General features: G+C 34.7%; 52 protein-coding genes (1 of these 52 running past the window's edge). 16 read left to right on the forward strand and 36 right to left on the reverse strand.

Features of this window, described 5'->3' with window-relative positions; genetic code table 11:
• Positions 1–5: 5 nt before the first annotated feature.
• On the forward strand, positions 6–95 hold the full coding sequence (locus tag ACFE0M_RS06770; protein ID WP_434544788.1) for an IS3 family transposase: 90 nt from the start codon (positions 6–8) through the stop codon (positions 93–95).
• A gap of 121 nt (positions 96–216) precedes the next feature.
• Here ACFE0M_RS06770 and ACFE0M_RS06775 read toward each other — a convergent pair whose 3' ends face one another.
• The 4 genes from ACFE0M_RS06775 to ACFE0M_RS06790 form a co-directional block, all read right to left on the reverse strand.
• Positions 217–1,347, reverse strand: coding sequence for a site-2 protease family protein (locus ACFE0M_RS06775; RefSeq protein ID WP_434544991.1), 1,131 nt, complete (start codon positions 1,345–1,347; stop codon positions 217–219).
• Complete coding sequence (locus ACFE0M_RS06780) at positions 1,344–1,976, reverse strand: HAD family hydrolase (protein WP_434544992.1); 633 nt, start codon at positions 1,974–1,976, stop codon at positions 1,344–1,346. The genes ACFE0M_RS06775 and ACFE0M_RS06780 overlap by 4 nt, the downstream gene beginning before the upstream one ends.
• Before the next feature lie 78 nt (positions 1,977–2,054).
• Entirely contained in the window at positions 2,055–3,335 is a 1,281-nt protein-coding gene (locus ACFE0M_RS06785) for an N-acetylmuramoyl-L-alanine amidase (RefSeq protein ID WP_434544993.1), read from the reverse strand.
• 125 nt (positions 3,336–3,460) lie between these two features.
• Entirely contained in the window at positions 3,461–11,077 is a 7,617-nt protein-coding gene (locus tag ACFE0M_RS06790; protein ID WP_434544994.1) for a T9SS type A sorting domain-containing protein, read from the reverse strand.
• Positions 11,078–11,237: 160 nt separating this feature from the next.
• On the opposite strand from ACFE0M_RS06790, the gene ACFE0M_RS06795 reads away from it, so the two are divergent.
• From ACFE0M_RS06795 to ACFE0M_RS06810, 4 genes are all read left to right on the forward strand, one after another.
• Positions 11,238–14,288 carry a CHAT domain-containing protein gene (locus tag ACFE0M_RS06795; RefSeq protein WP_434544995.1) on the forward strand — a complete coding sequence of 1,017 codons (3,051 nt, stop codon included), beginning with the start codon at positions 11,238–11,240 and terminating at the stop codon, positions 14,286–14,288.
• A 69-nt stretch (positions 14,289–14,357) separates the two neighbouring features.
• Complete coding sequence (gene recJ, locus ACFE0M_RS06800) at positions 14,358–16,067, forward strand: single-stranded-DNA-specific exonuclease RecJ (RefSeq protein WP_434544996.1); 1,710 nt, start codon at positions 14,358–14,360, stop codon at positions 16,065–16,067.
• A 65-nt stretch (positions 16,068–16,132) separates the two neighbouring features.
• A complete protein-coding gene (gene lptB, locus ACFE0M_RS06805; protein WP_434544997.1) occupies positions 16,133–16,864 on the forward strand; it encodes an LPS export ABC transporter ATP-binding protein in 732 nt (243 codons plus the stop codon).
• Between the two features lie 36 nt (positions 16,865–16,900).
• Complete coding sequence (locus ACFE0M_RS06810) at positions 16,901–18,391, forward strand: GH3 auxin-responsive promoter family protein (RefSeq protein ID WP_434544998.1); 1,491 nt, start codon at positions 16,901–16,903, stop codon at positions 18,389–18,391.
• Positions 18,392–18,442: 51 nt separating this feature from the next.
• Here the strand turns inward: ACFE0M_RS06810 and ACFE0M_RS06815 are convergent, their stop codons facing one another.
• The 5 genes from ACFE0M_RS06815 to ACFE0M_RS06835 form a co-directional block, all read right to left on the reverse strand.
• Positions 18,443–19,054, reverse strand: a complete 612-nt coding sequence (locus ACFE0M_RS06815; protein WP_434544999.1) for a porin family protein — start codon at positions 19,052–19,054, stop codon at positions 18,443–18,445.
• 182 nt (positions 19,055–19,236) lie between these two features.
• Positions 19,237–19,833 carry a thioredoxin family protein gene (locus ACFE0M_RS06820; RefSeq protein WP_434545000.1) on the reverse strand — a complete coding sequence of 199 codons (597 nt, stop codon included), beginning with the start codon at positions 19,831–19,833 and terminating at the stop codon, positions 19,237–19,239.
• A 7-nt stretch (positions 19,834–19,840) separates the two neighbouring features.
• Complete coding sequence (locus tag ACFE0M_RS06825) at positions 19,841–20,326, reverse strand: TlpA family protein disulfide reductase (protein WP_434545001.1); 486 nt, start codon at positions 20,324–20,326, stop codon at positions 19,841–19,843.
• Positions 20,327–20,429: 103 nt separating this feature from the next.
• The gene (locus tag ACFE0M_RS06830) at positions 20,430–21,590 is read right to left on the reverse strand and encodes a hypothetical protein (protein ID WP_434545002.1); all 1,161 of its coding nucleotides are present in this window, start codon (positions 21,588–21,590) and stop codon (positions 20,430–20,432) included.
• Positions 21,587–22,540, reverse strand: a complete 954-nt coding sequence (locus tag ACFE0M_RS06835) for a hypothetical protein (protein WP_434545003.1) — start codon at positions 22,538–22,540, stop codon at positions 21,587–21,589. The genes ACFE0M_RS06830 and ACFE0M_RS06835 overlap by 4 nt, the downstream gene beginning before the upstream one ends.
• A 37-nt stretch (positions 22,541–22,577) precedes the next feature.
• On the opposite strand from ACFE0M_RS06835, the gene ACFE0M_RS06840 reads away from it, so the two are divergent.
• On the forward strand, positions 22,578–23,609 hold the full coding sequence (locus ACFE0M_RS06840) for an RluA family pseudouridine synthase (RefSeq protein WP_434545004.1): 1,032 nt from the start codon (positions 22,578–22,580) through the stop codon (positions 23,607–23,609).
• Positions 23,610–23,646: 37 nt separating this feature from the next.
• On the forward strand, positions 23,647–24,183 hold the full coding sequence (locus ACFE0M_RS06845) for a hypothetical protein (protein ID WP_434545005.1): 537 nt from the start codon (positions 23,647–23,649) through the stop codon (positions 24,181–24,183).
• Here the strand turns inward: ACFE0M_RS06845 and ACFE0M_RS06850 are convergent.
• From ACFE0M_RS06850 to ACFE0M_RS06875, 6 genes are all read right to left on the reverse strand, one after another.
• The gene (locus ACFE0M_RS06850) at positions 24,178–25,335 is read right to left on the reverse strand and encodes a 1-acyl-sn-glycerol-3-phosphate acyltransferase (RefSeq protein WP_434545006.1); all 1,158 of its coding nucleotides are present in this window, start codon (positions 25,333–25,335) and stop codon (positions 24,178–24,180) included. The two genes, ACFE0M_RS06845 and ACFE0M_RS06850, sit on opposite strands and share 6 nt — an antisense overlap.
• Positions 25,336–25,625: 290 nt before the next feature.
• Positions 25,626–28,556, reverse strand: a complete 2,931-nt coding sequence (locus ACFE0M_RS06855; protein WP_434545007.1) for a T9SS type A sorting domain-containing protein — start codon at positions 28,554–28,556, stop codon at positions 25,626–25,628.
• 28 nt (positions 28,557–28,584) lie between these two features.
• Entirely contained in the window at positions 28,585–29,199 is a 615-nt protein-coding gene (locus ACFE0M_RS06860; protein ID WP_434545008.1) for a hypothetical protein, read from the reverse strand.
• Between the two features lie 168 nt (positions 29,200–29,367).
• A complete protein-coding gene (locus ACFE0M_RS06865; protein WP_434545009.1) occupies positions 29,368–29,697 on the reverse strand; it encodes a hypothetical protein in 330 nt (109 codons plus the stop codon).
• Between the two features lie 80 nt (positions 29,698–29,777).
• Positions 29,778–30,203, reverse strand: coding sequence for a hypothetical protein (locus tag ACFE0M_RS06870; protein WP_434545010.1), 426 nt, complete (start codon positions 30,201–30,203; stop codon positions 29,778–29,780).
• 28 nt (positions 30,204–30,231) lie between these two features.
• The gene (locus ACFE0M_RS06875) at positions 30,232–30,684 is read right to left on the reverse strand and encodes a lipocalin family protein (protein ID WP_434545011.1); all 453 of its coding nucleotides are present in this window, start codon (positions 30,682–30,684) and stop codon (positions 30,232–30,234) included.
• A gap of 257 nt (positions 30,685–30,941) precedes the next feature.
• Here ACFE0M_RS06875 and ACFE0M_RS06880 point away from each other — a divergent pair, with 257 nt between their 5' ends.
• The 4 genes from ACFE0M_RS06880 to map are packed head-to-tail and all read left to right on the forward strand — an operon-like array spanning position 30,942 to position 32,705.
• Positions 30,942–31,169 (forward strand): hypothetical protein, encoded by a 228-nt coding sequence (locus tag ACFE0M_RS06880; protein WP_434545012.1) that lies wholly within the window; start codon positions 30,942–30,944, stop codon positions 31,167–31,169.
• 42 nt (positions 31,170–31,211) lie between these two features.
• Entirely contained in the window at positions 31,212–31,514 is a 303-nt protein-coding gene (locus ACFE0M_RS06885) for a hypothetical protein (protein ID WP_434545013.1), read from the forward strand.
• A 1-nt stretch (position 31,515) separates the two neighbouring features.
• A complete protein-coding gene (locus tag ACFE0M_RS06890; protein WP_434545014.1) occupies positions 31,516–31,917 on the forward strand; it encodes a BT0820 family HAD-type phosphatase in 402 nt (133 codons plus the stop codon).
• A complete protein-coding gene (gene map / locus ACFE0M_RS06895) occupies positions 31,914–32,705 on the forward strand; it encodes a type I methionyl aminopeptidase (RefSeq protein WP_434545015.1) in 792 nt (263 codons plus the stop codon). The genes ACFE0M_RS06890 and map overlap by 4 nt, the downstream gene beginning before the upstream one ends.
• Before the next feature lie 320 nt (positions 32,706–33,025).
• Here map and ACFE0M_RS06900 read toward each other — a convergent pair whose 3' ends face one another.
• From ACFE0M_RS06900 to ACFE0M_RS06910, 3 genes are all read right to left on the reverse strand, one after another.
• Complete coding sequence (locus tag ACFE0M_RS06900) at positions 33,026–33,421, reverse strand: VOC family protein (RefSeq protein ID WP_434545016.1); 396 nt, start codon at positions 33,419–33,421, stop codon at positions 33,026–33,028.
• 638 nt (positions 33,422–34,059) lie between these two features.
• The gene (locus tag ACFE0M_RS06905; protein ID WP_434545017.1) at positions 34,060–35,109 is read right to left on the reverse strand and encodes a lysylphosphatidylglycerol synthase transmembrane domain-containing protein; all 1,050 of its coding nucleotides are present in this window, start codon (positions 35,107–35,109) and stop codon (positions 34,060–34,062) included.
• Positions 35,106–35,852: a segregation and condensation protein A gene (locus ACFE0M_RS06910; protein WP_434545018.1), complete on the reverse strand. Its 747-nt coding sequence runs from the start codon at positions 35,850–35,852 to the stop codon at positions 35,106–35,108. Before ACFE0M_RS06910 ends, ACFE0M_RS06905 begins: the two co-directional genes overlap by 4 nt.
• Before the next feature lie 179 nt (positions 35,853–36,031).
• Between ACFE0M_RS06910 and dxs the strand changes: the two genes are divergently transcribed.
• Both dxs and ACFE0M_RS06920 read left to right on the forward strand, forming a co-directional pair.
• Positions 36,032–37,957: a 1-deoxy-D-xylulose-5-phosphate synthase gene (gene dxs, locus ACFE0M_RS06915; RefSeq protein ID WP_434545019.1), complete on the forward strand. Its 1,926-nt coding sequence runs from the start codon at positions 36,032–36,034 to the stop codon at positions 37,955–37,957.
• A complete protein-coding gene (locus tag ACFE0M_RS06920; RefSeq protein WP_434545020.1) occupies positions 37,954–38,727 on the forward strand; it encodes an alpha/beta fold hydrolase in 774 nt (257 codons plus the stop codon). Before dxs ends, ACFE0M_RS06920 begins: the two co-directional genes overlap by 4 nt.
• A gap of 55 nt (positions 38,728–38,782) precedes the next feature.
• Here the strand turns inward: ACFE0M_RS06920 and ACFE0M_RS06925 are convergent, their stop codons facing one another.
• The 5 genes from ACFE0M_RS06925 to ACFE0M_RS06945 form a co-directional block, all read right to left on the reverse strand.
• Entirely contained in the window at positions 38,783–39,982 is a 1,200-nt protein-coding gene (locus ACFE0M_RS06925; RefSeq protein ID WP_434545021.1) for a hypothetical protein, read from the reverse strand.
• A gap of 57 nt (positions 39,983–40,039) precedes the next feature.
• Complete coding sequence (gene galE, locus ACFE0M_RS06930; RefSeq protein WP_434545022.1) at positions 40,040–41,065, reverse strand: UDP-glucose 4-epimerase GalE; 1,026 nt, start codon at positions 41,063–41,065, stop codon at positions 40,040–40,042.
• The gene (locus tag ACFE0M_RS06935) at positions 41,065–42,057 is read right to left on the reverse strand and encodes a UDP-glucuronic acid decarboxylase family protein (protein ID WP_434545023.1); all 993 of its coding nucleotides are present in this window, start codon (positions 42,055–42,057) and stop codon (positions 41,065–41,067) included. Before ACFE0M_RS06935 ends, galE begins: the two co-directional genes overlap by 1 nt.
• Before the next feature lie 5 nt (positions 42,058–42,062).
• Positions 42,063–43,361, reverse strand: coding sequence for a UDP-glucose dehydrogenase family protein (locus ACFE0M_RS06940; protein ID WP_434545024.1), 1,299 nt, complete (start codon positions 43,359–43,361; stop codon positions 42,063–42,065).
• Between the two features lie 139 nt (positions 43,362–43,500).
• Positions 43,501–45,888 (reverse strand): TonB-dependent receptor, encoded by a 2,388-nt coding sequence (locus tag ACFE0M_RS06945; RefSeq protein WP_434545025.1) that lies wholly within the window; start codon positions 45,886–45,888, stop codon positions 43,501–43,503.
• A gap of 94 nt (positions 45,889–45,982) precedes the next feature.
• Between ACFE0M_RS06945 and ACFE0M_RS06950 the strand changes: the two genes are divergently transcribed.
• Positions 45,983–46,636: a MarR family winged helix-turn-helix transcriptional regulator gene (locus ACFE0M_RS06950; RefSeq protein ID WP_434545026.1), complete on the forward strand. Its 654-nt coding sequence runs from the start codon at positions 45,983–45,985 to the stop codon at positions 46,634–46,636.
• On the opposite strand, the gene ACFE0M_RS06955 is transcribed toward ACFE0M_RS06950, so the two are convergent.
• The 6 genes from ACFE0M_RS06955 to ACFE0M_RS06980 form a co-directional block, all read right to left on the reverse strand.
• A complete protein-coding gene (locus tag ACFE0M_RS06955; RefSeq protein WP_434545027.1) occupies positions 46,633–47,112 on the reverse strand; it encodes a beta-carotene hydroxylase in 480 nt (159 codons plus the stop codon). The two genes, ACFE0M_RS06950 and ACFE0M_RS06955, sit on opposite strands and share 4 nt — an antisense overlap.
• Before the next feature lie 25 nt (positions 47,113–47,137).
• Positions 47,138–47,983 (reverse strand): 4-hydroxy-3-methylbut-2-enyl diphosphate reductase, encoded by an 846-nt coding sequence (locus ACFE0M_RS06960; protein WP_434545028.1) that lies wholly within the window; start codon positions 47,981–47,983, stop codon positions 47,138–47,140.
• Between the two features lie 8 nt (positions 47,984–47,991).
• Positions 47,992–48,834, reverse strand: a complete 843-nt coding sequence (locus tag ACFE0M_RS06965; protein ID WP_434545029.1) for a phytoene/squalene synthase family protein — start codon at positions 48,832–48,834, stop codon at positions 47,992–47,994.
• 10 nt (positions 48,835–48,844) lie between these two features.
• Positions 48,845–50,320: a phytoene desaturase family protein gene (locus ACFE0M_RS06970; RefSeq protein ID WP_434545030.1), complete on the reverse strand. Its 1,476-nt coding sequence runs from the start codon at positions 50,318–50,320 to the stop codon at positions 48,845–48,847.
• 12 nt (positions 50,321–50,332) lie between these two features.
• A complete protein-coding gene (locus ACFE0M_RS06975; protein WP_434545031.1) occupies positions 50,333–50,836 on the reverse strand; it encodes an RNA polymerase sigma factor in 504 nt (167 codons plus the stop codon).
• Positions 50,837–51,319: 483 nt separating this feature from the next.
• Entirely contained in the window at positions 51,320–52,255 is a 936-nt protein-coding gene (locus ACFE0M_RS06980) for a MerR family transcriptional regulator (RefSeq protein WP_434545032.1), read from the reverse strand.
• Between the two features lie 161 nt (positions 52,256–52,416).
• On the opposite strand from ACFE0M_RS06980, the gene ACFE0M_RS06985 reads away from it, so the two are divergent.
• Complete coding sequence (locus ACFE0M_RS06985) at positions 52,417–52,719, forward strand: DUF4286 family protein (protein ID WP_434545033.1); 303 nt, start codon at positions 52,417–52,419, stop codon at positions 52,717–52,719.
• Positions 52,720–53,072: 353 nt separating this feature from the next.
• Here the strand turns inward: ACFE0M_RS06985 and ACFE0M_RS06990 are convergent, their stop codons facing one another.
• From ACFE0M_RS06990 to ACFE0M_RS07005, 4 genes are read right to left on the reverse strand one after another with little or no spacing between them, the layout of a single operon-like run.
• Positions 53,073–53,306: a hypothetical protein gene (locus ACFE0M_RS06990; RefSeq protein WP_434545034.1), complete on the reverse strand. Its 234-nt coding sequence runs from the start codon at positions 53,304–53,306 to the stop codon at positions 53,073–53,075.
• A gap of 1 nt (position 53,307) precedes the next feature.
• Positions 53,308–53,607 (reverse strand): thioredoxin, encoded by a 300-nt coding sequence (gene trxA / locus ACFE0M_RS06995; RefSeq protein ID WP_434545035.1) that lies wholly within the window; start codon positions 53,605–53,607, stop codon positions 53,308–53,310.
• 2 nt (positions 53,608–53,609) lie between these two features.
• The gene (locus ACFE0M_RS07000; RefSeq protein ID WP_434545036.1) at positions 53,610–53,810 is read right to left on the reverse strand and encodes a heavy-metal-associated domain-containing protein; all 201 of its coding nucleotides are present in this window, start codon (positions 53,808–53,810) and stop codon (positions 53,610–53,612) included.
• A 10-nt stretch (positions 53,811–53,820) separates the two neighbouring features.
• Positions 53,821–54,129: a rhodanese-like domain-containing protein gene (locus ACFE0M_RS07005; RefSeq protein WP_434545037.1), complete on the reverse strand. Its 309-nt coding sequence runs from the start codon at positions 54,127–54,129 to the stop codon at positions 53,821–53,823.
• A gap of 223 nt (positions 54,130–54,352) precedes the next feature.
• Between ACFE0M_RS07005 and ACFE0M_RS07010 the strand changes: the two genes are divergently transcribed.
• On the forward strand, positions 54,353–54,634 hold the full coding sequence (locus tag ACFE0M_RS07010; protein WP_434545038.1) for a hypothetical protein: 282 nt from the start codon (positions 54,353–54,355) through the stop codon (positions 54,632–54,634).
• A gap of 230 nt (positions 54,635–54,864) precedes the next feature.
• On the opposite strand, the gene ACFE0M_RS07015 is transcribed toward ACFE0M_RS07010, so the two are convergent.
• The 3 genes from ACFE0M_RS07015 to ACFE0M_RS07025 form a co-directional block, all read right to left on the reverse strand.
• Positions 54,865–56,349 (reverse strand): M28 family peptidase, encoded by a 1,485-nt coding sequence (locus tag ACFE0M_RS07015; RefSeq protein WP_434545039.1) that lies wholly within the window; start codon positions 56,347–56,349, stop codon positions 54,865–54,867.
• An 18-nt stretch (positions 56,350–56,367) separates the two neighbouring features.
• On the reverse strand, positions 56,368–57,264 hold the full coding sequence (locus ACFE0M_RS07020; RefSeq protein ID WP_434545040.1) for a bile acid:sodium symporter family protein: 897 nt from the start codon (positions 57,262–57,264) through the stop codon (positions 56,368–56,370).
• 65 nt (positions 57,265–57,329) lie between these two features.
• Positions 57,330–57,671: the 3' end of a quinone-dependent dihydroorotate dehydrogenase gene (locus ACFE0M_RS07025; protein ID WP_434545041.1), read on the reverse strand. It continues 699 nt past the right edge of the window; only the last 342 of its 1,041 coding nucleotides appear in the window; the start codon falls outside the window, past its right edge; it ends in the stop codon at positions 57,330–57,332.

Here is a 57,671-nt window from a genome sequence, read left to right on the forward strand (position 1 = left end):
TCGAAATATGGTATAACAGAAGAAGAAAACACAGCTATTTAGGATATTTATCACCTGAACAATTTAATGAAAATAATTATTCAAAATGCGCTTAATTATTTGTCCAGTTTTTTGTTGCAAGTCCAAACAGCCTATTATTGTCCATAGCGTTCTTTGTGTAAAACTCAGTGTAACTTCGTGGTTAACCCTTCAAAGCCTTTAGCTTTAAAGTTTTAATCACTCCAAAACCAAAGGCTCAAAACTAAAACAGATAATAAAAATGATCAGGCAAATCCAGCCTAACACTTTTCTTCCTGTGCTAAGTGGTCTGTCATCGGGAGCAACTGGATGTTTTACGCCAATCAATCTTCCGATAAGAAAAACAAATAATAAGTAGCCTGAGAAACCTGTAGCTGAAGGGATTATGTAAGTAGTTAAATACTGCAACACAAACATTCCTGCCGCAATCATCAAAGTGGTCATTTGAGAATAACCCAATCCTCTAAATGAAATAAATAAAAAGCCCACGTACAAAATGCTATGCCAGGCCATTGAACTTAAAGGGGTGCCTGGCGTAATTAAGCCCAAACCTGCTATAAAAGTAAAAATCATATAAAGTGTAAGGGCTATCATATTATGATTTTTAGCACCGAACAAGCCGTAAATTACGTGTCCCCCATCCAGCTGACCAATGGGAATTAAATTCAAAGCCGTAAAAAACAATGCTAAAAAGCCTGCAAATAAATAAGGATAATGAATAAGTTCCCGGTGATTGGGTAATCTTTCAGGGTCAGCTACATATTCTTCAAACCAGCTAAACAAAAGATTATTCCCTAAGCTAATCCCCATGATCTCATCCCCATTATCATAAACATGATCAGCATAATCTAACCCATATTGTTCATATTCAGGATGAATTTCAAAAATGTATTCTGGTTCTGGTAGATTGGTGAATCCATAAAACAAGACTCCTAAAGCCACCACAAAACCTGCTATGGGGCCTGCAATTCCTATATCAAAAAACTGTTTTCTAGATTTGATCGGCCCTACAATTCTAATTAATGCCCCAAATGTTCCAAAAGAAACACTTCCCATAAACCCTAACCATCCAGGAATATAATTTGGCAAGGTTACTTCAACATTATGATATTTGGCCGTAAAAAAATGACCAAATTCATGAACAGTTAGAATTAATAGAAACGGAATGGAATATTCAAATCCGGTCATGAAATCTGCCCAAGAATAATCCGGTGAAAAAAACAACATTCTTCCTGTAATCCACTCAGAACCCGATAAAGTGGTGGTAATTAAAGTTAAAACAAACAGTAGAATTTTCTTACTGTAATACTTTGTGTTTTTTTCGATCATGTATAGGACAATTTTTTCTTTAGCAATTGATCAAACCCTGAATTTCTTGGAATATGCAAAGTATGAATCCCTAAGGTTGAAGCAGATTCTAAATTTGTAAGTCCATCATCCATAAACAGTGCTTCATGCGCTTCTGTTTGGGAATGCTTCAAAACATTCTCATAAATTTCTGCATCTGGCTTTCTTTGATTCAATTCATGGGAAAAATAAACTTCATGAAATAGCTGATTCAAATGATGATATGGAAAAGAGCTTGCTAAAATTTCATGAAACTTCTTTTCATGAATAGCATTGGTATTACTCAACACTATGCATTTGTAAGTTTGCATTAACTTCTTGATTGAATGAATTCTATCCTCTGGGATATTAGCCAGCATGGCATTCCATGCTTGATCAATTTCAGCATCAGTAGCTTTTAAACTGAATTTATCTCTTAAGCTTTGACGGAATTCAGCATCTGAAATCAAGCCCTTCTCATATTTTTTAAAAACATCAGCAGATAAATAGGCTTCTTCCACTTCTGTTTCAGGAAATCCAGATAGTATGGAAAAAGCTGAGATTGTTTTCTCAACATGGAGATCGATAATGACTCCTCCTAAATCGAATATGATGGTCTTAATTTTTTGCAAAAGACTTTGATTTACTGTGATGCAAATATGGTTGAAAGGCTGTCTAAAACAAAATTTATTAATAATAGGAATACGGTATTATTGAATCACGAACCGTTGAGAATTTTCTTCTCCATTTCTGAAACTAGTTTGTAAGAAGTATAAACCTGGCTTTAAAGTATTGGGTAATTTTACCTCAATTTTATTTTCACTAAAATACAAATTTTGCCATTTTATATATTTACCATTTTGGCTAAAAATTCTGATAAACTGTATGTCGTCCATCCGGTTTTCAGACAAATTCAGGCTAAACGTAAAATCACTTTTAATGGGGTTTGGATAAATTTTTTGACTAGAAATGGTATCAATTTCTATTTCTACAATGGGTTCCTCTTCCTCTCCATTACAAATCGCCAACTGCCAATCTACGTTATAACGAATATCTTGTAATCGCTTATATACATTCTCGCCTGGGCATAAGGTATTACAACCATCTTGGTGGCCCGCAATTACACCAAGATTAGCATTTAATGGATGAGGGTTGCTCTCTAAAGGTTCTAAATTATCTTTAAAGGATTTCCAACTTAAAATTATCTCTAAACTTTCTAACATCTGCGGTTCAGGCTCAGCAGTTTCATAATTACCCAAGAGGCAAACACCCATAGTATTAGAATTAGAACCACAGAAATGAGCTCCAATTACTTGATCTTGCTCACCACTACCTGGATCTCTTCCTGCATATATTACCCCATCAGGTGCTACCAAATAATTATAACCAATATCTGACCAGCCATTCTCTTGAGTGTGAAAAATGTAAATATCCCGAACTGCTTGGGTATAATCAGAAATATTATTAGATCCTGCTGAATGGTGTACTATCATATTTTCTGTAGTCGTAAAACTTCTGTTATAAGAAGGTTCCGGAAGTCCTGCTCTCCATTCTGATTGTTGGACTACATCATTCAATTCACAGTCATTATTTTGGATTGAGCCTGATTTTCTTTGGGAAAAGTCAGAATATTCACCACTTCCATTGATCAATACAACTTCCAAGTTAGCTACTTCTTTGGGAGAATATAAGGCTAGTGAAGTTGAGGCTGAGTCAAAGTGAATTAGACTTGAATAAAAATGATTGGAATTCTCACCAGCATGTAAATCATTACTGAAATAAATAGTATCGAAATCCTCAATAAAAGCGATCTCATTAAAGTCCATTATTTCCTTTGATTTCAATGCAATAGCCGTGAAAGAAAACTCGATATTTTGAATCTGTCTCTGATTAGCATTCAAGCTAATTGGAAAAGAAGTGTGAATACTTGAATTCTGGGCACTTAATTGTAGGACAATAAAAAATAGAAATAGAGTAAATATTAACCGCATATAATCAAATCAAACTAGACAGTAATATAACTGGATTCACTGTTAAAATATTGGATTTAAATGTAAATAAAAATAGGCTTACCAGAATTGGCAAGCCTAATAAAAGTTCAGGATATCTGTAAGTATTACTCTTTTATCAATTTATTCATACTTCTCAATCCATCCTTCCATAAGATTTGTATAAAGTATATTCCTTCGGGGTAATTGCTCAAATCAATCTCCATTTTATTATCTATATAATCAAATTCAGATTTTTCTTCAATTAATCTACCCTCAGGACTTATAATTTTCAAATATGAAATCTCATCTACTCCTTCTATCCTAAATTTACCATTAGAAGGATTAGGGTAGATCATAACATTTTTTTCAAGAGAGGATTTATTAGCCGTATAACTTACTCTATTAACAGTAATTTTACCGTTATCCGAAACAGCTGAGATCTCAAGTGCTTCTTGATCTTCCCCAGTCAAATCAAAAATTATATCAGATTCTTCATCCATAGGAACACCTGGGATATCAAATTTTACTGAATATCTTCCTGCGGGAAGGTTCGGAATTTCAAACTCACCATTTTCATCAGTTTCTAGGTAAGCTACCAATTCTCCATTTTCTAAAATAGATTTAAATAATAAATCTCTACTTGAACCAGTTAATACTCTTACACTAACACCAACACCGCTTACCCGTCTCCTTGGCAACTTTCTTTCCCCTTCTTCAAATTCTTCTTCCAAATACCCACTAAATCTTGATGTTCCATTAAGAGGTGCGGGTTCACCTTCCATGGTTACTTCTAGCCCTTCAATATTGCTTCTGAGTGAGATTATTTCCGCTAATTCCCAATCTATGGTATTTGGAAAATAAGTGTTTAATAAATCCGGATATTCTTGCTCGTCATTGTCCACATACAATACAAAGTCGCCTAAATCCAAATCTTGAATCTCAAAAACACCACCTGACTGCACGTCCACAAAAAATTCGTCATTATTTAATCTTATACTATCAAATTCAGCTCCTTCTTGATATCCAAATAAATATACTTGGCCAGCTTCAGTTGCGAAATCATTAGCATCTGTAATTTGACCGCTAATATTAGCTGTTGCAATTAACTGAACCGGATTGGAAACCAATTTAAATTCTGGATCGACTGCATTGATCAAATCATTCCGAACTTCTAAAACAAATTCGCCCATAGTGTCAAATGTTAAGGAGTCTATCGAAATGGAACTCGAATCAGAAATATTGCTTATTTCATCATTTCTTAACCATTGATAAGTATTATTTGACCCCTCTACTGAATATTCTAAAGAAACTTCAGAACCTTGAGGCACCTTTTGATCAGGTTCATTACCAAAATTGGCTTGATTACTAAAAATAAGACCTTCTATGGTAATATTTACCTCCAAATCTCCATAATCCAGCGAATTCCCGCTGACATCCAACAATGCCAGACTTGGAAGGTTTGTTAAATCAGGCAAATCTTCAAGCTTATTATTAGCAACATTTAATGTCCTTAAACCTAGAATATCATTTATAACATCAGGTATTGATCCTGATAAATTATTCTCAGCTAAGTTGACCTCAACCACTCTATTATCTTCTACTATAATATCCTGATCATCATTTGACCATTCGGTTGGATCATCACTTGAAGTATCCCAATTGATGGAAGACCAGCCCTCTCCGTTAGTTGAATCATATAAAACTCTTAAAGCTTCAACATCACGCTCCAAGGTTGAAACTTTTAGTTCGGTAAGTGATGAGGATAAGGTCAAATCACCCAATAAATCATTGTTAACTTCAACATAATAAATTCCCTCATCAGTTCTTTCTATATTATTTAAAACCAAAACAGCATTCGTTTCACCTGCAATCTGAACTGAATCCTTATACCATTGAAAGGTATTGGAGGAAGAAGGCGCATCAATTTCAATCGAGACATCCGCACCCAGAAAATCAATATACTCCTGTGGAAGATTATAATTAAAATCTTGGTTGTTATAAGTTAAATTAGATACAGAATTGAAAGGCTCTAGCTGTTCAAAACTCAATGCATTTCTGCTAACATCCAAATTTACTAAAGAACCAACTAATGGTTCTAAAGCCGTTATATCTGATAAGCCATTATCTGAAAAATTAATTTCATTCACAAAGTTCAAATTTCCTAATTCAGTAGGTAAAACTCCTTCAAGTTGATTTGCGGGGAGGTTTATGGATTTCAAGGAATCTTTAATCATGTTTAAACCTTCCCAGGTATTGAGTTTTCCGCTAGTCCAATTTTGGCTAGTAGTCCAATTTTCACCATTGGTGTTTTCGTATAATGCTACCATTGCCAAGGAATCCTGTTCTAGATAACTCGACACAGGTAATTTAACGCTATCTTGAATACTATAGGCACTAGTATCACCTGAATTAGAAATAGCACGGACATAATAATAATAACGTTCAGAATATTCAGGGGCTTGATAAGTTATACTATCAGTAGTTACTACAAATAAAGAATCATTCTGAGCAATAGAAGTTGTATCATTATTCAATCCAATATAAACCTGATATTCGTCCACTCCTTCCAAAATCGGCCAACTCAGATCAAATTGGTTTGATGTAGGATTTGAGGATACCGGAACTGGAACTTGAATTGGGAGTAATTGTACTTCTAAGGAATTGCTGAAAAGTGAGGAATCTCCTGCAACATTAATTGACCTTCCAAATACATAATAAGTTTGGAAAGGTTCGGGAGCGGTATAAGTTAATGAAGTATCCGATAATAGGAAGGTACTATCAGATGCAAGTGAAGAAATAGTATCATTTTCTAATGAAATAAATATTTCATAGTCCGTTGCATTTGCAACAGAATCCCATTCCAAATCGAACCCTGTAGTAGTAATATTGGTGGCCGTAATATTAGGTGCCCCTGCAACAGCCAGAGCTTCAAAATAGGAAGCCGAAAGTTCGCCTCCTTCTTGTAGAATGAGGAAATCTTTTAAACCGTCATTATTTAAATCCAGAACATCAAAATCGGCAATAAGCCCTCCAGTAAAATCAAATGACGCATCTTCAGATAAATTGCCTGCCCCATCGTTTAACAACAAATGGATAGAGGCTGAATCTTGATCCGATACCAATAAATCCTGAAACCCATCACCATTTAGATCCTCTGCTACCATTTTGGCAGGTGTAAAACTTAAGGGGACTGTGGCAATGTCAAATGATTCAGAACCATTGTTGAATGTATATATTTCTATTTCATCAGAAATTTGATTGGAAGCTGCAATTTGATCAAATCCATCAGCTAACAACGATATATTTACTATTTCGAATATTTGATCGGATGCTCTTGAATTACTATTATAAAAGGTTGTATCCAGATTGAAAAGATCAATTATTCCAATCATGCTTTCGTTTGAGTTTAAATAACTTATATCTGCATTTTCATTATTTATATAATTACCCCTTAAAATTTGATTTAATTCCCTTCCATTTGGTTCAAAAAAAGGTAAAATAGTTTTTGCATAAGGACTACAATCTGAAACACCTCCACTCTCACCACTAAGAATACTGGAAGAGGAAGTTAAATCATAATCACTAAAAAGAGCATCTGTTACTCCATCAAAATCAGAATCAAAAACCAAATAATCATTGTATTTACTTTCATCGCTTACATTACCATCTCCAAAAGGAGTGAAATTACCATTTCCATCATTTTTAAAATATATAATTCCATTAAGGCCATTATATTCAATATTAAAAAGTACATCAGCCCCTAAAGTTCCTCCAATATTTGAAAATTGAAGCTTAAAGTCAGTAGGATTTAAGATTGCTCCTTCTGAATTAAGCGAAAACTCTTCTAAGGTAGTTGCTCCTGTTAAATTGTTAATTACAGAAACTGGTTCATAATCTGCGCTGACAATCATAGCATCAAAATTATCATCTCCATTAATTTGACCCAATTCCATATTAGTCTGACCCAAAGAAACGGTTCCGTTTATGTTTTCCAGTAAGGTTTGGTTATTGTAATTATCGGGAGCTAAAACTATTGGACTATCATAGTTAATCGTAAATTGATCTGATCCATACAAAATTTTATCTTCATTATAAATAATTTCTATTTTACCAGAGCGGGTGCCATCAGGAATGGTAACTGTAATGGAGCTTGCTGTATTACTAACAATATTTGCCTGTTTTCCTCCAATAAAGACCTGGTCTGAAGGAGAAGCAAAATCGCCAGATAAATTCAAAGTAATATTTTCCCCTGGGAAAGCGGCATACTGAGATAAACTGGTGATTTGCCTTTTAAAATAAAATGGATTCTCAGCTTCTAAATTAGATGCTAAACCGAATCTGGCAGTATCCGCTACAGAAAAATTATACTCCACAGCTGTTTGAAAAGAGGAGTCAGTACTAGCACCGTTTCCATAAGAAGTTCCGTCTTTGAAATCTACCAACTCCAAACTTGTAAAATCAGTAATACCTTCCCTTAGATTATCAGTAATAATTGGTTCGACACTAGCTGCCACATTATTATCGGACAATAAAGACGTAATCTCCCAATACTCTTTAGTTCTGTCTCTGATTAGGGAAGAATTTATGAGTAATGAATCCGTGAGTCCGCAAAAATTATCCACAGGATTAACTCTTACTAAATCAGAAGTCTGAAATTCTTCATTATCAAAAATACGGATTTGACGTGGGCCATAATCATGGCCAACCGGAAAAGTAAATGGAGTATTTCCTATTTTACTGACCGTTCCATTAATATACGATTGGGAACTTGTACCAAGTGCGGTAGCATTTTCGCCAAAAACCACTTCCTCATATCCAAAACTAAATATATCATTATCAGCAACCAGTAATCCATGTATAAGTCTCAAATCCCCTTCAATTAATACCTTAGACACTGTTTCCTCATAAGATTTTAAAATTTCCAATTCCGGTATTTGCCTATCAGAATTAGGGTCTTCTTCAATATTCACTCTTACATTATTGTAAATAATTGAATCTTGGAAGTCACCAAAACCAGTTATTTCTTGATATCCGAATCCTTTAAAACTTAATAATGATTGATCTGCAAATTTTATTTTACCACCGTTACCTTGTCTTCTGAAATTGAAATTAATATCTAATGAAGTGGTTCCAGAAAAGTTAACCGTAAATTTTTCATTTGTATTTTCAAAAGCATCTAAAATAAATACATCAGCTATAATTCTAGAATTATTAAATATCACATTAAAAGGCTGGGCACTATTAAAATTATCATTATATAAAAACAAATTGCCCCCAACAGTAAAATCTACTGATTCAAAATTAATATTAGGAGTATCATAAAGTTGAGTGCTGTCTGTAGCTGAATGTCTAAAGGAAAATTCGTTTCCTACACTTATTTGAATGGAATCACCGTTGTTAATCGCATGAAAATGAATTTGTTCATTATTGAGACCATCAGCTTGTTCAAAGACTAAATCCTTTCCTACGTCCAAACTAGCCGTATTGGTAAGATCAGTTTTTATAAAAATTCCTACTGAATCAGTTGGCACACCGGAGGAATGCTCAACTCTCACATTATTTTTAACATTAAGGCTTCCGTTATTAATCCAAATACCTACATTAACCTCTTCTTCAAAAGCTCCAATGATATTAGCACTATTAATCTCGAAATTCTCAGAATCATTGATTGAAACTTGATGATAAATATTCACAGCAGAATCTGCAGGAGGGACAGTACCAGTTGCCCATATGGCAGGGTCAGACCAATTGCCGTTGGCTATACTATTAATAAAGTACGGCAAGGTTTCTACTTCGAAAACAGTAGTGTCACTATTTGACTGTGTCCCATTTTTACTGAAAATCTGGAAATAATAAGTTGTGGCGGGTTGCAAATCGGGAACACCAAACGCACCAGTATAGGAACTTATATTGGCAGGATTAAAACCGGGCAAAAATGTATTAAAACTATCTTCTGAAATCAATACTTCGTAAAAAAATTCCGCATCACCAGCAAAATTAGTAAAGCTGACATGCAAAGAATCCGGGAACTTCTCTATTGAAGTTTCAGGAACAGGTAATGGTTCTGGTTCTATCAAGCGGACGTTCATCAAACCGGAATTATCCCCATTTCGATCCCACAATCGAATAAAAATTTCCTCACCGACAGGCAATCCTTTAATAGTATCCTGTTGATGGGACTCAAACTTACCACTGCAATAAAACTCATTAAGATTACCACATGCACCAGTATAAATAGAAAATCTAGTTTCTATAGCTTGGTCTGGAGAGGATAAAACATCATATACCTCTCCAAAAGTTTGAACTATTAAGTCTCCAGAGCTTGGAACCGCTGCTTTTACCCATACATCGGCTGTTCCTGCGCTATAAATAGAATCCTGTGCACATGGTGCTGCTAATCCTGAATCCGTACCATTAAAATAAGAAACTGAAGTGATGGATGAAGGCCCAGTGCTTTCATCATAACCAAACACATTTATATTTAGTGCATTATTACATTCTTGGTTTGTTGCAATAGCCTTGCTGGCTTGAGATTTTAAACTCACATAAAATTCGTCTTCAATAAAGGCAGGTGGAAAAACCTTTAAACGATAACTACCACTTTCTATATTGGAAAATGCAAAAACTTTCTTGACTTCCTCGGGTGCTACTCTTTTAAAAAAAGATTCTGCTTCTTCTCCACAACTCCCTTTTTTTACCAATTCAATAAAAACTGAATTATATACATCATAGTCCCCAATTTCAATTACAATATCTTCTGGACTTGCCAGAGTAAATTCATAAAAAAGGCTATCTCCATAAGAATTATAGGTATCACCATATTCGGTTTGTACACTGATTACAGGATCTTGAGCTGGAGAATTGCTCTGTGATCTACTATAAATCGAATCTCCATCAATACTGATAGATAGTGAATTTGTACAATTTGTATTTACTGGGGCTCCCGAATAGAATACTTCCAAATTACCCTCTATAAAATCTATCCCCGTATCAGCACCATTATTTGAAACAACAATGTAATAAGTAGATCCAGCATTGAGTGTTTCATAAATTTCCAATATGTTATTACTTACTCCCGTACTATCAAATGCTATGCGATTGGGTGTATTATCATAACAATTATCAAAAAGTTGGATTGAGCCTCGATCTAAAGAAGGAATTTCAGATAATGTAATACCATATTCTTCAGTAGTTAATGGTGTAAATCTAAAAATAGCCTCATTTCCTGAATCAAATAAAGGGTCAGATACATAATTATTTGAATAAAATGCTGTATTAACATTTATAATTTCCCCGCTTGATATTTCTTTAGTAACACTACAATCATCTCCAGGCCTATCTCCAATAGTGAAAACAAAAGTCTCTTCTAAATCATCAGGCGATTCGGATCCATTATCCGGCATATTACTATTAAGGATAAAACCATCACTGTAACTAATTGTATAAAAAGCATCGTTCCATCCATCTCCGAAACTGTCATAAGCCTCAAATCTATAATTTATTCCATCCTGAAGACAAAAATTATCAGATTCAACCGCTCCAGAAGTTAAATACCCTGCAAATGTTTCGAAAACTAAAGTATCAGCCTCATCATCATATAGTCTCCAATATATATCGCCATTTGCAAATCCAGATGAACCATCTATCTCAATAATAACTTGAGTCTCTCCAAGATCACATTGCGCATGCAAATTATAATAGCTTAAAAACAACACCCCAATTAAAAGTAAATATTTCTTCATATTATTTCTTAATTAAATCAATTTTGAGAATAAAAGGAATAAAATTTAGTTGTAGCTTTCTTTACAAATTAAAAGATAATATTGTATAAATCCTAATTATTATTTTTTTATTACTATTTTTTTAACTTATCTTTATATCAACAAAATCATAAATATCATTATGAAAAAATCACTTTTATTAGTTATCAGCCTATTATTTTTATCTACAATATATGCACAAAATAACAATCCTGATCTTTTCAGTAAAATAGAAAAAGCATTTAATGAAGAGGATTACGAATTCATAATAAAAAATAAAGCGCAGATTTTAAAACATAAGAATCAGCAATCAGATTCCATTTCAGCTGAGTTATTATATTTTTTGGGTGATGCCTACTTAGCTTATGACAGTTTAGATAAAGCTTTGGACATTATGCAAATTGAATTGGAAATAAGAAAGCAACTTAGCAATGTTGATCCTGTATTAATTGCTGACATTCACAACAATTTATCATACTACCAACAACTTAACAATCAGATAAAGCTAGCAAAATCGTATATCAATAAGGCAGGAGAAATTTACAAAGAAAATCTTGGCACAGATAACCTTGCGTATGTAGAAAGTAAAATTAAACTGGCCAAAATTCATAATATTTTGGATGAGCATAAAGAAGCCATTCATATTTATGAACAACTTCTTGAAAATGAGTTTGCTAAACAAAACTATTTACATATTATCAACAAAGAATTAGGATTATCTTATTTTGATTTAGGCTTTTACACAAAATCAGAAGAAATTTTAGAAAATAATTTTGAGTTCATAAAGAAAAATTTTGGTAAAGAGAGTATTGAATATGTAGAAGCATTGGTAACATTGGCCATTCCTTATTATGCCCGTTCCAATTATTCGGAATCCGAATTATTATATAACAATGCCTTAGAGGTTTTGTCCAAAATTTCCGCTTATAAAACATTGGAAGAAAATATTAAAAATAACCTAGCTTTATTATACTGGAAAATCGGTCTTCATAAGGAGGCGGTAGAAATATTCGAGGAAATTATCAATGATCAAAAATCTTTAGAAAATGCCAGCAAATATAGTAATTATGCACAAAATTTGATCGCAGTAAATCAAAAAAAGAAAGCTTTAAAATATTTTGATGAAGCTTTAGGAATTATTCAAAATATACTGGGAAAAGAAAATGAGCTTTATATTAGAGTTTTAAAAGAAAAAGCCTTAGCACTTAATCAAAGTAATGATTTAGATAATTACTATAAACTAATGAAGGAGAGTTTTTCTGCTTCTCAAGAGATTTTGGAAAAAAGCAACCCCGAATATTCCAAATATGAATTGAAGTGGGGCATTGCCAATTTTAGAATGAACAATATTAAAAAAGCCGAAAAACATATTTCTTCAGCTTATAAATTACGTTCTAAATATTTGAATAAAAATCACCCTCTCTATGCAGAAACTAGTAAAGAATTAGCTGAACTAACTTGGTTTAAAAACAATCCAAAAAAAGCTAAAAATTATTTCAATGAGACTTTTGATAATTATTTTGCACAAATTGAAGCTTATTTTCCAGCTTTAAGCGAGCAACAAAAAGCTAATTTCTATATCAACACGCTTCGATCTACTTTTGAAGAATTTAATTCATTTGCAATAGCTTATCATAAAAAAGATCCAGATTTATTGGGAGAAATGTATGATTATCAATTGGCCACAAAAGGTTTAATCATGTACGCAACAGCTAAAGCCAGAAAAAATATATTGAATAGTGACAACCCAGAATTAAAAGAAAAATATCAAAACTGGATTGGCACCAAGGAGCTTATTTCCCAATTATATTCAATGTCCGAGGCAGAACTAGAGCAGCAAGATTTAAAGTTAGATTCCCTGACTAAGGTTTCAAATGACTTAGAAAAAGAACTTAGCAGAGCTTCAAGTGACTTTGCTGATGCATATGTTGCTAAAAATTTCAACTGGAAGGATGTTCAGGCTAAATTGAAAGAAAATGAAGCAGCCATTGAAATGATTCGATTTAGAGAATTCACTCCTGATAGTAGTGGGTTATTTAAGGATAAGGTGAATTATGCTGCATTATTAATTGATAAAAAATCAAAGCATCCAAAATTAATCCTTTTAGAAAACGGATTGGAGCTAGAGAATAAGTACATCAAAAATTATAGGAATGCTATCCGATATAAGGTAAAAGACAACTACAGCTATGATTTTTACTGGAGACCCATTGCTGAGGAAACCCAAAACTATAATAAAATTTATTTCTCACCTGATGGGATTTATAATCAAATCAGCATAAATGCACTTTATAATACCAATACTGACAAACATGTTTTAGAAGAACAGAATATACAATTATTAACCAATACAAAAGATTTAATTGCTTATAGAGAACAAAACAGCAATTCAAATTTAGCATCAGCCCCTGCGCTGTTTGGTTTCCCTAATTACAATAAAGGCATAGATGAATCTAATGAGGAAGGAGAAAATACAGCAAGTGATATTGTAGAAAACGCAAGCCTTAACAGAGGATTAAGAGGCAGTTTACAAAGATATATCAGAGGAAATGCTTTGGTAACTTCTCTGCCAGGCACTAAAGAAGAGGTTGACCAAATAGAGTCTCTATACAAAAACAGTAATTTCTCAAATCCTAAAACTTACTTGGAAAATGATGCTGATGAAATTCAATTGAAAAGTGTCAAAAATCCACAAGTTCTTCATGTCGCTACGCATGGTTTCTTTTTAGAGGACAATGAAACAAAAAACACTGATGAGGAAGATAAATACAGTGAAAACCCTCTTTTAAAATCAGGATTAATAATGGCAGGCGCAAATTCATTTATTGCCACTGGTTTAAATCAAGACGCTAGACAAGATGGAATTTTAACGGCTTATGAAGCTATGAATTTAGATTTAAATGATACTGAATTAGTCGTGCTCTCTGCCTGCGAAACAGGTTTAGGAGACTTAAAAAATGGTGAAGGAGTATATGGTTTAAGAAGAGCATTTCAAGTGGCAGGAGCAGATGCCATTATCATGAGCCTGTGGTCTGTTGATGATGAGGCGACCCAAGAACTCATGACGGCTTTCTATCAAAACTGGATTGGGGGAAAAGACAAATTAACTGCTTTTAACGAGGCTCAAAAAACCATTAAAGAAAAATACAAATCACCGTTTTATTGGGGAGCATTTGTAATGGTAGGCGAATAAAATTCCTACTTGAAAAAGTATTTTTTCTGAAGGCTTCGAATTTTATCGAAGCCTTCATAATTTTACACTATGCCCAAAGAAAAAAAATGGATTATAGCGCCAGAACCTTCTCCCGAAATGGTTGATGAATTAAGCCAATCAATTAATATCAACCCTATTCTTTCCAAAATATTAGTTGCTAGAGGTATCACTAACTACCACGAAGCTAAAACATATTTTAGGCCCTCAATTGAAGATTGCCATAATCCTTTTTTAATGAAGGATATGGATATTGCTATCAAAAGATTAATCGAGGCAATCGAAAACCATGAACCTATATTGGTCTTCGGAGACTATGATGTGGATGGCTCAACTTCTGTTGCCATGATGTACAGTTTCTTGAAAAATTATTGTAAAGAATTATATTACTATATCCCGGATAGATATTTAGAAGGTTACGGCATCTCAAAAAAAGGTATTGATTACGCTAAGCAAAAAAACTGCAAACTTATTATTTCTTTAGATTGTGGAATAAAAGCAATAGATCAGGTAGAATACGCCAACTCAAAAGGTATTAACTTTATAATTTGTGATCATCATAACCCAGGGAAATCATTACCTGAAGCAGTAGCCATATTAGATCCTAAAAGAAAAGATTGTCAATATCCATATAAAGAACTATCAGGCTGCGGAGTTGGTTTTAAACTTATTCAAGCTTTCTGTATTCAAAAAGAAATCCCTGAGCATCTTGCCTTTGAATTGCTTGATTTGGTAGCCATCAGTATTGCTGCAGACATAGTTGAAGTTACAGGAGAAAATAGAGTGTTGGCTTATTACGGGCTGGAAAAGATAAATTTTAATCCAAGACCGGGCATAAAGGCATTACTTCAAGCATCAGGATTAAAAGACAAAATCACCATTTCGAATTTAGTTTTTCAATTAGGCCCGAGAATTAATGCTGCAGGCAGAATAGATCATGCTCATTTAGCAGTACAATTATTGACCTCCATTCATGAAGATGAAGCATTAATTATTGCTGAAAATATTTCAAAAAAGAATAATACTCGTAAAGACTTCGATCAAAATATAACCAGTGAAGCTTTAAGTTCAATAGAAGAAAATAGTCAATTACTAAATGCTAAAAGCACTGTACTTTTCAATAAAAACTGGCATAAAGGAGTTATCGGAATTGTGGCCTCTAGATGCATTGAACATCACTACCGCCCCACCATTATCATAACTGAATCTAACGGAAAAGCAACCGGATCTGCCCGTTCTGTCGATGGTTTTGATCTTTATGCAGCCATTGAATCATGCCAAGAACACTTAGATCAATTTGGAGGTCATAAACATGCGGCAGGATTAACCCTTTCAATTGACAATATACCAAGTTTTGCTTCTGCATTTGAAAAAGTAGTTGCAAGCAGTATTACTGAGGATCAATTAACCCCGAAAGTTAATATTGACAGTTATATTAAAATTGACCATATCACGGATAAATTTTATGCTATTTTAAGCCAAATGGACCCATTCGGACCGGGAAATATGCAACCTGTTTTTGCCGCATCAGACTTGGAAGTTTTAGGGGAACCCATAATCCTTAAAGAAAAACATCTTAAACTAACTGTGAAAGATAAAGGTGGTCGCCAAAAGATAACGGCTATTGGTTTCGGAATGGCAGCATATAAGTCATTAATTTTGGATTCAAATAGCTTTGAATTAGCATTTACCATACAAGAAAATCATTTTAACGGCACAAAATCTTTACAGCTTTATCTAAAAGATATCCGCATTCACTAAATATTTTCGTTAATTTGCTGTTTGGGTATGTTTGTTGCTTATTGCTTCAAAACAAAATAATAAAAATGATATTAAAAGCTGAAAATCTTGTCAAAATATATTCTAAAAGAACGGTAGTTGATCATATTTCTGTAAGTGTTGAACAAGGGGAAATTGTTGGACTATTAGGGCCGAATGGAGCCGGAAAAACCACTTCATTTTATATGATAGTGGGCTTAGTGAAACCCAATTCTGGTGAAATATTCTTAGATGATCAAAATATTACCAGTTTGCCAATGTATAAACGAGCCAAAAAAGGGGTAGGATACTTGGCGCAAGAGGCTTCTGTTTTTAGATCTTTGACTGTTGAAGAAAATTTAATGGCTGTTTTGGAAATGCGTAAAATCAGCAAGGAAGCCAGAAAAGAAAAAATGGAAAGTTTGCTAGATGAATTCAGCTTAAATCACGTACGGAAAAATAAAGGAATGGTGCTATCGGGTGGCGAAAGAAGAAGAACAGAAATTGCGCGAGCACTGGCTATGGATCCAAGTTTCATTTTGCTTGATGAGCCTTTTGCAGGTGTGGATCCCATTGCAGTTGAAGAGATTCAAACTATAGTCGGAAGATTAAAAGAAAAAAATATTGGCATTCTCATTACCGACCATAATGTGAACGAAACACTTTCCATTACCGATAGAGCCTATTTGATGTTTGAAGGTAAACTTTTGAAAGCAGGATCTGCTGAAGATTTGGCTAATGATGAGCAAGTTAGAAGAGTGTATTTGGGTAAACATTTCGAATTAAAAAGAAAACTTTAAACTATGGAATTCCTTCACTCTATAATGACCTGGGTAATGAAGAAAAGAATTCACGAAGTGGAGCTTTTCATGAAATACCCAAATGAGATGCAAAGCGAAGTTCTACAAAAACTTATTTATAGGGCCAGGAATACTAAATTCGGAAAAGAATATCAATTTGAGGATTTAAAGAATTTTAAACAATATCAAGAAAGAGTTCCTTTACATACTTACGAAGAATTATTCCCATATATAGACCAACTCTTAAAAGGAAACCAAAATATATTATGGCCAACTGAAATCAGATGGTTTTCAAAATCTTCAGGAACCACGAATGACAGAAGTAAATTCATACCTGTTTCCGATGAAGCCCTTGAAGATTGTCATTTTAAGGGTGGGAAAGATTTATTATCCATCTACCTTAACAACAATCCGGAATCCAGGCTTTTTACTGGGAAAAATCTAAGTATAGGTGGAAGTCAACAAGTCAATCAATTCGATAACAACTCCAATTCTTTTTATGGTGATGTCTCTGCAGTTATTATGAAAAACCTTCCTTTTTGGGTTCAAATCATCAGAACTCCTAGTTTGGAAATAGCTTTGATGGATGAATGGGAAGGTAAAATTGAAGCCATGGCGAATGCCACCATGAAAGAAGATGTTACCAGCCTAACGGGTGTACCAACTTGGACAGTGGTCTTACTTCAAAGAATACTTGAATTAACGGGAAAGGACAATATCTCTGAAGTTTGGCCTAATTTGGAGTTATTTATCCATGGGGCTGTTTCTTTTGTGCCTTACCAACCTCTGTTTAGGGATTTGATCAAATCTCCTAAGATGAATTATTTGGAAACCTATAATGCTTCTGAAGGATTTTTTGGCATTCAAGACAAATTAAATTCAGATGAGTTGCTTTTGATGCTAGACTATGGCATTTTCTATGAATTTATACCACTTGAAAATGCAGATCAAAAACAACCCAAAACCATCCGGCTTGATGAGGTTGAACTTCATAAGGTTTATGAAATTGTTATCAGTACGAATGCCGGATTATGGCGATACAGAATTGGTGATACCGTCCGATTTACATCTTTAAATCCATATAGAATTAAAATTAGTGGTAGAACCAAACATTTCATCAATGCTTTTGGTGAAGAATTGATGATTGAAAATGCTGAGAGGGCTATTGCCGTGTCTTGTAATAAAACAGGGGTGAGTATTGATAATTTTACTGCGGCACCAAAGCATTTACAACAGGGAAAAAGGGGCGCTCATGAATGGGTTATAGAATTTGCCAAAGAACCTGAAAACATTGAAGAGTTCGCCAAATTATTAGATGATGAAATCAGAAAAATTAATTCTGATTATGACGCTAAACGATACAAAGATATTGCCCTACATTGCTTGGTAATCCACAAAGTACCACAAGGAACTTTTTATGAATGGATGAGAAAGAGAGGAAAATTAGGCGGACAAAATAAAGTGCCAAGATTATCAAACAGTAGAAAATATTTGGATGATTTGTTGGAGATGGTGGTTAAAAAATGAAAAGCACAGCCTGTGTTTGCTGTGCTTTCCAGAATATCTTATTACAATAATTTAGAACTCAAATCCAATAAAAAACTGTAGAACTGAATTCTTTCCATTATCCAATCCATTTCCATCCGGAGCTACATCAACTAAACCATAGTTATACCTAACACCGGCTGTGCCTCCTGAAAAATCAAAGCCTACTCCAGCGGCAACACCATAATCAAAAGTATTAAAATCATCCCTATCATACTCCTCAACACTATTAATACTTCCATCTCCATCAACATCTTTTACTTTGACTGCAATCAAACTTGCAATGTAGGGACCTGCACTAAAATACAAATTTTCACCCACATGAATATTAGCTAATACAGGTATTTCCACATAGGATAAATTATATCTGTACTTTCCACTACCTGTAAAAAAGCCTCCATCATAATTGATTTGGGACCCCTTTAAGCTATAGTTAATTTCGGGTTGGATACTTACCTGTTCAGATATACCTTTACGGAAATAAACCCCTACTGCAAAACCAGGTTTTGTATTTTCATCATTCACCTCTTCTACATATAAATTTGATAGGTTTAAAGAGGCTCTAATTCCGCTTTGGTCGGACTGAGCATTTACAAAAAATGAACTTAAAATTAAAAAAGGTAATACTAAAATTACTTTATTCATCTTAAAAAAAGTTTGGTTATGCTTTAATAAAGCGTATTTAATCGATTTTAGTTACAAATACTTTTATCTCGGATAAATTCAAGAAAAAATTCCCAAACACTTAAATTTTGATAACTTATTGAATTTCAAATAAAAAAAGCTGACTTTTAAGCCAGCTTCTTAGTATGATTTTTTTTTAATTTTTAGGATGCCCACTTAATTGTACAACCTATTGCTTTCGTTTTCTTTTCAGGTATTTCAGTTCCATTTAAAACCGCATCGACAGCCTGTTCTACATATTTTTTATCTGCATCTTTTGCAGATTTAGTGTTATTATCAATTGCACCAATATATTTTACAGTCCTATTTGCATCCAAAACATAAACATGTGGAGTGTTTGTAGCTCCATAAGCTTTAGTGATTTCCTGGGTTTCATCATATACATAAGGAAACGGAAACTCTTTTTCCTTTGCTCTTACAATCATTTTATCGAAAGAATCTTTGGGAGATTTTTCATCATCATTTGGATTGATGGCGATTACAGGTACACCTTTTTCAGCATATTTTTTATGAAGTGCAATAATTCTGTCTTCATAAGCAACAGAATACGGGCATGAGTTACATGTAAAAATTATCATAAAGCCCTTGGCTTCATCGTAGTCATCCATAGAAACCATTTCACCATTCACATTTTTAAGGGAAAAGTCCATGGCTTTGTCCCCAACTTCGTATCCACCTTTTTTAAAACTAAAAGCTACTAAAGCGATTAGTATAAATGAAAATCCAATTAACTTTTTCATAGCAATATTAATTTAGTTTTTGTTTAATTAACTCTTCCAATTCCCCTTCATGAAACTCTTTTTCGTAAAAGTATTTCTGGCCATTTTTTACAAGTAAGGTAGCTGGAATGGCCCCGGACCATTCAGGAGAAACCTTATCAATCCATGAATTATAATCCACATCATCAATCAAATAGAGTCCATCTGGATTTAAGCCTTTCTTTTCAGCAAATTTTTCTGCTTTCGAGGCATTTTCTGAAAAATCAATACTCATATACACAAATTCAACATTTGGAAATTGTTTTTGGGCATTTACAAAATAGGGTAATTCCTTGACGCAAGGCTTGCACCAAGTGGCCCAAAAATTGATTACCAACAATTTTTCAGCATCGGATGGGGCCATAATAGCTTCTAATTCTGGCACCTCAATGATTTTCATTTCACCTTTTTGGGCATAAGATTGAAAATTTCCAAAAAGACCGATAATTGTTAAAATAATAGCAATTTTATTCATAATGACTGTAAAACGATAATTACTTTAAATTGTTAAAATCAAAGATTTAATTTAAGGAGGAATCTATCAAAATCACTCTTTCAGAATGAAAGGAATTGGATGTTTACAATATCTCCAAAATTTCATCCTTCGGAATTTTAGATAAATTAATCCGATCTTTAGCACCTGCAATGGTAATTTTAGAGAGAATAGCCATCCCTTCATCGGTAGTTGGAATTATCTTTACAACTTCTAATGGATCAATTCCGCCAATATATTTTATGGCAATTTGTTCGCCAGAACTGTTATCATAAAAATTTAGCTTGATTCTGCCATCCAAAGTTGTATAAGCATTCACCAGGTAATCACTTGTACCTATAGATACTACCGTGGAGGTTGTACTTTGAATTCTTAATCTATCTTGCATCAACTCACCGCCTAAAGTTTCCAACACAACAGTGTCATTTAAATTAGGTTGATACCCATTAATAAAGTATGCTTGATTATTAAAAATATAATTGAAAGCCATTAAAGCGTTACCAATAGGCAGGGCTGAATTCAAAAAGTTTGACTGGGAACTCCTGATTTTACCGGTTTCAATTCCTTGATCATTAGCAAAAGTTAAATTTAAACCTTCCTTTCTAAGAGAATTAAAATAAATAACTGAACCAGCATTATAAGCTCCTACAAAAAAATCAGTATTGTTTGAATTTTGAAATGATGCAAGTTGCTCATGAGCATTTTGGATATCATCATATCTTCTTGCCCATTCCATGGCAAAACCATCCTGAATTTTACTTAAAACAGTTCCTGTTGTATCATTATAGGTCAACAGTAAATAGGTATCTGGAGTGAGATTATTAAATGCTAATGGCCTTCTATAAGAAGTATAAGTTCTGAGTGCCTCTACCTTTTGTTCCAAATCATTTATTTCAAAGAGTGTTGCAGTATAATCAGGCTGGCTACTCCCAATAAAATAATAATTATCTCCCTGTCTTATTAGATTTGGAACCGCATTTAAATATTGAGGCTCGAGTTGCCGACTCCATTGAAAATCGCCTCTATTATTGACTTTTAATACGAAAATTGATTCATTCGCTAGTGCAGATAATACCAAAAATCCACCATCATCAGTTTCGATTGCATCCAATGGTTTAAAATTGAGCCCCTCAGATGGATTATCGAATATGCTATTAAATTTTTCGGTTGGCGTAAATTCCTCCAGATCTTCACCACAAGAAGAAAATAAAATGAAAACCGATAATATGTGTAATAGATTTTTCATATCTCAACCGGCATAAATTCTTTCTTACTTAAATATTTCAACGGAAATATAACTCCGATCAAAGCCTCAACAGACTGGAAACTGAAGTCATCCATCACATCATATGCTTCATTCTGAAGATTATCATTAGCGTATCGGGCATTTTGATTATTGGCATTACTTAAGCCTTGCCTGAAATTTGCTTCGGCAGTAATATAAAAAGTAGCCACCCTAAACCTTGCACCTCCACCTAGAAAGGCACCTGCGGTGAAAGGGGACATTATAGATTTGATATCCTCATTTTTATTAAATTCTTGGCTTTCAATTCCATTTTGAGTGGTAAATTTTGAATATTCTTTATCGGCATTAATTAAGATCGAAAAATTCAATCCTGCTTGCACAAAAGGGATAATAGCTGGCACTGATGGTTTTCTATGTTTTTTATCCCAAAAACGGCTGTTAACCTGCCTAAACATAAACCTAAAAAAGATCGGGACATCTAAATAATTAATATCATGATTGTGGATAAATTTTACACTACTTACAGTGCCTGGTTGCTCTTGTGTGTATTGAAAACGAATTTGATTTACCGAAGCATTTGCTCCTAAAACCAAACGTTGGTCAAATTGATACATAAAAGTAAGACCATAAATAGTACCAATATTTTCCGCATCTTGATAGTTTTTGTCGTAAACTCCTTGATCTAAACTTGTGGTAGGCTTTATCAATGAATAACGGTTAATTACATTTACCGTATTGTAGTTTGCACCAGCCCTAACACCAAAATACACCTGGGATGTTTTAAATGGGTTTTTATTCAATTTATCCCATACGGATTGTGCCTGGCAAAATACCGTTGATAGCAATAACAATATACTGCAAAAATATCTTAACATCATTTTATATTCATACACCACAATAAATATCTCACTTTTTAATCTTTCATCAAAATAAATGAAGTGTTCGTTCAAGCTATCTTTTTACTAACTTTGCAATTAGATCAAAATTATGCAAGAAGATTTAACTCAAAACGAGCAGGAAGATGATGGATTGTTTGAACATCATCAAATTAAAGTAGATCCTAAACAGGATTTATTGAGAATAGATAAATTCCTAATGGACAGGCTACCAAATGTGACTCGTAATAAGGTGCAAAAAGCCATAAAAGATGGTTTTGTACAAGTTAATGGTGATACCATCAAACCCAATTACAAAGTCCATCCAAACGATAATATCCGCATTGCATTGCCCGAGCCCCCAAGAGATACGGATGTAAAACCAGAAAATATTCCTTTGAATATCGTTTTTGAAGATTCGGATTTATTGATTGTTAACAAAGAAGCTGGAATGGTGGTGCATCCTGCTCATCAAAATTGGGAAGGAACACTAGTGAATGCATTGGCCTATCATTTTCAGCAGTTACCTGAAATGGAAGGAAATGAGGGAAGACCCGGCTTAGTACACAGAATTGATAAAGATACCTCTGGACTTTTGGTAATTGCCAAAAATGAAAAGTCCATGACTCATTTGGCCAAACAATTTTTTGATCATAGCATCGAAAGAACTTATTATGCTTTGGTTTGGGGCGATGTGCAGGATGATGAAGGCACAATCAATGTAAATTTGGGTAGAAGTTTTAAAGACAGAAGGATAACGGATGCTTTTCCGGAAGGGGATTTTGGAAGAACCGCTATTACTCATTATAAGGTTTTAGAAAGATTAAGATACGTAACGCTTATCCAATGTAATTTGGAAACTGGACGCACTCATCAAATTAGAGCCCACATGAAATATATAGGGCACCCTTTATTCAATGACGCCACTTACGGAGGTGATAGAATTTTAAAAGGGACACAATTCTCAAAATACAAATCATTTGTAGATAATTGCTTTAAAATATTACATAGGCAAGCTTTACATGCAAAGTCCTTAGGTTTCATTCATCCTTCTCAAAATAAATTAATTAATTTTGATTCAGAATTACCGGAAGATTTTAAATCTGTTTTGGATAAATGGAGGCATTACATCCAATACCATTAATAATCCGTAAGTTTTGTTAAACCAAATAATTTATTTTATGAAGATTAATTTTTTAATTTTTATTGCTGTCACTTTATTTTTGAGCAGTTGTAATATTCAAGAAAATATAGATGATATCACCACTTTTAATATCTCGAACTCTGCTGAATTTACGGTACCTTCTTCCTCAGGAGTGAATTTACCAATTGATTTGGGAACCCCAGATGTAAGCACTTCTTCTCAACAAAGCTTTGAGAATAATAATACTCGTGCAGATTTAGTGGAAAATGTGAACTTAAGCGAGTTGACGCTTACAATAACTAGTCCAAATGACAGGACTTTTTCCTTTTTGAAAAGTTTGGAAATTTATATTTCAAATGAAAGTGAAGGCTCAACCTTGATTGCTGAAATTCAAGATGTTCCTGAAAATGCAGGAAGTGAATTAGAATTAGAAACCACAGGTGCCAATTTGGATGAATATATAAAGGAAGATAGTTATGACTTGCAATATGAAATAGTGACAAGGGAAACTATGAATTCCGATACAGATATTCGTTCTGATATGGTATTTGAAGTGAGAGCGAAGGTATTATAAATCGCTCTCAACCATTCCCTCCACCTTCATTTTGTTTCTGACAGGATTGGCATACATGGCCAAAAGAGGGTCTTTTAATTCATTGAAATTAGCAGAAAATGAGTGGGCTTGCTTTTGTAAGTAGGCTTCAAAGTTTTCTGCTTCTTCTTTTGTGTAATGGTCGGCAAACCTTTCCTCATACAACCAATCATAAGCTATGAAATTGTTAGGCCACAACTTATAACTTTTATGCACACGCTCATCAATTAGATCGGCCAAAGCCTGCATTTGATCATTTTTATTCTTGATTTCACGAATTTCCTTTAATTTCTCATCCACAATTTTCCCTATAGAAATATGAACTCTCCCTTTCACTCCCGTTATTCCTGCAATCATACTTTGTAAGTCATCTTCGGGCGTTTTTTCTATGGTTTTACCAGCTAATTTTGAAGCTACCTCCCTGGCTTTTAACACATCACAAGGATCATATTCATAAGAAATCGCCATGGGGGCTATTCTCAAAGGAGAATAATTCTCATAAAAATCCTTACCTCCACTTAATCCAATCATTTTCAATAAGCCTTGTTGTGTTTGATCATCTCCATCTTTGGTTCTGCCTTCTCGCTGGGCAATCCAAATGGATGTTTTTCTTTCTAGAATAGTATGGCGAATGTAAGATGACAAGGTCTGGGAATAGGAATACATTTCCCTAGGCGGAATATTTCGGTTGACTATAAAATTCTTATTCAGTTTTGCCAAGTCGGTTACCCATTGATTCACTAGAAGATTATTTCCAATGGCCACTTCTGTTGTATCTACACCTAATTCAAAAAGTAATACATTTAGAATAGTAGAGTCCAACACTATATCCCGGTGATTGGAAATAAAAAGATAAGATTTATCAGGATTGATTTTATCAAAACCGTCATGAGAAATACCTTCCGAGCTGCTATCTAAGACCCTTCTGGCAGTGGGATACATCATCACTTTTTGGAAATCTTTCACGCTTTTCACATCACCCAAGGCCTCCTTCAACTGCCCTGTTGATTTATCGGGGAAAACTCTTTTAGTCACTTGATCAAAAAATGGATGCTGAATCAAGCGCTGAACGGCTTCATTCACTTCTGAATCATTATAAGGTCTAATCGAATCAAATGCTTCCAAATACTCCATAGATAAAAAATAGAAACACGAAATAAGCGAAATTTATGATAAAAACCGTGATTTTATGAAAAAATGGCGGAAAAAGTCGAATTACAGTCTAAAATTAAATTAATAAAGATTACGATTAAAGTGATTTAATGGAGGTATTAAAGGTGAGGATTCAATTTTAAAAAAGCAATTGACATGCTTTATGTTATGCAACGTAAACTATTAAGGCTCCAATGAAGAACATTTTTTTAATACAATGCCCAAATCCCACTATTGGTAGTAGTCAGACTTGGGCATTCAGGTAATACGATTTATTGCTTTAATATCTTAGCAATTTGTTGTTTATCTTTGTGGCTCACCACTATCCTGTACATTCCTTTTGGCAGTTTCTTCATATCAATATCGTGGCAAATGCTATTGCTTTCTGCCTCATAAACTACCTTTCCGTATTGATTATTCAAGCTGATTTTATAAGTGTCATTCGAACGTAAATCAAAAGTTGTAGGCTCCATCTCAACTGTAAGGGTTTCCTCAACCGGATTTGGGGAATAAGTAAAATAGCATACCGGGCTACCACAGTCATCACCACTAACTGTCACATATTTTGAACGATAATTGGAAACACCACATTCATTATTAGCACGAGCCGCAACATAGCCACTGGAACTACCTGTTACCAATAAAACCTGATTGCTAGTGGTAGAGGAAGTATGATGGAAACTCCAACCTGAAGGAATATTCCATGTATAGCTACTTGCTTCTTCTTGGGCGGGAACCGAATAATATTCCCATGCATTGGGCACAACATCAGTTGAGCCTTGAACTGGTGATGGATCGGCTGGTCTTCCTACCCAAACTTTTTTCGTCAAACTAGTGCCATCCGCAAAATTTGCAGTAATGTATTTATTACCACGAAAGCTACTACTTGCTTCCTTTACTGTAATATTGCTTGAACTACTACTCATAATATTTAAGTTAGTAGTAGTGTTCCAAGAGGTAACAGGGCTGCCTAATTTGCAATTTCCAAAGGAATAAGTTTTCAACTGATTGTAGCAAAGCCTCTCACTTCCAGCTAAATCTTGTTGAAACAATCTTACTACTGGCGCTTGGGGATTTCCATTTATCTCTTCCATTATCCAATCTACATTTTCACTCGTTACAGTAATATGCTGTTGATTATTTTCTGGAGCATAATAGCTGTCAAATGGAGTTTCACCTGTACACACCAAATTTCTGTTTAAGGCATTTGACCAATTATAATTAGGATTCTCTAAAGCTAAAGCACTTACTGTAGGGATAAATGTATGATTTGGTAGATGATAATCAGAAGTGATGTTTAGATCTTTTTCATTGAAGCCATCTATAAATTTATCACGCATTATCTTGCCTGTATTGTTGTAAGCACCAGCTGTTACATCCATTGAACCGTTTGGATTTGCATTAGTGGTTTCAGTTTCGATCCATGTAATTCCTGCAGATGGCTCCCACCAAGAAGCTGCTCCAACAGTACCCTTAAATGTCCTGTTTTTAACATTATGTGCTTTCATAAAGTTGGTAACCACCTCAGCTACTTTGACACCTAATGCTTTACCTTTCAAATCAAGGAATTTCTGACCCAGTGAATTGTTGCCTTTACCCAAGGTAGTTCCATTTAAAAGGGAAACTTTTCTTAAATTAACTGGAAAGCCATTGGAACCTGACAACCCATTATTCTCAAGTTTAGTCATAAATTGTTGCCTGAAATTTGCCGTATTGTTCAATGCTCCAAATTGCTCTATAAGCATTTGCTTGGCTGCTGTTGAAGTAAGTACTTTTTCAAAGGTTTCCGTTGCATCTTCATTCCCACCCGCATAAGCAAAAAAATGCAAAGCCTGATGAATGGCAATAGGTATATTCGCCCCTAAATGTGGACTGTCAAAACTTACCCATAGCCTTGTATTATGATCCATATTGTGCTTTTCCATATAGGCCAGGGCATAGCGGCTAATTAAACCGCCCATACTCGGGCCTACCACCACTAATTCTTCAGAAGAACTATTATTGGACAATTCATTATTTACCCTTTGAATTAAGGCTATTAATACCATAGCATTACGCTCTATGAAATCACCACCAGCCTGTATGTATTGCCCTGTTTCATCAGCTTGATATCTTGGATGATTTACAATGATTACATCGTAGCCATCTTCTCTTAGATCAAATATTAAATCACCATTATTATTATTCCCATACCTCATTAATTCTAATATACTAGGTTGTTCAGGATCATGCCCAGGATCACTATCATTGATTTGTCTTTCATCCAATGGATCAAATCCATCCAAAATAATAATGGGTTTCTGCAAACTAGGACTTGTATTTCCATTAGCCGTTCTGTAGAAAGTTCGGTATTCATTTTTACCTTTAATAGCTACAGATTCATCATAGCCTTTAAAAGCAATATTAGCTTTTATATTATGATCCTCTACTAATGGATCGTTTATAATTACCTTTTCAATGGTTTGAATTTCGCTATATGTAGTGATTTCTTCTTGATTCTTTAAGGTAACCTTAAACTGTAGTATTTTTTTACCCAGGCTTTGATATTTAACGGTAATACTTTCGTTTGTATATTTTCCGTTTCGGATTACATATTGCTCCACACCATTTCCAAAATCTACCTTTAGTTCTTGGATAACAGAATTTTGTTTTTGCAATTGAAAATCCTCAATGAAATTAAAAGTGATTTCATTTCCATACACTTTTTCTTTCATCGGGGTTAACATGACTATTCTTTTCTCATCATATAATGGTTTGCCCTTAATGGCTTCTAACTTACCATTTTTAATTTTAAAATTTTTCTTTTTTCCTTTTTCATCATTTTTAATAATGATCTGAAATGGCATGTGAATCAAGCCCATAATAACCTCATCGGGTTTCTCATTTGCTTTCAAAGCATTATTAAGTTTTTGAAAATCCTCAAAATCAGGATTGTAGCTGGCATTATACAATTCACTCCAAGCTTGTCGGAATAATTTGAAATTTGCAGTATCTTGCTTTGCATTAAACTGATCAAGTTGAGCAAAAGGGACTACCCTGTCGTATAAAATCCCTGTTTCTATTTTAGATTTGTCCAAGTTTTCAAATAGGCTGTCCATCTTTTGAACATACCCAATTTTCCTGTGTTCGGATGCTTTTTTTGTTTGTGCATTTAAATTAAGGCAAAGGCTCACCATAAGAGCCAAAATCATTGACTTTTTCATAATTGTAAGGTTTTAGTTTATTAAAAATTTATTCTTCTTCGTTTAATCTACTCCAATTAATATCAAAACGTCCATCGGTTACTGAAATAGTATCAGAAAGTGGATCAGATTCTTTTACCACATCAAATTCAAATGTTCCTGAGATAATTGTATTGATGGTATCATATCTATCGATTACAATACTCCCCGCCCCTTCGAAGGACAGGTATCTTTTTCCAGTAGTTTCCCCATCGTATGAAATTACAATTGCATGATTTGGGCTATTATTTTCATAAAGAGTACTTCCTGTACTGTTTCCTAACTCATATTCACCTGCTACTTCTAGCTCTGGGATATATAAAAAAATATAATCCCCACCTTCATCTTGTGCATTTAAAACTCTAATAAAAAAATAACTTTTAACAGGGTTTTCACCAGCATGTGGATTTCCTGCAATTAAACCCTTCCTAGAACCCACAAATAAACTCGGGTCACCGTCCTTCGGCACTAAAACCTCCCCATCAATTTTGCAACCGAAAGTATTCAAGCCTTCTTGTGTGATAGGAGGCAGTTCGTCTTCCACTTTTATATCTTCTTTTTGGCAAGAAGAGGCTATTAAAATAAAGGCTAAAAGGATAAGTAAGCAATTGAAATGACTTTTCATGTGGTTAGGTTTTGATTTCATTATTGAAGTTAATTAAAATTTTATTACATACAAAAGTTTTTTATGACTTTTTGATTATACTATTTAAGATTGAGATGTCCATTATCTTACATAAAATTAAAATCTTTCGCATCATCCCAAATTTAGGTTTACTACAAGCCTCCCATATCACACTATAGCTTTTCGATTTTCAACTATTTCAATTTCCTTATAACCAGGCTCTCTCCAGCCACAATTCCATGTTGATTCCAAAAACTTATAGCTCAATACAACTTCGAGGCTATCTATCATAAAAGCCGAATCCAAGTTAACAGGGGCGTGAAAATTTTGATCATGGTGTATTAACCACCCACAGCCATCAACTGCGGGACTCCCATCATAGATCACCAAAGCTGAAATATTACGCTGTTCTGCAGGAACCTCGTCAAGTGGGGATTGACTTTCGCAGCTAATTACAAATAAAATAGTGCAAATAAGAAAGGTATTAAACTGCGACAAAGGGATGTAAGGTCAGTAAAAGTCAGTTTATCCATTTAGCGGTCTTTTTTGATTGTTTATTTAAAAATTTAGAAATGAAATCACTCTTTTGGTAAAAAGTGCATGGTATTATTACCTACATAATTTAATATCAACTCATTATTTTCAAGCTCATAAGGCATAGCATATTTCTCACCATTCCAGCTTTGATTTAGCGCATCATAAAACCGCTCTTCCCATTCTGTACCAATCATCTCTGATCCATTAAGCGTAAATAATAATGAGTCACCCATTATCCTATAATTTCCAAGAATCTCGTTATTACCAGCCATCCCTTCATAGGTACTATCTGATTTAAAATTCCAATATACAGGCTTACCATCATTGGGGTCATTAATCCGTCCATTTTCTTCAGTTTGGTAATAGGCCAATTGCCAAGAACCAATTGGTTCTTTGGAATTTTGCACTGGATTCTCCTCTTCACAACCAACCCCTAAAAACAGCACCAGGCAGGTTACTATTAACATTTTCATAATCAATTTTACTAAAATCAACTCACTCTTTTGGCAAAAAATGCATGTTATCATTACCCACATAATTAAAGATCAACTCATTATTTTCAATCGTATATGGTATAGCAAGGGCTTCACCATTCCAACTATCTCTTAGTGCATTATTAAACCGCTCTTCCCATTCTGTAACTTTTAACTCTGTCACCGCGGCATCCATTAAAATTAATTGATCACCCTCAACTTTGAATTTGCCATGCTCAATGAAATTATAACCTGCCATCCCTTCAAAGGTGCTATCTGCTTTAAAAGTCAAATATACAGGCTTGCTATCATTGGGGTCTTCAATCCGACCATTTTCCTCAGTCAGGTAATAAGCCAATTGCCAGGAACCAATAAGATCATTAAAGTTTTCTATGGGGTCTTCCTCATCACACCCGGCCCCTATAATAAGCACTAGACAAATCATTGAAATAGATTTCATTAGATTTATCATCATTTCATGTTTTAATTAAAGTTATCCTAAAAGTGCAAAATAAAGACACTACAAACAAATGTTTATAATGACAAATTAATGATTCAAATACTAAAAGTTAGGTCATATAGATACTAGATTTGAGTCCATTTCATAAGCAACCTCATTCAATAATTCCATGATCATTCCACTAGTTAAAAAACTTCACAAACTATTAACAAACACTTAATAATAAGTCGTTTATAAATTCCTACATTTGTAAAAATACAAAATCTAGAGCAATGCTAAAAGCAAGTCCTAATTTCCACCAAGGCATTAATTTTATTCAAATCTCCAGTTTGCCTTACGAGCAACAAGAGCTTTTTGAAAGCTGGGTCCCCCAATCTGCTATGATGAAGTTGGAAATCAACAACATCACCCTATCTGATTGCGTGGAGTATCAAGATTATGCCTATTGGTTCGATTTCCAATATCAGAATCATAATTCCGTATTGGAATCTAGTCTTTAATAATCCCGATTGAATTCATAGCTTTGTGGTAAATGCCAATCAATGGATTACCAAAAAGAACTCATTACCGTTTCCCAGAAATTAATCCCTGATTTTGAAATCAGCCAGGAAGAATCATTCCACAAACAAAGCTTTATTGATAAGCTAAGTCCCTATATTTCCCATTTATTAGATACTGACTTTCAAAAACTGGTGCAGATAATGTACCGCATTGATGTGTCGGAAAAAGAATTTGCCTTAACTTTGCAGCCTGGTCAAATAGATATTCCTGCAAAACTTGCAGAAATGATCTATGAAAGATTATGCTTAAAAGCTAAAATCAGAGCAGAGTACAAGGATAAATGATATGCTGAAAATTGCAGTTGACTTTGATGGTACAATAGTGGAAGACCGATACCCAGGTATTGGAAAACCTCAATTATTTGCTTTTGAAACTTTAAAAGCTTTGCAACAACAGCAACACCAACTAATTTTGTGGACGGTGCGTGAAGGAAAGGCTTTACAGGAGGCATTAGATTTTTGCAAAAAGTATGGGGTAGAATTTTATGCAGTAAATAAAAATTTTCCAGAAGAGGTTCTGGAACCGGAGCAAAGTCGAAAACTTAATGTTGATTTTTTCATTGATGACCGAAATATAGGCGGATTTCTAGGATGGAGTAAAGTCTGGGAACTATTAGGCAACAATCCGGTTGAATACACACTTCCTAAAAAAAGCTTTTGGGAAAAACTTAAAGAATTATTCAGATGATTCATTTGAAAACAAAAGAAGAAATTGAATTGATGCGCAAAAGCGCATTATTGGTATCCAAAACCTTAGGTCTAATGGCCGAATTATTAGAGCCTGGAGTTACTACTTTGGAATTGGATAAAAAAGCAGAGGAATATATTAGAGATAATGGTGGCGTACCTGGCTTCTTAGGCCTATATGACTTTCCCAATACACTATGTATGAGTCCTAATGAACAGGTTGTGCATGGCTTTCCAAATAAAGAACCACTAAAAGAAGGCGACATCATATCTATAGATTGTGGCGTAGTCATGAATGGATTTTATGGTGACCACGCCTATACATTTGCTGTAGGAGACGTGAAACCAGAGATAGAGAAATTATTGAAAGTTACCAAAGAGTCTTTGTATTTAGGTATAGAAGAATGTAAAGCAGGAAACAGAATTGGTGACATTGGATTTGCTATTCAGCAACATGCCGAAAAACATGGCTACGGAGTGGTAAGAGAGCTAGTTGGTCATGGTCTAGGCAGAAAAATGCACGAATCTCCTGAAGTTCCTAATTATGGAAAAAGAGGTCGGGGAGCCAAACTAAAAGAAGGCATGGTCTTGGCCATTGAGCCTATGATTAATTTGGGCGGAAGAAGTATTAAGCAATTAGCTGATGGCTGGTCAATTGTTACGGCTGACAATAGATATTCGGCTCATTTTGAGCATGATGTAGCGATAGTAGATGGAAAACCTGATATACTTTCCACATTTGATTATGTAGAAGAAGCTTTAAAGAAAAAAGGTGCCCTTTTAGTTTAATTACGAATGGGGTAATTACGAATTGAGTGATTACGAATTATGCTCAGAAATACCAGACATAACCCACGAAATCATTAATACAGGAAACCTATCAGGTTTTCATTAGTTAATTTAGCAGATCATAGCTATTTAATAATCAGTCTGTAAACAGAAACCTGACAGGTTTTTTTATGATTTCTCAAGTTGGCGCATGTGTTTCGCGTGTGCCTATCCTCCCACTAACCTTCTGATTTTTTTATTAGGACAGCTATAATTAGCGGTAAAAAACCTTAAAACCGGTCCACCCTTTCAGATGTTTTCACTTGAAAGTTTTACTACCCTCAAGCCTTCTCCCATAGCCCTGTAGGCACTATCTCCAAAACATGCCCTTCAGGATCTTCAAAATAAGCAGAAAGTTTCCCGTTTGGCCATTCATGCTCGTAGGTAATAGTGATGCCTTTCTCTTCCAGTTCTGCCTTAGCGGTATCATAATCATTAGCCGGGACTTCAAAGGCAATATGTTGCTTTCCTCTGGCAAAATGGGGTGGCGGTACATCTTGATCTTCGCTGAATGCAGGATTAAAACATAACAAAACAGAGCTTCCGGAACGGAAGAAAATCAATTTCTCAGGTGCATGGGTAATAATGGGTAAGCCCAATTTTCCATTATAAAATTCCTTAGCTTTTTCTAAGTCTTTAATGTAGAGACAAGTCTCTTTAATCTGATTGATTTGCATAAAATCAATTTATGGAATTTTGATTATAATTACCAATCAACTCTAAGAAATGTCGGACATTGATATTTCTAGCCTGATAAGTCAATCTGTTCAATTTTTTTGCAAATATTAAAGCTGATAGCTACAATTGAATGTCAGACATTGGGGTTTAACTAGATGATTAATGTACCGAATTTTTCAAAGCCTGACATAAATACGGGAAGTCCTTAAATGAAGCTTTTGCAATCGCATTTTATATCAGCTTCCTTTGAGGAAATTTCATAGAAGCGACCTTATATTTTCATGCAATTGTTATAACAAAAAAAGTATATGACCGATATCTGAGGAAAATCCAATAGCGGTTAGACAGTGGAAAACCGTCAAACCGTATCTACACTACGTTGGTGCAGGCCCAATGTCGTTACGTTAAGCTATTATAAAGCCTCATCCTTCTTACAAGTGAGAGAGCAAATGTTGTTCCCTTGCCCCTGGTTGTGTCTCCACAATCAGTTTGCAGCATATTTCTATGCTTTCCTGTCTGCATTTGTGAAGACACAAATGCTGGCGGAATAAGAAAAGCAGTATGCCATAACTTAACGACATTGGGCGAAAGCATGTCACGTGTGCCTAGGGAATCCCGACACCTACCATAACCTATATTACTTCTTCTTCTTAAAAACCCTTGCTATCCATCTTGGCAATACTATTGCTCCTAAAAACAGATACGGATAATAAGTCATAAGGCGCCAGAAAATATTAGTGATAAAGGTGACCGAGCCCAAATCTTCCTTGAAGAATTGAGTAAATATAAACTCAGCCGTTCCGCTACTGCCAGGAGTTGGAGAAACCAACATGGTAATCCAAATAACTACGTGTCGGGCAAAAATCACGATATGATCGAAAAAACTTTGATTGGAAAATGCTTCTATCACACAATTCAACATAGCATAACGAGCGGTCCATATAAAAATAGTGGAAAGCGATATCTTTAACCAATAAGAAAAGTCCCTGCCTCTTAGCTCTTTGGAAGCCATCATGATTTCAGAGCCTTGTTCATAAGCTCCTTGTCTCCATCTTCTAAGAAATTTAATTGAGGTTATTTTAAGCAATATCCACCTAAACCATCTTGGATTAACCAAAACCGCAAAGGCCATTACAAAAGTGTAAACTGCAATAAGAGAATAGCTTATAATAAAAAGTGTTGGTAAACTTCTTCCCAATTGTGTCTCTATCATGGAGTTTTGAGGGAAGATATATCCTGAGGCTATCAAATAGACAACAGGTGCCATCACCACAAAATACAAATTGTCAAAAATGGCTGTGATCATGGTATATGCCAATGCCTTCCCAAGTTTCAAGCCTTCTTTCATGAGAATAAAAACGGCCACTGCCGTTCCTCCTACTACCGAAGGAGTAACAGCTGAAGCAAATTCCCACAGGATAATGACATAAATACTACTTTTCCAAGTAAGCCTTTTGCCAGTTATCATACGGATTCGATATACATAGCCGACATCCCGAGCAAATAATACAAAAAAGGCCAACGCTACAGGTAAGATTTCAGCCTCAAATATTAAAGACAGATTTTCTACTGTAACCGTATCATCTTGATAAAATAGGAAAGCAACTATCCCTACCCCCAGTAAAACAGGAATCCATACTTTGTTTGGATTAAGAGTCTTGAAAATTTTCTCCTTCTCTAACTTCATTCAGCAACTGTTTCAATTTTTTCGAGCCAAAAGTTATTAAACCCCTCTCCTACCGTAATAGTAATTAAGGCACTTTGCAACAATTCTAATATGGCCAGAAAATTAAAAATCACGGCTATTTTTTCAGGTTTCTCTTCAATAAATGTAGTAAATGCCAATTTTCCATCTCTTTCCAATTTTCCGATAATATGATCTTTTTGACCTTCGATGGTGTACGGATATTGAACCACCTTATGAGAAGGTTTGTTTTTTTCGAGTTCATAGCGGGCCATCACATCCCTAAAAACCCTTAATAATTTATATAAATCAACATTTTGTAGTTCCGCTTCTACATTGATAGTTTCAGAAAGTGATCTCACTTCTCTTTTAACATTCCCTCGTTTTTCTTTTTCCTGCATTTTACCTTCCATTTCTGAAAGTTCCTGCAATACGGACTTATACTTTTTGTATTCCAATAAATGCCTTACCAATTCATCACGTGGATCGATTTCATTTCCCTCTTCATCCATCTGAGGACGAGGCAATAACATTTTGGCTTTAATTCGCATCAGGGTTGATGCCACCAAAATAAATTCACTGGCCACTTCAATATTCATTTGTTCCAAATGTTTGAGGTAATCCAAGAAATCATTGGTGATTTTGGAAATGGGAATGTCATAAATATCCAATTCATCCCTTTCAATGAAGAAAAGGAGTAAATCAAAAGGTCCCTCAAATAGCGGAAGTTTTATTTCAAAACTCAATATTGATGATTATTTAAGTGTTCAAAGATTTCAAAGATAATCGAATTTGAAAAGATTGCAGGTGAAAGGAAGGATTTTATTGTAAATTTGCATTTATAACACAAAAAATTCAGTAATTTGTGGATTAAGAAACATTTACATCTAGTATTTGTTTTCTGCTTTAAACATATTTAATTATTATGCTTATTCAACCCGGAGAACTTTTATCAAAAATTGACAGCCCTGCTGATCTAAGGGAACTCAATCAATCTCAATTAGTCCAATTAAGCCAAGAATTAAGACAATTCATTATTGATAATGTATCGATTTATGGCGGTCACTTTGGCGCTAGTTTGGGAGTAGTAGAACTCACAACAGCTCTTCACTATGTTTTTAATACACCGGAAGACCAAGTGATTTGGGATGTTGGACATCAAGCTTATGGTCATAAAATCTTAACGGGAAGAAAAGAAAAATTCCATACAAACCGGGTTTATGGAGGAATGTCTGGTTTCCCTAAAAGAAAAGAAAGCGAATATGATGCTTTTGGTGTAGGACACTCATCTACCTCTATTTCTGCGGCTTTAGGGATGGCTTTAGCCTCTAATTTAAAAGGCGAATTTGATAAGCAACACATTGCCGTAATTGGGGATGGTGCCATGACAGGCGGAATGGCTTTTGAAGGCATGAACCATGCAGGCGCTTCAGATGCTAATATGATCATTATTTTGAATGATAATTGCATGTCAATTGACCCAAATGTTGGGGCATTAAAAGAATATTTAACGGATATCACCACATCGCACACTTATAATAGAATGCGTGATGATGTTTGGAAATTGTTAGGTAAGGTAAGCGGTTTTGGAAAAAGTGCTCAAGAGGTTGTAGGGAAATTAGAGAATAGCATTAAATCATTTCTTTTAAAGCAAAGTAACTTATTCGAGTCATTAAATTTAAGATATTTCGGTCCAGTTGATGGTCATGATGTAAATCATTTAGTTCATGTGCTGAGAGACTTGAAAGATATCCCTGGCCCAAAAGTATTGCATTGTGTAACCACCAAAGGAAAGGGGTTTGCTCCAGCAGAAAAAGACCAAACCAAATGGCACGCACCAGGAAAATTTGATAAAATAACAGGTGAAATTCAGAAAAAACCAGTAGAAAAACCATCTGCACCTAAATACCAAGAGGTTTTTGGACATACAATCGTAGAATTAGCTGAGCAAAATGAAAAAATAGTTGGAGTAACACCAGCAATGCCTTCTGGATCTTCATTAAATATTATGATGAAGGCTATGCCAGATAGAGCTTTTGATGTGGGAATTGCAGAGCAACATGCGGTTACCTTTTCAGCAGGATTGGCCACGCAAGGTTTAATTCCATTCTGTAATATCTACAGTACTTTCATGCAAAGAGGCTATGACCAGGTAATCCATGATGTTTGTATTCAAGATTTACCCGTAAACTTCTTTCTTGACAGAGCTGGTTTTGCTGGTGCTGATGGACCTACACACCATGGAAATTATGATATTGCTTACATGCGATGTATCCCGAATATGATTGTAGCTGCTCCAATGAATGAGGCGGAATTAAGAAATATGATGTTTACCTCTCAGTTGCCTAGAGATGGAAAAGCATTTACTATCCGTTATCCAAGAGGAAAGGGAGTGATGCCAGAATGGAGAACTCCTATGGAAGCCATGGAAATCGGTACTGGCAGACAAGTAAAAGAAGGGAAGGATATCGCTATTTTAAGCATAGGTCATATAGGAAATTATGCATTAGAAGCTGCCGAAAAACTTGAAAAAGAGGGTGTGGATGCGGCAGTTTTTGATATGCGATTTGTAAAACCATTGGATGAAAAATTGTTGCATGAGGTATTTTCCCAATATAAAAAGGTAATAACCATAGAAGATGGTTGCTTAATGGGAGGATTTGGTAGTGCAATACTTGAATTTATGGCAGAAAATGATTATTCTTCACAAGTGAAACGCTTGGGTATTCCGGATAGGGTTATTGAGCATGGTGAACAACATGAACTTCACGCAGAATGCAATTTCGACCCGGAAGGCATTTTTACCACAGCGCTTCAAATGGTTGAACATTCATTACATGCTAAACTATGACCATTCACTATGAAGTATCCGGAAAAGGTTATCCGGTAGTTTTTTTGCACGGTTATGGGGAAACCCATAAAATATGGAATCACTATAGGGAGAAATTATCTGATAAATATAAGGTAATCACGCCTGATTTGCCTGGTTTCGGGCAAAGTGATAGCTTGCCATACGAGCATAGCCTTGATATGGTGGCTAATTCAATCTATGACTGCCTAAAAAAACTAAATGTGCATGAATGTATCATAATGGGACATTCATTAGGAGGTTATGTTACCTTAGAAATTGCCAAGAGATTTCCCAATATTGTTTCTCATATCGGTTTAATCCACTCCTCAGCTTTGGCGGATACGGAAGAGAAAAAAGAAGGAAGAGAAAAATCAATTGAATTTATACAAAGACATGGAGTAGCTAAATTTATTGAAAGTTTTGTGCCAATGCTTTTTAGTGAAAGGCACCGGGACAGATTAAAAGATACTATCCAATCAATTGTAGAAGAGGGCAGTAAGTTACCGGAAAAAACTTTAACTGATTATATGTTGGCTATGCGTGACCGTCCTGACAGTCTAGAATTTATAAAGGAATTTGAAGGTTCAATACTGTTTGTGTATGGGGAAGAAGACAGCAGCATACCAGTTGCCTTAAGTAAATCACAAATCAAGTATATGAAACATCCATATTTGAAAAATCTTCCTGAAACCGGTCATATGGGGATGTTCGAAGAAGAGGAAGAGGTTTATCAGGCTATTTCAAAATTTATTGAAGTTACGCATAAGTAAGACAGTTGACAAATTTTAGCTAAAGCTAAAATCAGTTGACAAAAGTCTTAATATTTTATTTTTGGACAAGTTTTGTTTTATAAAAAACAGCGTAATCATCCTCAACACCTAATGCTTCATTATTCTTTTTAAACCAAAAAGTATCTCCTTCGATATGTAATAGGCTAGAAAGTGCTTTGATTTTATTGAATGGAGTACCAAATTTTTCTCCATCCTTATATATTTGAAATTGATCGGCCGGTACATTATCTGGCATAATCAATCTGATACTGTTTTCACCCACACTTTCAGTTTTAGCTTCTTGCCGTTCTGATTCTTTTACCCCGCGATTATATTGAACTAAAATACGATTGTCATCCATTAACCATGAACCCCTGACCTCAGCTTCTCCGATTTTTCCTCCAAACATAAAACCATTCTGACCTTCAAAGGAGTCTCGTTCCTTACCTTCGTCCAAATAAAATGGTTCAATTTTAAGAGAAAATGTATCTGCAAGCTGAAAGGATTCATTTACCCAATCATACAGATAAACAATTTCATCCTTACTGTAACTTATCACCATTTTATTGCCATTCAAATGATTTGAAGGAAGCATACTTGAAGGTTGATATCCTTTACCGTCTAAATAACGACTGAAAGATTCTAATGGAATAACTGCTTGTATTGATTTAGCCTGCCTATTAACTACTTTTAAAGCATGCTGATTTTCATATAAACTATCATTTGAAGCATTTAATGCTAATAAATCATAATTGATTACCGTAAAGTAATGAGGTGGATCAAGCAAATACATACTTCTTCCATAACTTTTGCTAAACCAATAACTTATTGGTTCTTCTCTTTCAATTTTCCACACGTTTTCCCCTTCAAAATTATATGCCCAAATTCCTTTTTGACCATGGGCAATAATCGTCTCATTATCATAAAAAATGGGTCTGTCGGCTAAAGTTCCTGGATTATCAGGTATATCCCCCTCCTTTGAAAATTGCTTTAAAATCTCACCGTTTTTATCCGTAACAATGAATTCGGTATTCCTGCTATTATACAATAAGATACGCTCTTGATTTGGGGAAAAATCACTTAGCAAAGGAGTTCCTAAATAATCAACAATTAAAGAATCAATAATTTCGAATTGGAATTCAACACTTTCATTGTTTGCGGTTTCATTTGTATTATCTGATGAGCAAGAAACAAAAATTAAAAGTAATGAAATGCCAATAAGATGGAGATGGTTAAGCATGATAGTTTTTTTCAAATCTAATGATATTTTAGTTTGAAATCAATTTTTACAAATCAACTAAGAAACATATTTTTATTTGTCCTTCGCTAATGCCTGCTCCCAGTCCCAAGCAGATTTTAACATTTCATCTAGCCCTCTTTTAGTTCTAAAGCCCAACTCATTATTAGCTTTTGAAGTATCCGCGTAAACGGCCTCAACATCGCCTGGCCTTCTATCTACTATTTCATAAGGAACTTTCACAGCTGTGGTTTTTTCAAAACTTTTTACCATTTCCAAAACAGAATATCCATTGCCAGTACCAATATTAAATACATTGAATGAGTTATCCGTTTGTTTTATGGCATATTCCATAGCATTAATATGGGCTTCTGCCACATCTGACACATGTATATAATCTCGAACGCAGGTACCATCCGAAGTATTCCAATCGCCTCCAAATATGTTTAACTTTTCTCTTTTTCCGCTGGCAGTTTCAGTTATGTAAGGCACTAAATGATGTGGTGGACCAGATTGAAATTCTCCAATTAACGAAGATTTATGAGCTCCTATAGGATTAAAATATCTTAATGAAACCACTTTAATAGGGTGAGTAATACTAGCATCTTTTAAAATGTCTTCGCAAACTTTTTTTGTGTTTCCATAAGGAGAAATCGCAGGTTTTATGGGAGCATTTTCATTTACTGGCAATTGATCAGGATTTCCATAAACGGTGCAAGAAGAAGAAAAAACGATGGGTTTTACATCAAATTCATTCATGCACTCCAATAAATTGATAGTGGAGGTAATGTTATTATAATAATAATGCAAAGGTTTTTCAACCGACTCTCCTACCAAAAGAACAGCCGCAAAATGTATTACACCAATAATTTGATTGTTATTACTCCAGAAAACTTCTTGTAATTGCTCCTTATCCCTCATCTCCACCTGCTGAAATTCAGGGCGCTTACCGCAAATTCTCTCCAATCTTTCCAAAACAGAAATATCACTATTGGATAGGTTATCAATTATCAAAGGTTCATATCCTTGATTCATTAACTCTATCACTGTATGAGAACCAATATATCCTAATCCGCCAGTAACTAGTACTTTTTTTGACATCACTTTACTATATATTTTTCAAAATCTTTATGCTCCTTTTGGAACAATTTCTCCTTATCCAAGGATTTAAAGTAATCATAAGTGATTTTCAATCCTTCTTGCCTACTCACTTTTGGCTCCCAACCTAGCAAGGCTTTAGCTTTGGTGATATCTGGTTGCCTCTTTTTAGGGTCATCTTTAGGCAAATCCTTATAAATTACTTTTTGTTTTGTACCTGTCAATTTAATGATTTCTTCTGCAAATTCCGAAATGGTAATCTCATCAGGATTCCCAACATTTACCGGATCAGAATGGTCACTTAACAATAATCTATAAATCCCTTCTACCAAATCATCCACATAACAAAATGAACGGGTTTGGGAACCATCTCCAAAAACGGTGAGGTCTTCTCCCCTTAAAGCTTGGCCAATGAAAGCAGGCAGTACCCTTCCGTCATTTAACCTCATTCTGGGGCCATAAGTATTAAAAATCCTGACAATACGGGTTTCCAATTGATGATATGTGTGATAAGCCATGGTAATAGATTCCATAAATCTTTTGGCCTCGTCATAAACCCCTCTTGGGCCTATTGGATTAACGTTTCCATAATAATCTTCAGTTTGTGGATGAATCAAAGGATCTCCATATACCTCCGATGTGGAAGCCACCAATATTCTAGCTTTCTTATCCTTTGCCAATCCCAATAAATTATGAGTGCCGTGGGCCCCCACTTTCAATGTTTGGATTGGGATCTTTAAGTAGTCAATTGGACTGGCAGGAGAGGCAAAGTGAAGGATGTATTTCAATTCACCCGGCACATGCACATATTTGGTCACATCATGGTGGTAGAATTCAAAATTCTCTTTCCCCATCAAATGAGCAATATTATCCATAGAACCCGTGATGAGGTTATCCATCCCGACTACATCATAGCCTTCTTTAATGAATCTGTCACATAAATGAGAACCTAAAAATCCCGCAGCCCCAGTAATTAATACTCTTTCTTTAGCCATAATAATTATCTTCCAATGCTGAAATAAGTGAAGCCCAATTCTTTCATCTGCTCCAGATCATATAAATTTCTTCCATCTAAAATTAAAGGCTCCTTCAATTCTTTTTTGATTTCATTGAAATCCGGAGTCCTGAACACCGGCCATTCGGTCATGATCATCAAGGCATCTGCTCCTTTCAAGGCATCATAAGGATTTTCTGAATAGGTGATCTGATCCCCTATTTGCCCTTTAACATTCTCCATTGCTTCAGGATCATAAGCTTGAACCTTTGCTCCTGCTTTAGTCAAAGCTTCTATGTTATATAAGGCTGGTGCTTCCCTGATGTCATCAGTATTGGGTTTGAAAGCCAAGCCCCACATCGCAATGGTCTTGCCATTTAAATCATTTTTAAAATAGCCTTTAAGGTTTTCAATTAAACGCGTTTTTTGTGTGGTGTTCACATCCATTACCGCATTCAATATCTTAAAATCATAATTGGCATCTTTGGCCGATTTTGCCAAGGCTTGAACATCCTTCGGAAAACAGCTTCCGCCATATCCTATTCCCGCAAAAAGAAACCTCTTCCCAATTCTTGTATCGGTTCCAATGCCTTTGCGAACCATATCAACATTGGCGCCCAGTCTTTCACAAAGATTAGCGATTTCGTTCATAAAGGTAATTTTGGTAGCCAGAAATGAATTGGCCGCATATTTGGTCAACTCAGCTGATTTCTCGTCCATAAAAATGATCGGATTGCCCTGACGAACCAATGGCTCGTACAATCTTTGCATTATTTTAATAGCACTCTCAGATTGCGTTCCGATCACTACTCTGTCCGGCTTCATGAAATCATCTACTGCAACTCCTTCTCTCAAAAACTCAGGATTGGAGACCACATCAAAATCTACTTTGGCATTTTTTGAGATCGCTGCATGCACTTTATCTGCAGTACCTACAGGCACAGTACTTTTATCTACTATTACAGCGTAATTTTCCAATATATGGCCTAAATCATCGGCCACTTTCAGAACATATTGCAAATCAGCGGCTCCGTCTCCTCCTGGAGGGGTTGGTAATGCCAGGAATATAACTTCTGCTTCTTTGATCCCTTCTTCGAGATTGGTAGTAAAGTCCAATCTGTTTTGCTTAATGTTTCTTTCAAAAATCACTTCTAAACCAGGCTCGTAAATGGTCACCTTACCTGACTGTAATTTATTTACTTTTGCTTCGTCTATGTCCACACAGGTCACATGATTGCCGGTCTCCGCAAAACATGTTCCCGTTACTAATCCTACATAACCTGTGCCTATTACTGCTATTTTCATTTAATGATAGTTTAATTTTAGATTGTAAAGATCAGATTGAACTGTGTATAGCAGTTCAACTACATTAATTTAAGAGTCCCAAAATTAAACTATTATTTGAAAGAATTTAAAATAAGAAAGATTTTATTCTATAAAGATTCTAAAAATCAATCACTATCCCCAAATTAGGCAATAAAGAACTATTGGTAACGTCAGCAATTCTAACCAATTCTCTTGGTTGAATAATCTCACCATTATCATTTCTCCTTAAACCAAAACTAGGTTCAGAAGGTAAATCTTGAGCAAATGCATTTTGCACTTCTAGGAAAATATTAAAGGTCCAATTATCGAAATTCCATTTCTTATCAATTCTTATATCGGTTTGGTTAAATGGATCCAACAATAAATCTCCTTGTCTCGAATAGTCTCTTATGATGGTTGGATAGGAGTTTAAAGTAGCCTCTTGGTCAACTGGGGCAACAGGAGTTTTCCCTAGATAACGAACTCTTGCACTAATCTCCCAGTTGTTACCAAATTTATAACCTCCTGTAAAGGTCAATAAATTTCGGTTATCCCAGGTTGATCGTAAATATTCATCCTCATTAAATCCAGTGAATTCACTTCTGTAAAGCGTATATGCCAAAATAGCATAGAAATCTTTGGTCAATTTTCTCTGGTACAAAAACTCCATTCCATAAGTTCTTCCTAAGCCTATACTTTGAATATTTTCATTTCCCAATACTGAAAAACCACCCCCGAGATTTGCCAAGGAAACACTATCTACTACTGAAACAGGATAGTTGTCATATTTCTTGTAAAAACCTTCTATACTAAAGCGTGCTGAAGGAGTCACCAAGTATTCAATTCCTGCCACTAAATGATCACTTTGAATATATTCTGCATCTTGATTAGCATACGCTCCGTTCTGGTCTGTAAACCCTAGGATTGTATAAGGAGGGATTTTATAATACCTACCCACCGAAGCATTTACTGTCCATTTTCTTTTCTCATCGAATGTATAGGAAGCCGAAAATCTAGGACTGAAAGTTCTGTAAATTTCATTTCCAGTTTCCATGAAGGTATTTCCATCAACCCTAAAACCGGCCGATAGCCCAAATCTATCTTTCAGAAAATTACGAGATGCTTGAGCATTAAAACCATACCTTGTAAAATTCAGGCTATTCTCATAACTAAATCCCCTATTGTCATCTATCAATTCAGAGTTATTGGAGTAGATGGCCTCTTGAAGGATGAAACCGGTATTGAAAGTCCAGTCTTCTATAAACTTGGTGAGGTTATAGCGCAATTTAACTTCTTGTTCTTGGGAGTTATTACTAAACACTAAGCCTTCTTGATTGACATTATCTTCAAATTGCTCAAATTGATTATTTAAAATATTGGTACTTAAAGCAGTGGTCATAAAACCAGAATTATCTATAAACCTTCTTTTCCAGCTTAGGCCTGAAGTGGTACTCCATTGCTGAATTACCGGCAATTGGTCTAAGACCGCTTGTTGTTCAGCATCAAAGTCATCAGGAGCATTAATAGTTAGGTCATCAATGGAACCCACACCTGTAAATACCAATTCATTGTAATCATCAAATTTATGTGTGACCTTATATTGATAATCCCAGTAATCAGGCAAAAAGGGTAAATCGATAGCTTGAAATAACAATTGTAAATATGACCTTCTTACAGATGCGATAAAAGAAGTATTGCTAGCCTCCTCATCTTTCTTTTTGAATAAAGGGCCCTCGGTGGTTACTGCAGCTTCACTACTGCTCAATCTAAAATTATTTCGAAATTCTCTTCTATTCCCATCCCTTTGATCAAACTGCAAAACCCCTGAAAGCACATTATCATATTGGCTCGCAAAAGCACTCGAAGATAAAGTAACCCCCTCAAAAAAGGAAACATTTAATAAGCCTACTGGCCCTCCAGCACTACCCTGTGTACTAAAATGATTGATATTGGGAATCTCAATTCCATCTAAATAATATACATTTTCATTGGGCGCTCCACCACGAATTATAATATCATTTCGGAATCCCCCAACAGAACCGCTTACTCCCGGCAAAGATTGAGCTACTTTGGCTATATCGTTATTTCCTCCAGGATAGGTGGCGATTTCCTCAGGAGATAATCTTTGAATTGAAAGCGGAGTCTCTTCATTTTTCTTAAATGGATTAGCTCGTACCGTAACCCCTTCCAATTGCTCCACATCTTCTGACAATTCAAAATTCACATTAGGTATTCCACCTGAACGCACTGTCACATTGAATTTGGAAACTTTCTGATAACCTACGTAAGAAGCAGTAACTGTATATGATTTTGGTTCAATATTTTTAATTTCATAATAGCCTTCAATATTTGTAACGGCTCCTAATTCAGTCCCTTCTATTAATACGGTTGCTCCTATTAATGGCTCTTCTGTTTTGGCGTCCTTTACATAACCACCAAAACTAGCCATTCCTTGCGCAAAAAGTGATTGAGAAAATACAACCAGAACGATAACGGTACTAATTAACCCAAAAATGTTACGTTTCATTTTCAAAATTTAAGTTTATGATTTAATATTATTACAAATTCATAACATTTATGTTACAAAGTTGTTTTAACATTAGAATAAAATTTTTCAAAAAATGTTAGACAAAGGAATTAGGCTTCTTCAACTCTATCAAGATTTTTTAAAAAAGAATCCTAATGCAACTATGAGTGAGTTTGGGAAAAGTTTGATCGAGGATGAAAAAGAAGAGAATACTGGAAATGAATTAGGTGAAATGAGTAAAAAAATGCCTTTTCCATTTCCAGCGAATTCACCAGATGAATATATAGGTTGGGTTTGGGGAAGAATGATGAGTTTTACTCAAATCTGGGAAAAGAAAGCTTTTGCGAATCAGCCTATTCATAATTTAACAGAATTTGGAGTAGCTTTATTTGTGATGAGTCATGAGGGATGCAGCAAATCGGAAGTTGCCCAACATTCACTTGCAGAGAAAACCACCATTTTTGAAATCATCAAAAGACTAGTTAAAAATGGAATCCTAAAAGAAAAAGCAAATGAAACGGATAAAAGGAGTAAGCATTTAAAACTTACTGAAAAAGGAAAAATGGCGAGTTTTTCAGTAATGAATCGAGCTAATGAAGTCAGTCAACATTTGGTAGGTAATTTAAATAAATCTGAAAAAGTAAAGCTCTTTGGTTCGCTGATTAAACTTGACGGCTATCATCAACATTGTTATCAAAAATATAAAAATGAGGATTGGGAGAAGTTGAAGGAAGAGATGTTGGATTAAGCCTTACTTTTCTCTTCTTTAGGCTCATATTTTTTGGGAGCGTATAGAAAGCCAAATGCTTCGGCTCCTTCTTTGGTGTGTACTTCATGATGAATATAATGTGCTCTCATCATTCTTCTTAGATAAGAATTTTTAGCCTTGAATTTCAGTTTTACTCTTCTGTGCACCAAAATATCATGAAACAAGACGTAGAAAACACCATAACAAGCCACTCCTATCCCTACAAATAAGAGCCATCTAAGCTGTGGGAATTCAATACCGGCCATAATAAGTCCTGCTGAAGGAACACTAAAAACTACGGCAAACAAATCATTTTTTTCCAGTTTATGATTATGCACTTTATGATGGGATTTGTGCCATGTCCAAAGAAATCCGTGCATGATATATTTATGGGTAAACCAAGCTACACCTTCCATGAAAAAAAAGGTTCCCAAAATTAAAAATGCATAAAATAATATGATCAATACTTCCGACATGATGGCAATTTAAATAAGATTTAGATTATAATTTCAATAATTCATCTCGAACTTGTTCCATCAACCACATAGGCGTGGAAGTAGCACCGCAAATCCCTACTGAATCATTTTCCTTAAACCAATTTTTATCTAATTCAGTGATATTGGAGATGAAATAGGTGTTTGGATTTTTATCCTTACAAACATTATATAAAACCTTTCCATTGGATGATTTGGTTCCCGAAACGAACACGACTTTGTCAAATTCTCCTGCGAAAGACCTTAATTCTTTATCTCTATTGGAAACCTGACGGCAAATAGTGTCATTCGCATTTACACTTATCCCCGCCTCAGTAAGTGTTTCTTTGATTTTATAAAAATTATCAGTGCTTTTGGTGGTTTGACTATATAAAGTCATTTCCCTTGGTAAGCTATCAATATCTAATTCGTTTATATCTTGAAAAACAACGGCTTCCTGATTGGTTTGTCCTAAAAGACCTTCAACCTCAGCATGACCGTGCTTTCCGTATATAAATATTTGTTCTTTTTTATCGAATGAGTTTTTGATTCTATTTTGTAATTTCAATACTACTGGGCAAGAAGCATCAACCAATGTCAAATTATTTTCAATGGCTAGTTTGTAGGTAGATGGAGGCTCACCATGTGCACGAATTAAAACTTTTTCATCTTTTAATTCTTTCAAAGCCTCCCGGTCTATAATTCTTAGCCCTTTAGCTTCTAACCTCTTTACTTCTTCATCATTATGCACAATATCACCTAGACAATAAAGATATCCTTGTTCATCGAGCATATCTTCTGCCATTTCGATGGCATAAACTACACCAAAACAGAATCCTGAGCTATTATCAATTTTAACATTTAGGTTCATCATGGCAATTTTTAAAGCGTATTGAACTGATGTTTAACATAACTACCCAACAGCAGAAATAGTTTTTTAGAATCTGGAACTCTTACTCTTTCTTCTAATATTTTGTTGGGCGGAAAGCGCTTTATTTTATCAAATAACTTTAAATAATAAGTATAGGCTAAATAAACGCCCCATCTTGCTCCTCTAGGAAGTTTAACAATTCCTTCATACGCATGGTCGAAATCTTTTTGAATATCGGCTTCAATTTTCTCTTTATGAGAGACAGAAAAATCATTGAAATCTACTCCTGGAAAATAAACCCTTCCTCTTTCGTAATAATCAGATTTAATATCTCTTAAGAAATTTACTTTTTGAAAAGCTGAACCTAGACTTTTTGCGGGTGGCAGTAACTCTTGATATTCGTCTTCATTTCCATCGCAAAAAATTTTTAAACACATTAAGCCCACTACCTCAGCAGAACCATAGATATATTCTTCATAGGAAGATTGCTCATATTCAATATCCTGCAAATCCATTTCCATGCTATGCAGAAATGCTTCAATTAATTTGTGATCAATTTGGTATTCATTCACTACCATTTGAAAGCAATGCAAAACAGGGTTTAAGCTGATTTGATTTTTAATTGCTTCATAAGTCTGTGCTTTAAATTCTCTTAATAGGGATGATTTATCTTTATCATGAAAGGTATCTACAATTTCGTCTGCATAGCGAACGAAACCATAGATAGCATAAATAGGGTAATGAAATTTTTTATCCAGACTTTTAATGCCCAAACTGAAAGACGTACTATATCGGTTCGTAATCAGCTTACTGCATTCAAATGTGGTTTGGTTAAATAGTTCTTTAGCATCCATGCTGTTAATTCTAATTGAAATCTTTCATTACCTCTTTGCCCACAACCTGTCCTGATATCAAGGATGGAGGTACTCCCGGTCCAGGCACTGTTAACTGTCCAGCATAATAAAAATTTTTCAGTTTTTTATTTTTTAAAGCAGGCTTCAATATAGCTGTTTGCTTTAAAGTATTCGCCAAGCCATAAGCATTTCCTTTAAACGAATGATAATCATTTATGAAATCATTATGTGCATAACTACGCTTATAAGTTACGTATTTCTTGATGTCTTCTCCTAATATTTTTTCCATTCTGTCCATAATAAGATCATAATATTTTTCTCTTATTTCCTCATTATCTTCCAGACCTGGTGCCACTGGCATTAAAATAAAAATATTTTCTTTTCCTTCTGGGGCAACGGTATCATCTGTTTTGGATGGCGCACTCACATAAAATAACGGAGCTTCAGGCCATTTTGGATTTTCATAAATTTCTTTTGCATGAGGGCCAAAATCATGATCGAAGAATAAATTATGATGCACTAAACCTTCAATTCTTTTATCTATTCCTAAATAAAAAATTAATGAAGAAGGCGCCATGGTTCGACTTTCCCAATAATTTTTGTCGTAATTCCTGAAATTTTCTGGTAAAATAGATTGATCAGTATGTTGGTAATCAGCAGAAGAAACCACTACATCTGCCTCATAAGTAGCATTTTTGGTTATAACTTTTTTGGCCAGTTTTCCTTCGCAATCCACTGATAAAACCTCTTGGTCGGTTATAAATTTCACCCCCTGTTCTTCGGCTAATTTCACCATTCCTTCCACTATTTTATGCATTCCGCCTTTAGGATACCAAGTTCCTAAGCTGATATCAGCATAATTCATTAGACTATAAAGTGCAGGTGTATTTTCTGGAAGGGCTCCCAAAAAAAGAATTGGAAATTCCATTAAACGAATGATGCGCTCGTTCTTAAAGAATTTTCTAACATGACTATAAATGGAAGAAAAAATATCCATTCGGACCATATCAAAAAGCAATTTTATGCTCATGAATTCGGTTAGCGATCGACCTGGTTTATAAACCAAATCATTAATACCTTTTTCATATTTATAGGCCGCTTGTTGAAGGAATTTATCTAATTGTTCGCCACTTCCTTTTTCAAGAAGCTCGAGCATATTTTTAAATTCCTGCATATTGGCAGGGACTTTCAAAATATCATCTTTACCAAAAACTACATGGTAAGAAGGGTCTAATCGCTGCAGATCGTAATAGTCTGATACTTTTTTCCCAAACGTCTCAAAATACTTTTCAAAAACATCTGGCATCCAATACCAACTCGGCCCCATATCAAAAGTAAAGCCCTCAGCTTTGAACTGACGGGCTCGTCCTCCTAAATCTTTATTTTTTTCTAAGACTGTCACCTCACAGCCCTGATTAGCCAAGTAAGTTGCCGTAGATAAACCTGCAAAACCAGAACCAATTACTATTACTTTTTTGTTTGCCATTAACTTATCGAATTATGCATATATCTTCAATGCATCCTTTAACTCTTTTCTGGCAATATGGATTCTATTTTTTACAGTTCCTATAGGAATTTCCAATTTTTCAGCTATTTCATGATATTTAAACCCTCTGTAATGCATCATGAAAGGTTCTTTGTAAACATCATCCAACTTAGCAATTTGTTTAACAATGTCATCCATCGCAAAGGAGCCATAAGCTGAATTCTGTGCAATATTTTCTGTTGAATTGATAAAGTGTAAATTTTCAGTAGTATCAATGAAAGTTTTTCTCCTCACCATTCTTTGATAATTGGTTATGAAAGTATTTTTCATGATAGTAAACAACCATGCTTTCAAATTAGTACCCTCTGAGAATTTCTCTCGGTTTGAAAATGCTTTCAAAACAGTTTCCTGAATTAAATCATTTGCCTGCTCCATGTCTTTCGTCAGCCTTAAAGCAAACGGTTTCATGGATTTTGTCATATTGTTAATCGCGTAACCAAATTCTAATGCTGTCATGATTGTCAATGTTTAATGTTGTTTAACAAATCTATTATTTAATTAAACAATAACCAAATATTTTGTTTAATTTTTTTATATTTTAATTAAACATTATAAATACTGAAACATCCAAAATAAGCTTCATACCCTATATTAATGGCTTTAAACGATGTTAAAGCAAATTTTTACATGTATCTACATTAAAAATAAAAGTTTAATTAATGTTGAACAAAAAATATTTATACTTCAATTAAATTTTTTTTTATGGATATGGGTTTTGAGACTTTCTTATTAAAAACTCAGTAAAAATGATGAGTGAGCCTTAAGGTTTTGGTTTTATTTATTAAGAAAGGAAAAGGATAATTTTCTAATGATTTAGTTTTTATCTTAAAGCAGAAAAATATGTAAATTAATTAGCAACATTAAATACTGGTAATTAATGAGCATAAAAAAAGCTATCCATTTGGATAGCTTTGATGCATAATTAAAATTAAGTTAAATTTACTCGTATCTCATATTTTTTTGACCTTCAGGTCTTTTAGGGGAAAGTTCAATATCTTTTTCATTGATGAAATCAATTAAGTCTTCCATTTTCATGATGAACTCGACATTCTTCCTTCTCTTGATATCTTGCCCTATAACTTGAAATCCACCTACAAACATTGTAGCACTGCTGAATAAATCGGCCACTTCGTCAATATATTCCTGAACTTCTGATTTTTTTGGTGCTGCTGTACAAATTGTAAGTACATAATCTGGTTCATGAATTTCTTTTACTGAATATAAATCAGATTTAGGTAAATTTTGTCCAAGATAAATAACTTTAAATTTTCTAGCTCTTAACAAGAAGGCGGCAAACATTAACGATAATTCATGTAACTCCCCTTCAGGCAGATATAAAAGCCATTTCCCTTTGGACTCTCTTTCTGTAACATATTGCCCATCAATGGCTACCGTCATTTTTTGACGAATTAGATTAGATAAAAAATGCTCCTGTGCTGGCAAAATACTTCCTGTTTGCCAGAGCATTCCAATTTTAGCCAAAAATGGATAGATTATATTAAGCATGGTTCGTTCGAAGCCATACTTCAATATATTATTGTTTAATATACTCTCGAACCTATCTTCATCCATATCAATCATACTCAATGTTAGAGAGTTAATTTGATCTGGAAATCTTAGATTAGTCTCCGCTATTTTAAGAACCTCCTGGTTGAGTTCCTCTTCATTCATTTTAGCGATTTTGGATATTTTATACCCATTCTCCTTGAGCGTACTGATGTTCAAGACCAATTTTAAATCATCATCACTGTAATAACGAATATTGGTATCGGTTCTCTTAGGCTCAATGAAATTATAGCGTTGCTCCCATATTCTTAGAGTATGGGCTTTAATGCCTGATAAGTGTTCTAAATCTTTAATTGAATAACTGCTCACTATGCTTCTCTCCTTTCTACTTACCTGTTTAAATTAAAGTATAATTCTATTGTAACTATTTTTATTGGGTTGATAAGTAAAAAAATAACCACATGCTTTTGAAAATGTTTTCAGAATCAACAACAATGTGTCAAATTTGTAAAAAAAATCTGAAAAACGCCATGATTATTTATAATGTTACTGTTAATGTTGAAAAAGAAGTAGAAGAAAGCTGGTTGGCATGGATGAAGGAGGTTCATATTCCAGACATTTTGGCCACTGGATTTTTTCATGAGCATAAAATCCTTCGCTTGTTAAATGAAACTGAAAATGAGGGTGAAACCTACGCTGTGCAGTATTTTACTGATGAATTGGATAAGCTTGAAAAATATATGACTGATGAGGCTCCGAGATTAAGAGAAGAGCATATCAAGAAATTTCAAGACAAGTGTGTTTCCTTCAGGACTTTCTTGGAAACTGTTTAGTTCATTTTTTGATACTTTTGCTTTCACTCAAACCTGTCAGGTCTCTAAGATTCCGGAAAACACTAACCTTAGTTCGATTAATACAAGCATCGTTCCCGCAATGCGGGACAGGCTATACCGGAGAATTAATACTTAAATTTCAAAAAGTATTAATTTATCCGTTATCTCCTTCAAAAGGCTATGTTAAGATTTCGGATAATTTTCTTTTTTGAAAATTTAATCCCGATTTATCGGGACCGAAATGACGGTTTTAAGATATTTTGCAGGTATTTAAAATGGAACTCAGGTTTCTAGCATAATATTGTCTTTAATAATATAAAAAAAATGCCCATTAGGCAAATGAGCATTTTATTTTATGAATTTTGCTTTTTCAAGGATTTAATAAACATCTCGATCAAGCGATAAGCTAAAAACACCCAAGGTGCGCCATGCATCAACAAATCGAAATAATCTGCTGATTGCATGCCTTCTCCCCCACCGAGAACCCACCAACGAATTTTACCAAAAAAATGAGGCTCTGGAAAATATGGAGCCAATCCTAAAGTCAAAACTGCTAGGATTGGCAACAATAATTTATTCTTCTTCATATTAATTTCCTAATTGATTGATGTGTGACATAATCGTATTAGGATCTACTACGCCTGCTTGCCTCCACTTAATTTGCCCATTTTGGAACAAAATTAAAGTAGGAATACTCTGCACCTGATATTTTTGGGAAGCTTGTTGGTTTTTGTCCACGTCCACTTTTATCACTTTCACTTTCCCCTTCATTTTCTGTGCCACCTCTTCTAAATAAGGAGCCATCATTTTACATGGACCACACCAATCGGCATAAAAATCCATCAAAACAGGGGTTTCACTTTTAATTAACTCTCCAAAACTTGCCATAATTATGCATTTGTTGGATAACCCAAGCTATCCAATTTCTCTTTTACTGTACTTAATGGAGTTTTGCCTTCACTTTCAAAATCAAGTTTTCCAGTCGGGATATCAATATTTTTCACCTCTATACCTTCTAGTTCAGCCAATCCGTTTTTAATAGCATCCACACAACCTCCACACTTCACGTTTTTTACTTCTAATGATTCCATCTTAATTAGTTTACTTGCTGTATTGATTCCAAGCTTGGATTCCACCATCCAAATTGTATAACTTATCGAATCCATTGCTTGCCATAAATCCACAAGCTGTACTGCTCCTGTTTCCGCTTCTGCAGTACACCAAATAAGTTTTATCTTTGTCCAGCGCCTTGATATCTTCCGCAAAAGTTGGACCCATGATATTGATCACCTTGGCACCTTCTATAAAACCTTCTACTTTCTCCTCTGGGGAACGAACATCAATAATTTCGGTATTAGGTTCTTTTGAAAGCTTATCAAATTCTTCTGGACTAATATTTTTATGGTTCATAACTATTATTTATAAATTGAACATATTTTTACAAAGATACGGTTTTTGCTCAGGCTTTGTTTGTAACAGGAGTTACAAATATTAAAAACCTAATTTCGATTCTTATTTTGGTTAAAAAACAATTACAAATCAACCATTTAAGTAAAAACTGTGTCTTGATTATATGAAAACATATGCATTAATTCTGATCATTTTAATATCTTTCATTAGTTGTAAGGAAAATATGGATAACGATTTAGATACTGATGTTATCAAAGTAACATTAGATGGAACAGAATTATATGAGTATAAATTTGGTGATACTCGTCCTGTTGAAGGTGGTTTTGACATACGCAAACAAGCACAGCAATTTCAAATAAGCGAAATGCAATGGGCAACCTACAAATTTCAGGCTAAGGAGGGATTTAAAGGTATGGAGACCGTAGAGATTGTATTAACTGGAAGCCCAGGAGATGGAAATTTCACAGATTATCAAAAATGGATATTCGAAATTCAAGTAAAATAGCATAGCTCCCTGATAAGAATTTCAGGAAGCTATTTTATTATTACTCCTACTTTGTAAGCTTCAAAATGCGGATGAAACTTGTCTAGTTTAATTAAATTATTCATCACGGTTTCCGGTCAGTGTGCCACCGACCAAGGAAGATTGTATGGTTGGTTACAACAACCATTTAAAACTAGTTTATAAACCTGACAGTATTCGATTAAACTAAAAAATTGACTAAGTAAGTAGGTTTATTTATTGTAAAGCGCTTTACCTGCATCATAATATTTATCACCCTCGGTCCAAAATGGAGTTTCTTCATCATTCGCAATTAATCTGGCAGATAATACAAAAGCCCTGAAAAATTGTTCCATATAGTCATAATCAATGCTCTCAGGATTATCAGATTGCTGATGATAATATTTCCCAATTTCAGCATCGAATGCTGTAAACCCTAAACTAAAAGTTGGAGCCGGAATACCTTTTCTGGCAAAATTAACATTATCACTTCTATCAAACAGCCCCTGCTCACCTGCAGGATCATCAATTGCTTTCAAACCAAAGGCTTCCGAAGCGCTTTTGATATGTTTACCAGCTGTGGTTCTCTCTAAGCCAATAATAGTGGTTAAACTTGTATCGTTATATCCACCATTATCACTATTAAAGCAATAAACCATTTGATTTAAAGGAATTAAAGGATTTTCCACATAGTATTTACTTCCCAATAAGCCTTTTTCTTCTGCAGTAAATAAAATAAACAATGCAGAGCGCTTTGTTGGGTTCTTAGCGATACTTTCGGCTGCACTCATCACGGTTACCACTCCAACAGCATTATCTCTAGCACCATTATAAATAGAATCACCTTCCGCATTGGCCTTGCCAATTCCTAAATGATCATAATGGGCTGAGTAAATAATAAACTCGTCTTTAAGATCTGGGTCAGTTCCTTCTACCATCCCTACTACATTTTTGGAAGGTACTGGCAATTGCATTTCTTTCCCTATTGTAACATTCAATTCAGACTTTTTTCTTTTCTCCAGCTTTTCCAACCACTTTTTATCTGCATCATTCACCCACAGTTTAAAAAAGCTATCGCTTTTATCATTAGACTCAAATCCTAATGATGAACCCCTGCCCATAAAACTTTGAAAAGTCTTCCAGCTATCCGGATTTTCAGTATGTAATTCTACTATTCCAGCAGCTCCTGCTTCTTTGGCCAATCTGGATTTTTTGCCACTGGCTTGGTAAACAAATCTATAATCTTGATTACCTTCCTGACCGGCAAGCACCACTGCAACTTTTCCTTCTACACCATCAAATTCAAAATCTTCCTCTGTTCCATAATTCAAGAAAATATATTCGGGTTCGCTATTTACATCAGAACCCTCAACTCTTATTAAATTTTCGGAAGCAACTGATTCTCCGTCAATCTGCAGTGCATATGCATCCGGAGCTATATTTTGCACAAGGGGCACTTCCTGAAAATATCCTTCCGATGCACCCTCAACTGGTGAAACGCCATATCTTTGAAAAGTGGTTGAAATATAACGGGCAGCAACATCTATTCCAGGAGTTCCCGTTTCTCTTCCAGCCAATTCATCGGAAGCTAGAAAATATATATGTCCTTTGATTGTGCTTTTCTTAATCGTATTTTTTACCAATTCAGTCTCATCTTGAGCAAGCAAATGAAAAGAACTCAACAATAGAGCCCCAAAAATCCATATTTTATTATTCATGTTTGATAGGTTTATAATTTAAGATAAAGATAGTTCTTTTAAAGCCTCTTGCGAATTTTGTTTTTTAGAAATCATTATTACTACAGCAGCGGTCACAAACATCAATAAGCTGTAAATAGCAGCGGGTACTGCCATTTGAGTATTATTCAAAATAGCAGGACTTAATGCCAATGCTATAGCTAAAGTTCCGTTTTGAATGCCTGTCTCAATGGCAATGGAGCTTCTTTGCCTTTTGTTTAAGCCAAATAATTTACCCAAAATAAACCCCATTAACAAGGCTGTTATATTCAAAATAATAGCGGCAACTCCAGCCTGTTCAAAATATGGTATAATATTTTCCCTTTCCTTTAATATGGCTGCCAGCAGAATGAGTACGAAGAAAAATGTTGAAATGACATTCATGGCCTTTTCAGATTTAATGGCAAAATGCGGGCGCTTCTTCTTTATGATCATCCCAATGATGACAGGGAAAATAGTCACCAAAAAAATCTGAATAAATGTTTTAAAAAATGGAAGTGAAATCGCTTTTTCTCCTGTCATATAATGTGCTAATGCAATATTCAATAAAATGGGGATACTGAAATTAGTGATGATACTACTGATGGCCGTAAGACTGATGGATAATGCCAAATCTGCTTTAGCTAAATGAGAAATTAAATTTGAAGTAGCTCCCCCAGGACATAGCGAAATCAAAATCAATCCGACCGCTAGCTCGGGAATTGTAAATAATAGTGCAGCCAATCCAAAACCAATCAAAGGCAAAAGAATTAATTGACAGACTAAGCCAATGACGGCCGCTTTTGGATAAAGGGCTACTTTTCTAAAATCATTGGGTGTGAGCGTCATCCCCATTCCCAACATAATAATTCCTAAAGCTAAAGGAAGAAAAATCGCAGTTACAGCACTTTGTTCCATATCAGACAGTTTTTTAGCTGTAAAATGCTGAATTTATTTCTATTCTGCAATTAGCTACATAAAAATCAGTTGTGAGATTTTTTAAGAATGGCTTTATTGATTCTTTTAATTAAGCTAGGCCCTTCATAAATAAAGCCTGTGTAAAGTTGGACTAAACTTGCGCCTGCTTCCAACTTTTCAATAGCATCTTCAGCTGACAAAATCCCTCCAACTCCAATAATGGGAAAAGCTTGATTCGATTTTTCACTTAAATATCGGATCACTTCAGTGGCTCGTTTCCCTAATGGTCGTCCACTTAGACCACCGTTTCCTATAGCTTCTACTTTTTCAGCAGGAGTTTTTAATCCCTCACGACTGATGGTTGTATTGGTAGCAATTACACCTGCTATTTTAGTTTCATTCACAAT

Origin of the sequence: Marivirga sp., assembly GCF_051117495.1 — a bacterium.
Lineage (GTDB): Bacteria > Bacteroidota > Bacteroidia > Cytophagales > Cyclobacteriaceae > Marivirga.

Excerpts from the sequence above, each read along its gene's own strand:
- trxA (WP_434545035.1), bottom strand. The coding sequence starts at position 53,607 with ATGGCAAGTTTTGGAGAGTTAATTAAAAGTGAAACCCCTGTTTTGATG.
- ACFE0M_RS06850 (WP_434545006.1), bottom strand. The coding sequence starts at position 25,335 with ATGGAGTATTTGGAAGCATTTGATTCGATTAGACCTTATAATGATTCA.
- ACFE0M_RS07000 (WP_434545036.1), bottom strand. The coding sequence starts at position 53,810 with ATGGAATCATTAGAAGTAAAAAACGTGAAGTGTGGAGGTTGTGTGGAT.
- ACFE0M_RS06830 (WP_434545002.1), bottom strand. The coding sequence starts at position 21,590 with ATGAAAAATCTATTACACATATTATCGGTTTTCATTTTATTTTCTTCT.
- ACFE0M_RS06815 (WP_434544999.1), bottom strand. The coding sequence starts at position 19,054 with ATGAATAAAGTAATTTTAGTATTACCTTTTTTAATTTTAAGTTCATTT.
- ACFE0M_RS06880 (WP_434545012.1), top strand. The coding sequence starts at position 30,942 with ATGCTAAAAGCAAGTCCTAATTTCCACCAAGGCATTAATTTTATTCAA.
- ACFE0M_RS06940 (WP_434545024.1), bottom strand. The coding sequence starts at position 43,361 with ATGAAAATAGCAGTAATAGGCACAGGTTATGTAGGATTAGTAACGGGA.
- ACFE0M_RS06960 (WP_434545028.1), bottom strand. The coding sequence starts at position 47,983 with ATGATGAACCTAAATGTTAAAATTGATAATAGCTCAGGATTCTGTTTT.
- ACFE0M_RS07010 (WP_434545038.1), top strand. The coding sequence starts at position 54,353 with ATGGATAACGATTTAGATACTGATGTTATCAAAGTAACATTAGATGGA.
- ACFE0M_RS06810 (WP_434544998.1), top strand. The coding sequence starts at position 16,901 with ATGAAGAAAAGAATTCACGAAGTGGAGCTTTTCATGAAATACCCAAAT.
- ACFE0M_RS06820 (WP_434545000.1), bottom strand. The coding sequence starts at position 19,833 with ATGAAAAAGTTAATTGGATTTTCATTTATACTAATCGCTTTAGTAGCT.
- ACFE0M_RS06785 (WP_434544993.1), bottom strand. The coding sequence starts at position 3,335 with ATGCGGTTAATATTTACTCTATTTCTATTTTTTATTGTCCTACAATTA.
- ACFE0M_RS07015 (WP_434545039.1), bottom strand. The coding sequence starts at position 56,349 with ATGAATAATAAAATATGGATTTTTGGGGCTCTATTGTTGAGTTCTTTT.
- ACFE0M_RS07020 (WP_434545040.1), bottom strand. The coding sequence starts at position 57,264 with ATGGAACAAAGTGCTGTAACTGCGATTTTTCTTCCTTTAGCTTTAGGA.
- ACFE0M_RS06955 (WP_434545027.1), bottom strand. The coding sequence starts at position 47,112 with ATGTCGGAAGTATTGATCATATTATTTTATGCATTTTTAATTTTGGGA.
- ACFE0M_RS06945 (WP_434545025.1), bottom strand. The coding sequence starts at position 45,888 with ATGAAACGTAACATTTTTGGGTTAATTAGTACCGTTATCGTTCTGGTT.
- ACFE0M_RS06985 (WP_434545033.1), top strand. The coding sequence starts at position 52,417 with ATGATTATTTATAATGTTACTGTTAATGTTGAAAAAGAAGTAGAAGAA.
- recJ (WP_434544996.1), top strand. The coding sequence starts at position 14,358 with ATGCCCAAAGAAAAAAAATGGATTATAGCGCCAGAACCTTCTCCCGAA.
- ACFE0M_RS06900 (WP_434545016.1), bottom strand. The coding sequence starts at position 33,421 with ATGCAAATCAATCAGATTAAAGAGACTTGTCTCTACATTAAAGACTTA.
- map (WP_434545015.1), top strand. The coding sequence starts at position 31,914 with ATGATTCATTTGAAAACAAAAGAAGAAATTGAATTGATGCGCAAAAGC.
- ACFE0M_RS06965 (WP_434545029.1), bottom strand. The coding sequence starts at position 48,834 with ATGGATGCTAAAGAACTATTTAACCAAACCACATTTGAATGCAGTAAG.
- ACFE0M_RS06825 (WP_434545001.1), bottom strand. The coding sequence starts at position 20,326 with ATGAATAAAATTGCTATTATTTTAACAATTATCGGTCTTTTTGGAAAT.
- ACFE0M_RS06790 (WP_434544994.1), bottom strand. The coding sequence starts at position 11,077 with ATGAAGAAATATTTACTTTTAATTGGGGTGTTGTTTTTAAGCTATTAT.
- ACFE0M_RS06935 (WP_434545023.1), bottom strand. The coding sequence starts at position 42,057 with ATGGCTAAAGAAAGAGTATTAATTACTGGGGCTGCGGGATTTTTAGGT.
- ACFE0M_RS06875 (WP_434545011.1), bottom strand. The coding sequence starts at position 30,684 with ATGATGATAAATCTAATGAAATCTATTTCAATGATTTGTCTAGTGCTT.
- ACFE0M_RS06870 (WP_434545010.1), bottom strand. The coding sequence starts at position 30,203 with ATGTTAATAGTAACCTGCCTGGTGCTGTTTTTAGGGGTTGGTTGTGAA.
- galE (WP_434545022.1), bottom strand. The coding sequence starts at position 41,065 with ATGTCAAAAAAAGTACTAGTTACTGGCGGATTAGGATATATTGGTTCT.
- lptB (WP_434544997.1), top strand. The coding sequence starts at position 16,133 with ATGATATTAAAAGCTGAAAATCTTGTCAAAATATATTCTAAAAGAACG.
- ACFE0M_RS06860 (WP_434545008.1), bottom strand. The coding sequence starts at position 29,199 with ATGAAAAGTCATTTCAATTGCTTACTTATCCTTTTAGCCTTTATTTTA.
- ACFE0M_RS06920 (WP_434545020.1), top strand. The coding sequence starts at position 37,954 with ATGACCATTCACTATGAAGTATCCGGAAAAGGTTATCCGGTAGTTTTT.
- ACFE0M_RS07005 (WP_434545037.1), bottom strand. The coding sequence starts at position 54,129 with ATGAACCATAAAAATATTAGTCCAGAAGAATTTGATAAGCTTTCAAAA.
- ACFE0M_RS06975 (WP_434545031.1), bottom strand. The coding sequence starts at position 50,836 with ATGACAGCATTAGAATTTGGTTACGCGATTAACAATATGACAAAATCC.
- ACFE0M_RS06950 (WP_434545026.1), top strand. The coding sequence starts at position 45,983 with ATGTTAGACAAAGGAATTAGGCTTCTTCAACTCTATCAAGATTTTTTA.
- ACFE0M_RS06840 (WP_434545004.1), top strand. The coding sequence starts at position 22,578 with ATGCAAGAAGATTTAACTCAAAACGAGCAGGAAGATGATGGATTGTTT.
- ACFE0M_RS06855 (WP_434545007.1), bottom strand. The coding sequence starts at position 28,556 with ATGAAAAAGTCAATGATTTTGGCTCTTATGGTGAGCCTTTGCCTTAAT.
- ACFE0M_RS06795 (WP_434544995.1), top strand. The coding sequence starts at position 11,238 with ATGAAAAAATCACTTTTATTAGTTATCAGCCTATTATTTTTATCTACA.
- ACFE0M_RS06775 (WP_434544991.1), bottom strand. The coding sequence starts at position 1,347 with ATGATCGAAAAAAACACAAAGTATTACAGTAAGAAAATTCTACTGTTT.
- dxs (WP_434545019.1), top strand. The coding sequence starts at position 36,032 with ATGCTTATTCAACCCGGAGAACTTTTATCAAAAATTGACAGCCCTGCT.
- ACFE0M_RS06890 (WP_434545014.1), top strand. The coding sequence starts at position 31,516 with ATGCTGAAAATTGCAGTTGACTTTGATGGTACAATAGTGGAAGACCGA.
- ACFE0M_RS06990 (WP_434545034.1), bottom strand. The coding sequence starts at position 53,306 with ATGAAGAAGAATAAATTATTGTTGCCAATCCTAGCAGTTTTGACTTTA.
- ACFE0M_RS06885 (WP_434545013.1), top strand. The coding sequence starts at position 31,212 with ATGGATTACCAAAAAGAACTCATTACCGTTTCCCAGAAATTAATCCCT.
- ACFE0M_RS06905 (WP_434545017.1), bottom strand. The coding sequence starts at position 35,109 with ATGAAGTTAGAGAAGGAGAAAATTTTCAAGACTCTTAATCCAAACAAA.
- ACFE0M_RS06845 (WP_434545005.1), top strand. The coding sequence starts at position 23,647 with ATGAAGATTAATTTTTTAATTTTTATTGCTGTCACTTTATTTTTGAGC.
- ACFE0M_RS06970 (WP_434545030.1), bottom strand. The coding sequence starts at position 50,320 with ATGGCAAACAAAAAAGTAATAGTAATTGGTTCTGGTTTTGCAGGTTTA.